Origin of the sequence: Clostridium sp. AF34-10BH (assembly GCF_003478095.1) — a bacterium.
GTDB lineage: Bacteria > Bacillota > Clostridia > Lachnospirales > Lachnospiraceae > Acetatifactor > Acetatifactor acetigignens.
In genome coordinates this window covers 57,672-115,342 of the sequence record NZ_QUEC01000006.1, presented here as the reverse complement: position 1 = coordinate 115,342, position 57,671 = coordinate 57,672, and the positions used below count along the sequence as shown (strand labels likewise).

At 47.5% G+C, this 57,671-nt stretch carries 56 protein-coding genes (2 of these 56 cut by a window edge); 3 read left to right on the top strand and 53 right to left on the bottom strand.

Annotation, left to right across the window (positions count from 1 at the left end; all coding sequences use genetic code 11):
* The 37 genes from DWZ61_RS06820 to DWZ61_RS06640 all read right to left on the bottom strand — a co-directional run.
* Nucleotides 1-345, bottom strand: partial view of a ribosomal-processing cysteine protease Prp gene (locus DWZ61_RS06820; RefSeq protein ID WP_118537857.1) — the 5' portion only. 3 nt of this gene lie to the left of the window's left edge; the window shows 345 of its 348 coding nt (coding positions 1-345); the start codon lies at nt 343-345; the stop codon falls past the left edge of the window.
* 5 nt (nt 346-350) lie between these two features.
* Nucleotides 351-656, bottom strand: coding sequence for a 50S ribosomal protein L21 (rplU, locus tag DWZ61_RS06815; protein WP_022153044.1), 306 nt, complete (start codon nt 654-656; stop codon nt 351-353).
* Between the two features lie 160 nt (nt 657-816).
* Complete coding sequence (locus tag DWZ61_RS06810; RefSeq protein WP_172594746.1) at nt 817-1,461, bottom strand: cytidylate kinase-like family protein; 645 nt, start codon at nt 1,459-1,461, stop codon at nt 817-819.
* A gap of 110 nt (nt 1,462-1,571) precedes the next feature.
* Nucleotides 1,572-2,459, bottom strand: coding sequence for an L-serine ammonia-lyase, iron-sulfur-dependent, subunit alpha (sdaAA, locus tag DWZ61_RS06805; RefSeq protein WP_117465659.1), 888 nt, complete (start codon nt 2,457-2,459; stop codon nt 1,572-1,574).
* Between the two features lie 2 nt (nt 2,460-2,461).
* Complete coding sequence (gene sdaAB / locus DWZ61_RS06800) at nt 2,462-3,124, bottom strand: L-serine ammonia-lyase, iron-sulfur-dependent subunit beta (RefSeq protein ID WP_117465658.1); 663 nt, start codon at nt 3,122-3,124, stop codon at nt 2,462-2,464.
* A gap of 38 nt (nt 3,125-3,162) precedes the next feature.
* Complete coding sequence (locus tag DWZ61_RS06795) at nt 3,163-4,077, bottom strand: RluA family pseudouridine synthase (protein WP_118537856.1); 915 nt, start codon at nt 4,075-4,077, stop codon at nt 3,163-3,165.
* On the bottom strand, nt 4,077-4,616 hold the full coding sequence (gene lspA, locus DWZ61_RS06790) for a signal peptidase II (protein WP_117465656.1): 540 nt from the start codon (nt 4,614-4,616) through the stop codon (nt 4,077-4,079). Before lspA ends, DWZ61_RS06795 begins: the two co-directional genes overlap by 1 nt.
* Complete coding sequence (aroB, locus tag DWZ61_RS06785) at nt 4,609-5,718, bottom strand: 3-dehydroquinate synthase (protein WP_118537855.1); 1,110 nt, start codon at nt 5,716-5,718, stop codon at nt 4,609-4,611. Before aroB ends, lspA begins: the two co-directional genes overlap by 8 nt.
* A gap of 126 nt (nt 5,719-5,844) precedes the next feature.
* A complete protein-coding gene (locus DWZ61_RS06780; protein WP_117465654.1) occupies nt 5,845-6,381 on the bottom strand; it encodes a cell division protein SepF in 537 nt (178 codons plus the stop codon).
* A 33-nt stretch (nt 6,382-6,414) separates the two neighbouring features.
* Entirely contained in the window at nt 6,415-7,137 is a 723-nt protein-coding gene (locus DWZ61_RS06775) for a YggS family pyridoxal phosphate-dependent enzyme (RefSeq protein ID WP_227063229.1), read from the bottom strand.
* A gap of 17 nt (nt 7,138-7,154) precedes the next feature.
* A complete protein-coding gene (locus DWZ61_RS06770) occupies nt 7,155-8,723 on the bottom strand; it encodes an HlyD family efflux transporter periplasmic adaptor subunit (protein WP_181968656.1) in 1,569 nt (522 codons plus the stop codon).
* A gap of 89 nt (nt 8,724-8,812) precedes the next feature.
* The gene (locus DWZ61_RS06765; RefSeq protein WP_022312505.1) at nt 8,813-9,232 is read right to left on the bottom strand and encodes a hypothetical protein; all 420 of its coding nucleotides are present in this window, start codon (nt 9,230-9,232) and stop codon (nt 8,813-8,815) included.
* A gap of 88 nt (nt 9,233-9,320) precedes the next feature.
* Entirely contained in the window at nt 9,321-10,310 is a 990-nt protein-coding gene (locus tag DWZ61_RS06760) for a D-alanyl-D-alanine carboxypeptidase family protein (protein ID WP_243026369.1), read from the bottom strand.
* Nucleotides 10,294-10,689, bottom strand: a complete 396-nt coding sequence (gene mgsA, locus DWZ61_RS06755; protein ID WP_022312503.1) for a methylglyoxal synthase — start codon at nt 10,687-10,689, stop codon at nt 10,294-10,296. Before mgsA ends, DWZ61_RS06760 begins: the two co-directional genes overlap by 17 nt.
* 43 nt (nt 10,690-10,732) lie before the next feature.
* Nucleotides 10,733-11,839, bottom strand: a complete 1,107-nt coding sequence (locus DWZ61_RS06750; protein ID WP_117465653.1) for an FtsW/RodA/SpoVE family cell cycle protein — start codon at nt 11,837-11,839, stop codon at nt 10,733-10,735.
* A gap of 29 nt (nt 11,840-11,868) precedes the next feature.
* Entirely contained in the window at nt 11,869-12,150 is a 282-nt protein-coding gene (gene minE / locus DWZ61_RS06745; protein WP_022312501.1) for a cell division topological specificity factor MinE, read from the bottom strand.
* 12 nt (nt 12,151-12,162) lie between these two features.
* On the bottom strand, nt 12,163-12,984 hold the full coding sequence (minD, locus tag DWZ61_RS06740; protein ID WP_022312500.1) for a septum site-determining protein MinD: 822 nt from the start codon (nt 12,982-12,984) through the stop codon (nt 12,163-12,165).
* Between the two features lie 42 nt (nt 12,985-13,026).
* On the bottom strand, nt 13,027-13,698 hold the full coding sequence (locus DWZ61_RS06735) for a septum site-determining protein MinC (protein ID WP_022312499.1): 672 nt from the start codon (nt 13,696-13,698) through the stop codon (nt 13,027-13,029).
* 85 nt (nt 13,699-13,783) lie between these two features.
* Nucleotides 13,784-16,669, bottom strand: coding sequence for a penicillin-binding transpeptidase domain-containing protein (locus DWZ61_RS06730; protein ID WP_118537854.1), 2,886 nt, complete (start codon nt 16,667-16,669; stop codon nt 13,784-13,786).
* Nucleotides 16,659-17,198: a rod shape-determining protein MreD gene (gene mreD, locus DWZ61_RS06725; RefSeq protein ID WP_022312497.1), complete on the bottom strand. Its 540-nt coding sequence runs from the start codon at nt 17,196-17,198 to the stop codon at nt 16,659-16,661. Before mreD ends, DWZ61_RS06730 begins: the two co-directional genes overlap by 11 nt.
* Nucleotides 17,188-18,075 carry a rod shape-determining protein MreC gene (gene mreC, locus DWZ61_RS06720; protein WP_117465650.1) on the bottom strand — a complete coding sequence of 296 codons (888 nt, stop codon included), beginning with the start codon at nt 18,073-18,075 and terminating at the stop codon, nt 17,188-17,190. Before mreC ends, mreD begins: the two co-directional genes overlap by 11 nt.
* Nucleotides 18,072-19,082 (bottom strand): rod shape-determining protein, encoded by a 1,011-nt coding sequence (locus DWZ61_RS06715; RefSeq protein WP_022312495.1) that lies wholly within the window; start codon nt 19,080-19,082, stop codon nt 18,072-18,074. Before DWZ61_RS06715 ends, mreC begins: the two co-directional genes overlap by 4 nt.
* Nucleotides 19,083-19,098: 16 nt before the next feature.
* A complete protein-coding gene (gene radC, locus DWZ61_RS06710; protein ID WP_022312494.1) occupies nt 19,099-19,797 on the bottom strand; it encodes a DNA repair protein RadC in 699 nt (232 codons plus the stop codon).
* 33 nt (nt 19,798-19,830) lie between these two features.
* Entirely contained in the window at nt 19,831-20,070 is a 240-nt protein-coding gene (locus DWZ61_RS06705) for a DUF4321 domain-containing protein (protein ID WP_022312493.1), read from the bottom strand.
* A 168-nt stretch (nt 20,071-20,238) separates the two neighbouring features.
* Entirely contained in the window at nt 20,239-21,546 is a 1,308-nt protein-coding gene (locus DWZ61_RS06700) for a methionine gamma-lyase family protein (protein ID WP_118537853.1), read from the bottom strand.
* Nucleotides 21,533-22,504, bottom strand: coding sequence for a tRNA (adenosine(37)-N6)-dimethylallyltransferase MiaA (gene miaA / locus DWZ61_RS06695; protein ID WP_022312491.1), 972 nt, complete (start codon nt 22,502-22,504; stop codon nt 21,533-21,535). Before miaA ends, DWZ61_RS06700 begins: the two co-directional genes overlap by 14 nt.
* Before the next feature lie 27 nt (nt 22,505-22,531).
* Entirely contained in the window at nt 22,532-23,008 is a 477-nt protein-coding gene (locus tag DWZ61_RS06690; RefSeq protein ID WP_022312490.1) for an LURP-one-related family protein, read from the bottom strand.
* Nucleotides 23,008-25,128: a DNA mismatch repair endonuclease MutL gene (gene mutL, locus DWZ61_RS06685; RefSeq protein WP_118537852.1), complete on the bottom strand. Its 2,121-nt coding sequence runs from the start codon at nt 25,126-25,128 to the stop codon at nt 23,008-23,010. The genes DWZ61_RS06690 and mutL overlap by 1 nt, the downstream gene beginning before the upstream one ends.
* 21 nt (nt 25,129-25,149) lie before the next feature.
* A complete protein-coding gene (gene mutS, locus DWZ61_RS06680; RefSeq protein ID WP_118537851.1) occupies nt 25,150-27,807 on the bottom strand; it encodes a DNA mismatch repair protein MutS in 2,658 nt (885 codons plus the stop codon).
* 133 nt (nt 27,808-27,940) lie between these two features.
* Nucleotides 27,941-29,590: a SulP family inorganic anion transporter gene (locus DWZ61_RS06675; RefSeq protein WP_118537850.1), complete on the bottom strand. Its 1,650-nt coding sequence runs from the start codon at nt 29,588-29,590 to the stop codon at nt 27,941-27,943.
* A 112-nt stretch (nt 29,591-29,702) separates the two neighbouring features.
* Complete coding sequence (locus DWZ61_RS06670; RefSeq protein ID WP_118537849.1) at nt 29,703-30,764, bottom strand: GGDEF domain-containing protein; 1,062 nt, start codon at nt 30,762-30,764, stop codon at nt 29,703-29,705.
* A gap of 12 nt (nt 30,765-30,776) precedes the next feature.
* The gene (gene miaB / locus DWZ61_RS06665; protein ID WP_243026368.1) at nt 30,777-32,168 is read right to left on the bottom strand and encodes a tRNA (N6-isopentenyl adenosine(37)-C2)-methylthiotransferase MiaB; all 1,392 of its coding nucleotides are present in this window, start codon (nt 32,166-32,168) and stop codon (nt 30,777-30,779) included.
* 60 nt (nt 32,169-32,228) lie between these two features.
* Entirely contained in the window at nt 32,229-33,461 is a 1,233-nt protein-coding gene (gene pepT / locus DWZ61_RS06660; RefSeq protein ID WP_118537848.1) for a peptidase T, read from the bottom strand.
* Nucleotides 33,462-33,672: 211 nt separating this feature from the next.
* The gene (locus DWZ61_RS06655) at nt 33,673-35,079 is read right to left on the bottom strand and encodes an amino acid carrier protein (RefSeq protein ID WP_118537847.1); all 1,407 of its coding nucleotides are present in this window, start codon (nt 35,077-35,079) and stop codon (nt 33,673-33,675) included.
* Nucleotides 35,080-35,195: 116 nt separating this feature from the next.
* Nucleotides 35,196-36,143, bottom strand: coding sequence for a hypothetical protein (locus tag DWZ61_RS06650; protein ID WP_147354691.1), 948 nt, complete (start codon nt 36,141-36,143; stop codon nt 35,196-35,198).
* Nucleotides 36,140-37,618: an ATP-binding protein gene (locus tag DWZ61_RS06645; RefSeq protein ID WP_118537845.1), complete on the bottom strand. Its 1,479-nt coding sequence runs from the start codon at nt 37,616-37,618 to the stop codon at nt 36,140-36,142. The genes DWZ61_RS06650 and DWZ61_RS06645 overlap by 4 nt, the downstream gene beginning before the upstream one ends.
* Nucleotides 37,602-38,264, bottom strand: a complete 663-nt coding sequence (locus tag DWZ61_RS06640) for a response regulator transcription factor (protein WP_118537844.1) — start codon at nt 38,262-38,264, stop codon at nt 37,602-37,604. The genes DWZ61_RS06645 and DWZ61_RS06640 overlap by 17 nt, the downstream gene beginning before the upstream one ends.
* Nucleotides 38,265-38,520: 256 nt before the next feature.
* Between DWZ61_RS06640 and DWZ61_RS06635 the strand changes: the two genes are divergently transcribed.
* Genes DWZ61_RS06635 through DWZ61_RS06625 form a run of 3 tightly spaced genes read left to right on the top strand, consistent with a single transcriptional unit; the run spans nt 38,521 to nt 39,556 of the window.
* Nucleotides 38,521-38,691, top strand: a complete 171-nt coding sequence (locus DWZ61_RS06635) for a spore coat associated protein CotJA (protein ID WP_022312479.1) — start codon at nt 38,521-38,523, stop codon at nt 38,689-38,691.
* The gene (locus DWZ61_RS06630) at nt 38,688-38,942 is read left to right on the top strand and encodes a spore coat protein CotJB (RefSeq protein ID WP_022312478.1); all 255 of its coding nucleotides are present in this window, start codon (nt 38,688-38,690) and stop codon (nt 38,940-38,942) included. Before DWZ61_RS06635 ends, DWZ61_RS06630 begins: the two co-directional genes overlap by 4 nt.
* A complete protein-coding gene (locus DWZ61_RS06625) occupies nt 38,942-39,556 on the top strand; it encodes a manganese catalase family protein (RefSeq protein WP_118503931.1) in 615 nt (204 codons plus the stop codon). The genes DWZ61_RS06630 and DWZ61_RS06625 overlap by 1 nt, the downstream gene beginning before the upstream one ends.
* A gap of 194 nt (nt 39,557-39,750) precedes the next feature.
* Here DWZ61_RS06625 and DWZ61_RS06620 read toward each other — a convergent pair whose 3' ends face one another.
* The 16 genes from DWZ61_RS06620 to DWZ61_RS06545 all read right to left on the bottom strand — a co-directional run.
* Entirely contained in the window at nt 39,751-40,614 is an 864-nt protein-coding gene (locus DWZ61_RS06620; protein ID WP_022312476.1) for a DegV family protein, read from the bottom strand.
* 90 nt (nt 40,615-40,704) lie between these two features.
* On the bottom strand, nt 40,705-42,144 hold the full coding sequence (locus tag DWZ61_RS06615; protein WP_118537843.1) for a spore germination protein: 1,440 nt from the start codon (nt 42,142-42,144) through the stop codon (nt 40,705-40,707).
* Between the two features lie 84 nt (nt 42,145-42,228).
* Nucleotides 42,229-42,741 carry a dUTP diphosphatase gene (locus tag DWZ61_RS06610; protein ID WP_118537842.1) on the bottom strand — a complete coding sequence of 171 codons (513 nt, stop codon included), beginning with the start codon at nt 42,739-42,741 and terminating at the stop codon, nt 42,229-42,231.
* Nucleotides 42,742-42,793: 52 nt separating this feature from the next.
* On the bottom strand, nt 42,794-43,303 hold the full coding sequence (gene nrdG, locus DWZ61_RS06605; RefSeq protein WP_118537841.1) for an anaerobic ribonucleoside-triphosphate reductase activating protein: 510 nt from the start codon (nt 43,301-43,303) through the stop codon (nt 42,794-42,796).
* 19 nt (nt 43,304-43,322) lie between these two features.
* Nucleotides 43,323-45,599 carry an anaerobic ribonucleoside-triphosphate reductase gene (gene nrdD, locus DWZ61_RS06600; protein ID WP_347475421.1) on the bottom strand — a complete coding sequence of 759 codons (2,277 nt, stop codon included), beginning with the start codon at nt 45,597-45,599 and terminating at the stop codon, nt 43,323-43,325.
* A 135-nt stretch (nt 45,600-45,734) separates the two neighbouring features.
* Entirely contained in the window at nt 45,735-46,733 is a 999-nt protein-coding gene (locus DWZ61_RS06595; RefSeq protein ID WP_118537840.1) for a WYL domain-containing protein, read from the bottom strand.
* Between the two features lie 3 nt (nt 46,734-46,736).
* Complete coding sequence (locus tag DWZ61_RS19690) at nt 46,737-46,883, bottom strand: hypothetical protein (protein ID WP_022312470.1); 147 nt, start codon at nt 46,881-46,883, stop codon at nt 46,737-46,739.
* 82 nt (nt 46,884-46,965) lie between these two features.
* Nucleotides 46,966-48,684 carry a hypothetical protein gene (locus tag DWZ61_RS06590; RefSeq protein ID WP_181969154.1) on the bottom strand — a complete coding sequence of 573 codons (1,719 nt, stop codon included), beginning with the start codon at nt 48,682-48,684 and terminating at the stop codon, nt 46,966-46,968.
* Nucleotides 48,685-48,787: 103 nt separating this feature from the next.
* Nucleotides 48,788-50,218, bottom strand: a complete 1,431-nt coding sequence (locus DWZ61_RS06585) for an NCS2 family permease (protein ID WP_118503923.1) — start codon at nt 50,216-50,218, stop codon at nt 48,788-48,790.
* Nucleotides 50,219-50,286: 68 nt separating this feature from the next.
* Complete coding sequence (locus DWZ61_RS06580; RefSeq protein WP_118503919.1) at nt 50,287-51,591, bottom strand: amidohydrolase; 1,305 nt, start codon at nt 51,589-51,591, stop codon at nt 50,287-50,289.
* The gene (cdd, locus tag DWZ61_RS06575) at nt 51,588-52,037 is read right to left on the bottom strand and encodes a cytidine deaminase (RefSeq protein WP_334303223.1); all 450 of its coding nucleotides are present in this window, start codon (nt 52,035-52,037) and stop codon (nt 51,588-51,590) included. Before cdd ends, DWZ61_RS06580 begins: the two co-directional genes overlap by 4 nt.
* Nucleotides 52,034-52,858 (bottom strand): purine-nucleoside phosphorylase, encoded by an 825-nt coding sequence (locus tag DWZ61_RS06570; RefSeq protein WP_022312465.1) that lies wholly within the window; start codon nt 52,856-52,858, stop codon nt 52,034-52,036. Before DWZ61_RS06570 ends, cdd begins: the two co-directional genes overlap by 4 nt.
* A gap of 288 nt (nt 52,859-53,146) precedes the next feature.
* Nucleotides 53,147-54,616, bottom strand: a complete 1,470-nt coding sequence (spoIVA, locus tag DWZ61_RS06560; protein ID WP_117465700.1) for a stage IV sporulation protein A — start codon at nt 54,614-54,616, stop codon at nt 53,147-53,149.
* Nucleotides 54,617-55,126: 510 nt separating this feature from the next.
* Nucleotides 55,127-55,930: an ABC transporter ATP-binding protein gene (locus DWZ61_RS06555; protein ID WP_022312967.1), complete on the bottom strand. Its 804-nt coding sequence runs from the start codon at nt 55,928-55,930 to the stop codon at nt 55,127-55,129.
* Nucleotides 55,930-56,874: an ABC transporter permease gene (locus DWZ61_RS06550; protein WP_118504713.1), complete on the bottom strand. Its 945-nt coding sequence runs from the start codon at nt 56,872-56,874 to the stop codon at nt 55,930-55,932. The genes DWZ61_RS06555 and DWZ61_RS06550 overlap by 1 nt, the downstream gene beginning before the upstream one ends.
* Before the next feature lie 101 nt (nt 56,875-56,975).
* A protein-coding gene (locus DWZ61_RS06545) for an ABC transporter substrate-binding protein (protein ID WP_022312969.1) crosses the window boundary here: on the bottom strand, nt 56,976-57,671 show its 3' portion. It continues 339 nt past the right edge of the window; only the last 696 of its 1,035 coding nucleotides appear in the window; its start codon lies beyond the right edge, outside the window; the stop codon is at nt 56,976-56,978.

The following is a 57,671-nucleotide window of genomic DNA, read 5'->3' as shown; positions in this document are numbered from 1 at the left end:
CACCTCCTCGATTTTTACTTGCAAATACTGTTCCCCGTACTGTCTGCTGAGCTTCTGCAGTGAAAACACCATAAAGTCCATCAGAAATACGGTCTTGTCCTGCGGAATGGAATTCTCGAAATCACATTTGATAAATCCCGTCTCCTCATTCTGCGTCAGCTGCATTTTTTCATCGACCATCTCGTCCAACGCCATGATCGTACTCTGTACGATCACGGAAATCGCTGCACAGAGGATATCCGGTTCCTTACCGAACAATCTCTTCTTCGCATATTCCGCATGCCCCATGCAGTAGAATCCACGATAGATTCCTTCATGGTTCTTACGAATGATAATAGTTGTCATAACGATTACGCGTTAATCTTTTCGATCTTAACCTGAGTGTATGCTTGTCTATGACCATTCTTCTTGTGGTAACCGGTTTTTCTCTTGTACTTGTATACAATAACCTTCTTACCTCTACCCTGCTCCATAACGGTTGCGGTAACAGTTGCGTTAGCAACGTCAGCACCAACCTTGAGGGTATTGTCACTTACTGCGATCACCTGGTCAAAAGTAACAGTGTTACCAGCTTCTGCATCGATCTTCTCAACTTTGATCACATCACCTTCAGAAACTTTGTACTGCTTTCCACCTGTTGCAATAATTGCGTACATAATAAGGCACCTCCTATTATTTACTCGCTAACTTTGGTGGTAAAGGATTCTAAAATCCGACACACTTATACCTAGTTATGCGGCATACCGTAGTATAATAACATGAGGCGCCCTAATCGTCAAGATATAATTTTATTTTTTTGAAAAATATTTCAGATATCTACTTTTCCAGAATATCTGCATTATTTTTCTTCTCGAAGTCTTCCACATACTGAATGATCAGCTTTACGGTTCCTTCGATGCCGAGGATGCTGCTGTTAATGCACAGATCGTAACTATCAGCTCTGCCCCACTTCTTGGAAGAATAATAGTTGTAGTAACTCTGACGCTGCTTATCCTTCTTCGTGATCATTTCCTTTGCCTTGGCTTCCGTCAGATCATATCTGGCCATGATACGTTTGGTCTTCACATCGTCATCGCCGAAGATGAACAGATTGATGCAGTTCTTGTAATCTGCCAGAGCATAATCTGCACAACGGCCTACAATAACGCAAGGGCCTTCATCGGCGATCTTCTTGATCGTATCGAACTGTGCAAGAAATACTTTGTGGCTGATAGGCATATCTACAAAAGAGGATGCATTGTAGCCGAAAGAATAAGTATCCATCACCAGATTATACAGGAAAGAATTGGTAGGTCTCTCATCATGGTTCTGGATCATTTCCTCACAGAAACCACTTTCCTGTGCCGCTCTGGTAAGAAGTTCCTTATCATAGCATTTGATTCCGAAATACTCTGCAACCTTTTCCCCGATTTCACGGCCTGCAGAACCAAACTGACGTCCAATGGTAATAATCGTATTCATACACACACCCACTTTCTGCTGTACTTGATAACTAGCATTTTTTGTATTTTTATTATACGTGATATTTAACAAAAAATCAACCAATTATCAGTCTTTTTAGCCGTTTATTACTAATTTTCATATGATGCATGCATTTTTTCTGCTATTTTCATGCCTTCTTCCGTCTGTGCCAGGCCTCCTAACGCCGTTTCCCTCAGGGAAGCATCCATTTTATCCCCGACTTCTTTCATGGCATCCATAACCTGATCCGGTGGAATCCGGCTTACGATCCCCGCCATTGCCATATCCGCACAGGCCATGGCATTCACAGTACCGATCACATTTCGTTTCACGCATGGAACCTCCACCAGTCCCGCTACCGGGTCGCATACCAGTCCCAGCAGATTCTTCATGGCCATGGCAGCCGCTGTAGCAATCTGTTCGCAGTTGCCTCCCTGCAGATATGTCAGAGCTCCGGCCGCCATGGAACTGGCGGATCCGATCTCCGCCTGGCATCCTCCCGCAGCACCGCTGATGGAAGAACGGGTGGCTATGATCTGTCCAATCCCCGCCGCTACATACATGGCTTTCAGAATTTTGTCGGTATCCCTGCACCGTTTTTGAAAATAGGGAACCAGCACCGCAGGCAATACCCCACAGGCTCCAGCAGTAGGTGCTGCCACGATCCGTTTCATACAGGCATTGGATTCTCCCATCTGTAACGCTCCTGCAATACATTCATCTACATATTCCCCGCATAGTGACTCCTTACCGGTATTGTGTGTGTATTCCTCCATCCGTTGGCCATCACCGCCGACAAGTCCGCTGGAGGACTTAATATCTCCTTCATAAGTAGCCGCTGCCAGCAGCATGGCATCCCAGGTAGTCCGCATATGCTCCATACTGTCCTGCTTTGACACATTCCGCTCCGCCATATCATCTTCCATAATCACCTGCCAGAATTCTTTTCCTTCCGTATGACATTTCTGTAATACCTGTTCAAATGACTGATAGGACATAGTTACTCCTCCACATTGATATAGGTCACCTTAATGATGCCGTCCAGCTGTTCCAGCCAGGCCACCGATTCCTCCGGCACTTCCTGATCTGTCTCTATGACCATAACGGCGTAGCCGCCCCGCTTGTCCCGGTAGAGTTGCAGAGTTGCAATATTCACCTGCTTTTCAGCCAGCATGGAGGTCACCTGTGCCACATGTCCCGGCTGATCCACATTGTGTACAATCAAAGTCGGCTTTTCCGCAGAGAAATTTACTTCGATTCCATCCAGTTTTGCGATCAGGATCCGGCCGCCGCCAATGGAAGCCGCCTGCACTTCTATTTTCCGCCCATGTTCTCCGGTCAGCCGCAGAACCGCCGTATTGGGATGGGCATCTTTCAGGGTAATGGTGGAAAAAGAGAATTCCATTCCGTCCTTTTTCGCCAGGAAAAAGCTGTCCGGAATCCGGATATCATCTGGCCGCATTCCCAAAAGGCCTGCGATCAGCGCCTTATCCGTGCCGTGTCCGATGCCCGTGGTAGCAAAGGAACCATGCAGAAGGATTTCCGCCTTCACCACATGGTCCTGAAGTAATTTTCCTGAAATATAACCGATCCGAACCGCTCCCGCAGTATGAGAACTGCTGGGGCCGACCATTACGGGTCCTAAAATATCAAACAGATTCATAGGCGCCTCATTTCTGTACGAAACATAAGCTATAAGTTTTATTTCTCCAACACTGTCAGAAGATGTTCAAAATATTCCGGCAGCGGAGCATCGATCTCCAGATATTCTCCGGTAGTGGGATGAATAAATCCCAGTGTCTTGGCATGAAGTGTCTGCCCCTGTAATTTGAAAGGACTTTTCCGGTTGGAGTAGACTTCATCCCCCAGAAGCGGATGCCCGATGCTTGCCATATGCACACGGATCTGGTGCGTCCTTCCGGTCTCCAACACACACTCTATATAAGTATATCCCTGAAATCTCTGTAATACCCGGTAATGGGTCACGGCACGTTTTCCGTTCTGGTGGTTCACCGCCATTTTTTTACGGTCATTCGGATGCCTGCCAATGGGCTGGTCGATGGTGCCTTCCTCCTGATTCAGCTCTCCGAAACAGATGGCACGGTATCTTCTGTTGATGGAATGTTCCTTCAACTGTTCTGCAATGCACCGGTGGGCTTTGTCATTTTTGCAGGCAATGACAGATCCAGTGGTATCCTTGTCGATACGATGTACAATACCGGGGCGCAGTACTCCGTTGATCCCGGACAAATCCCTGCCACAGTGATACATCAGTGCATTAACCAGAGTGCCGCTGTAATGTCCCGCCGCCGGATGCACCACCATCCCCTTCGGCTTGTTCACCACGATCAGATCCACATCCTCATACAGGATATCCAGAGGGATGTTCTCCGGTTCAATATCCGGTTCCACAGATTCCGGCACGGAGAAGACTACTTCATCATCACATTTGACACGATAACTTCCCTTTACCGGCTTACCGTTTACCAGCACATTTCCGTCTTTGATCAGCTTTTGGATAAAAGAACGGGACAGATTCTCCACAAGCAGACTCATACATTTGTCAATCCGTTCGTCTTCCATCTCATCTGCTATCTGAAATCGGAGTTCTTCCATTATTTCATCTCCCGATAACGATTCTGCTTAAAGTTGAGGAATTCCAGATCCTTTTCCTTGTATACGAACAAAAACAGAATAAACAGGCCAATGGTAGCCACTACCACATAAATATCCGCCACATTAAAGATCGGATAATTGATCAGTACGAAGGAGATAAAATCCACTACATAATCCAGTCGGAATCTGTCGATCATGTTGCCGATGCCTCCGGCAACGATCACTGCCAGCAATACATGCACGATTCGGAATTTCTTCTGTTCCGGAAGTTTGAAAAGGAAAAACAACAGCACCGCAAGAAATACGATTCCCACAAACAGAATAAATACCTTCTGGTTCTGCAGCATACCGAATGCTGATCCTCTGTTCTCCAGATATTGCAATTCCAGAACTCCGTCAATGATCACATAGGCCGGCTGGTTCTTCAGATGTACCACCGCCAGATGCTTGGTAAACTGATCCAGTACCAGAAGTACGGCTGCAATCAGGGCATCTATGATCAGCATAACAACTCGACTACTTTTCTTTTCCTTATTCATGAGCATCCTCTTCACTAAAATTGATTTCTTCGATGGCAGCCAGAATTTCCTCATCCGTAACGGTTCTGTCGATAACTGCCTTTCCGATCTTCTTTAACAGAATAAATTTGATCGTACCGGCTTCCATCTTCTTATCGGATTTTGTAAGTTTCAAGATCTCCTGCGGATCGATATTTTCCACGGAGATTGGCAGATAAAACGGTACAAACATATCACGGATCTCATAAAATTCTTCCATGCTCAGCATTTCTTTTTTCCAGGAAATATATGCTGCAGCTACCGTACCCAGTGCCACACACTCTCCATGATACAATTCAAAATTCTTGTATTTCTCGATAGCATGTCCGATCGTGTGTCCAAGATTTAAGAGAGCACGGTCTCCCTGCTCGGTAGGATCCTTTTCCACCACCATTTTCTTGATGGAGCAGGTACGGATCACCATTTCTTCCAGGGTATTCAGATCCCGCTCGCAGATCTCATACATGTTCTCGATCAGCCACTCATAGAAGGGCGCATCCTTGATCAGTGCGGATTTCATTACTTCCGCAAATCCGGAATAAAACTGTCTCTCTTCCAGCGTTTTTAATACGGACAGGTTCATATATACCAGTCTGGGCATCTTAAATGCGCCTACCATGTTCTTATAGCTGTCAAAATCCACACCTGTCTTACCGCCAATAGAGCTGTCTGCCTGTGCCAGCAATGTAGTTGGAATCTGTACAAAATCAATGCCTCTTAAATAAGTAGCCGACACAAATCCGGTCAGATCACCGCAGACGCCGCCGCCCAGTGCCAGCAGCATATCTTTTCTATCAAAACCCTCTTCAATCAGGAAACGGTACACGTCCCTCACGGTATCCAGATTCTTGTGTTCTTCTCCTGCAGGGAACACATATTTCACAGCCTTACGGCATTTTCCCTCAAGAAACTTAAGAATCTGTGCCGCATACAGTCCGTCTACGGTGGAATCCGTCACAATGCATAATCTCTTGTCTGCTGCGCCAAGCTCTGCCAGTTCTTCCCACAGGCCGTCAAAAGACTGCTGGAATACAATATCGTAGCAAGGCTTTTTGTTATAAAGCACCGGTAATCTCTGTGCCATGTTGTTCACCCTTCAGTTCCTTATAAACTGTTCTTTCTTGTATAATTTATATCTGTTTTTAAAAAACTTCCTGCAGTTGCCCACAGGAAGTTATCTTCATATGACATTTTAATGGCATTTGACATTTTATGACATTCCATTTTTGATCGGCATTTCAAAAGATCCGGCGCCGCCGAAAATATCCTGAAAATCACCGGAGATATCTACGCTGGCCGGCGTAATAATGAAAATATAATGGGATATTTTCTGTAAATTACCCGATATTGCGAAACAGGATCCGGAAGTAAAGTCAATGATACGCTGGGCGATATCCACGTCCAGGCCTTCCAGATTAAGTACCACTGTCCGGTTGGCCAGCAGTGTCTCTGTGATCTCTCTTGCATCCTCTACGGAAGTAGGCTTGATCACACAGACCTCCATGCCGGTTCCAGGCATTTTCTTGGTCACGGTGCGGTGGATCGGTGTTACCTTAGGCTGTGAGGAACGCTTACTCTTCTCTTCCGGTTCGTCATCCTCCTGTGCCTGCTGTCTGCTCTTGGCCGGGCTGAATTTCTTTACCGGTTCTACTTCTTCCTCATCATCCAGATAATCGTCATCATAGAAACCTTCATCCTCTTCATCGTTCAGTTTCATATAATTCAGGAACTTATCCATTACACCCATTGTTGTGTGTCTCCTTTATTATTCAATCTCTTTCTAGATCGTCTTACTATAATCTCTTTCTCCGAAAATACCGGTTCCGACTCTGACGATCGTGGCTCCTTCCTGCGTGGCCACCATATAATCGCCGGTCATTCCCATGGAAAGAATATTCATAGAAATATTATCAATGTTTTTATTTCCGATGTCAACAGCTAATTGCCGAAGTTTCTGAAAATAGCCCCTGTTTTCTTCCGGATCCTCCACAAAGGGGGCGATCGTCATCAATCCTCTGATATGTATTCCCGGAAGCGTTGCAATCTCACGGATCAGTGTTGCAGTTTCTTCTACCGTAGTTCCGAACTTGCTTTCCTCCTGTGCAACATTTACCTCGATCAGGATATTGACTTCCACCTGCTTCTTCACGGCTTCTCTGCTGATCTCTTCCGCCAGCCGGAGGCTGTCCACGCTGTGGATCAGGTAAACCTTATCTACAATATATTTTACCTTATTGCGCTGCAGATGGCCGATCATATGCCATCTGACATCCGAAGGCATCTGAGGGATCTTGTCCACCAGTTCCTGAACCTTGTTCTCCCCGAAATCTCTGGCTCCCGCACGGTAGACATCCATCAGCATATCCACCGGTTTGGTCTTGCTGACTGCAAGCAGCGTCACTTCCTGCTCCGATCTGCCCGCCTGCTCACAGGCTTTTGTGACGTTCTCTTTTACCGTTTTGTAATTTTGTGCCAGTTCCATGCTCTGTATGGTCTCTTCCATAGTATCCGCCATCCTTTCTAGCTTTCCGGTGTCTGACTTTCCTGTGTTGCTTCCTGTGTGGTCTCCTGCATCGGTTCCTCTCCGGTCTCCGCTGGAAGTGGCTCTGTGCTCTCCGGTATATTGTCGCTTACTCCCGGTTCTACACTGTCTGTAGGAATATCCGTCCTGCCGGTATCTGTTTTCTTGATATTGGTGATGATCTGATCATCCGATACCGAAGAACCGTCCAGTACAATATAGTCATATACATTCAGGCCATAGGTCGTATTGGCTTTTACGATGGAATACTCGTCATTCTGATACAGAATATTGATCTGCTTGAAGTCAGCATATCCCTTATTCACATTATACACACCGATCAGTGTTGCACGCTTGCTTACCGTATAGGTCTCCTGGCTGTCTGTCTTGTACAGGACATCTCCGGCCTTCAGCACCGAAGTATCCATGTAGTACACGCCTTCATTTTCATCGTAGCTGTACACACCGGTCTCCACAAATTCACTGGAAATGTCCCCGTTATCCCGGTAGCACTGTCTGATCACACCCTGGGTTCCCGTATTTTCATTGGTCGTGACAAAATCTTCATCGATCAGGAAAAATTCCTTCTCCACAATGGAAGAATTTGGAATCTTCAGTCCGGTCTCATCATTTAATATCAGCTCGATATCCAGAAATCTGTCGGATACAAACGTAACCATGGAATTTGTAAAGGTAAGTGACAGAAATGTATTGCCATCACTGCCGGTAAACAGCTTTGCCTGCCCCCAGGACTCATACTGATTCTTCAGAAAACGTACTTTGACATAATCCTCCTGTTGGATCTCTGCGCCTCGCTCTGCATCGATGGGAATGACCACCGACCAGTTTTCCTCCGTGGAAAGCTTGTACACCGGATCTCCCACAGCCATCAGTTCATTACCGAGCATCTGTTTCTTCTCGTAATTTTTGTTATCAAATACTTCCTGGGTAACACCTTCCACGGTCAGATTTTCATAACCGTCCGTCCAGTAAGCCACGATACCGGTGGTGGGCGCATAACAGAAATTTACAATATTTGCAGCCGAACCGTTATTTTCGTTTTCAATGCTTTGCAGCATATTTACATTGGCCAGTTTCAGCACCGTGTTCTTCAAAGAATATTTAAAATCATAGGTACTCTCGTAATTTTTGTCATCATACCCATGCATAAAATTCACGATTTCATTACGGAATTCCGAAAGTTCCTGGTCACTCAGGGTATTTTCTCCAAGGCTGGCATCCTCCAGTTCTTCCGTCAGCCGGCCCGTCTCGTCCACGATGTAAACAGTGTCTCCCTTGGCCACCCGTTCGCCTTCTCTTGCATAAAAATTCACATATCCGGCAGTATCCGTACTTACAACTTCCTCTGTGCGGATTGCCACTCCACGGTAAATATTATTGGTAGCCAGTGATCCTTCCGTTACTTCATAGCGCACGATGTGGTCTGTCTGAAAATACAGTATCACACAAATGATTACATAAATAAAAATAGCTCCGAAGATGAGCATACCGATATTGAGGTTCAAAGGTTTTCTGTATTTTTTTATTTTTCTCGGTTGTTCTGCCATTGGAAAACCTCCTTTCCTCTCCCTTACATTTGAGAAGCCCCGGTTGGCATCCGAGGCTTCTCATACGTGAAAATTATAATTCGTTCTTCTTACAAAGATACAATGATCTTATCCTTCACAGACTCCGGTAATTCGGATTCGTCCCTGGATACACTGAGGATAAAATCCACCTGGAAGAAATCACTCATTCTCTCCAGTTTTTCAACAACTGCGGAAATGTCTTTGTCTTCCAGTGCTGCGATTTTCAGAAAGCTGTCAAAATACATCTGCTCCAGATCATGATCCTGAGAAATGATACCGCATACGAATCCCAGAAATTCGCTTTCATTCTCGATCATATAACGGGAAACGTCGATCAGACGCACCTTGTTGTTCAGTTCATACATATGTTTCGTACTTTTGTCCAGATATACGATACTTCCCGCAATATCCTTTACCTCGCTGTTGACTTTGTCCAACAGCTGTTTTGTCTTGCCCTTGCCCTTTTTGCCTACAATCAACTGAACCATTGGTGTAACCCTCCTGTCGTAAAATTTATAGGAACTTCACGCAACCTATTTACTTTATTATAGTTTATAACCCCTCAAAAAACAACAGTTATTTATTGATTTGCTCCAGGAGTTGTACCATTTCCGGGTACAGCACATCACTGGCTGAGGAATTCAGGATTACCGATATATAAGGAGCTCCGCTTGTGTCTCTGGATAAAAGGATCAGACAATGTCCCGCCGCGTTGGTCGTACCTGTCTTGCCGCCGATGACTGTAATGTTCTCCGGTGCCTGAAAATCTCCCCGCAAAAAACGGTTTGTGCTGTTCACCGTAAGTTCCTTGGCTTTTCCGTCCTTGTCATAATATGCGGTTTGGTAGCTTGTCATGTGAATGATCTCATTAAAGGAATCATATTTGATTGCTTCATTAAAGATCAGATACAGGTCATAGGCTGAAGTATAATGATTGTCATCCGACAGACCATGAGGATTGGCAAAACTGGTATTTGTAGCCCCCAGTCTCTGTGCTTCCTCATTCATCATCTCCACAAAATGATCTACACTGCCGCCGATATTCTCCGCGATCAGCATTGCTGCGTCGTTGGCGGAATACATCAGCAGAATATGTAATGCCTGATCCAATGTCATGGTATCTCCGGCTTTTAATCCGCACAGCTGTGCACCGGATTCCGTGATCTTTACGCTATCCGTAGCTGTCAGCACAGTATCCGGTGATGCATTCTGTAATGCCACCAGTGCCGTCATTACCTTGGTCAGGCTGGCCGGATACAATCTTTCATGTGCATTTTTGGAATATAATACCTTTTTATTGTTTACGTCGAACAGTACAGCGGCCGAGGCCTGTGACATGTCTACGCTGCCATCCCCCGTCTGGTCCTCCGTCACCACACACAGATCCGCAGCAAAGGGCTCTGCCCTGCCCGCTCCGGTTCCTGCCAGCACATTGAAACTGCTGACACTGGAATTGACATCGTACGGAAATGTATACGCCACATTACCGCATCCGGTAAGCAGACTCATGCAGAGGATCAAGGACATGCAGAAGCAGATCCGACGAACTTTATTTGTACATTTCACGCCACTCTAAATCTCCTCTGTCTAAGGACTTGATCAACAGTTCCGCGCTGGCGAGATTCGTTGCCAACGGAATATTATGCATATCACACAAGCGCATTACATTGCTTACATCCGGCTCATGGGCCTTGGGTGCCAGTGGATCCCGCAAAAAGATCACCAGATCGATCTCGTTGTGTTCGATCTGTGCACCGATCTGCTGTTCTCCTCCCAGATGTCCAGCAAGATATTTGTGTATATTCAGGTTGGTGACCTCTTCGATCAGCCTGCCGGTAGTTCCTGTGGCATATAATTCATTTTTACTTAAAATTCCGCGATATGCAATGCAGAAATTCTGCATCAGTTTCTTTTTGGCATCATGTGCGATCAGTGCAATGTTCATATAGTCCATACCCCTTCTCTGTGTAATGTATGATTTCTTTTGTCTAGCTTCTCTTCGCCTGTAATCGTACGTTCAGTACAACACCCATTCCAATATACAGACTCATCAGCGAGGTCAGGCCATAGCTTACAAAAGGCAGCGGAAGTCCTGTATTCGGTAAAATAAACGTAGCCACTCCGATGTTCACAAAGCTCTGGAAAGCGATCAGTCCCCCCATTGACGCCGCTATGATCGTCCCCGCGGTATCTTTCGCCTTTCCCGCGATAGAAACGCACTCCATTGCCATCAGCATCAGCAGTATGATCACTACGATACTTCCCTTAAAGCCAAACTCTTCACCGATAACAGCGAATATGAAATCGGTTTCCGCTTCAGACAGGAAATTGCCATTCTTTACCGATGTGATCTCATTGTTTTTATAGCCCTTGCCGTCCAGTTCTCCAGAGCCTATGGCCATTACAGAGTTCAACTGCTGGTAAGCCAGATCCGTGGAATATTCCTCCGGATTGACGAAGGCAAGGATACGATTTTTCTGGTAAGTCTCCAATATGGTACTGTCCGGCTGCATTGCCAGAGATACCAGTATGATCACTGCAGGAATTGCCACCGCCAATGCTCCGAAGATCAGCTTATAACTGATGCCTCCGGCATACAGGATCACGCAGAAAATAAAGATCAGCACAAGGCTGGTAGACAGCGCCGGCTGTTCCTTTACCATGATCCAGGGAACACCCATAAGTACCGCAATCGATGCGATCACAGGGAAAGTATTCAGCTTCTCCTTATATTTCATAATAAACTGTGCAAAGAATAAAATCAATAAAATTTTTGCAAGTTCTGAAGGTTGAAATTGCAGTCCACCGATCTTAAGCCACCTCTGGGCTCCGTTGCCTTCTTCACCCATCAGGATTACCAGTCCGAGCAGTACCAGATTGCCTATGTACATCAGCCAGTAAAGCTTCAGGATCACGGAATAATTAAAAAAAGAAAGGGCGATCATGATAACAAGCCCCGCAACTACACCCGCCATCTGTTTGGTCTGCTGGGCAGGTTCCGCACTGCCGATGGTTATGATGCCGATGATGGACAGTGCAAGTATCAGTATGATCAGTTTAAAGTCATAATCCCGTAATCTATAATTCTTAAACATCCGTTTGACCTTTCTGTTTTTTATGCTCCTTATGGCATTTTCGCAGTCTTCTGTAAATCAATAATGGGAATATTGGCAATCAGGCTGGGGCTCTTATTCCGTCCACCCTTACTGCCCTTTGCCTGTATCTCGATTTCCATATGATCAGTATCGATCCGCATATATTTCGAAATCACTTTTGTAATATCCGCCTTGATCAGTTCCATCATCTCCGGAGAACAGTTCACCCGGTCCGATATCAGCAGGATTTTCAGACGGTCCTTTGCCACCTGGCAGGAGCTTTTCCTGCGAAAAAAATGTTTCATATTCATCCCGTCCCCTTCCTATGCTTTCCGAAAAATACCAGTTACTTTTGTCCAAAAAGATACTCCTTTTTCGAAATCCAGGAACGGAATTTCTTTTCCCAGCACACGATCCACCACATTGCGGTAAGCCTTACCCGCCGGTGTATCGCTTCCGACTAATGGTTCTCCCTGATTGGTGGCGATGACTACATTCTCATCATCCGGAACGATTCCGATGAGCGGTACCGCCAGAATATCCACCACATCATCCGCAGACATCATATCTCCGCGCTTTACCATATCCATGCGCAGTCTGTTGATGATCAGATCCATCTGTTTGAAGCCGTTGGCCTCCAGCAGTCCGATAATACGATCTGCATCTCTGATGGCCGAGACCTCCGGTGTTGTTACCACCAGTGCCCTGTCGGCCCCGGCAATAGCATTCTGGAAGCCCTGTTCAATTCCCGCCGGGCAGTCCAGAATGATGTAATCAAATTGTTCTCTCAAGTGGTCGATCACCTTCACCATCTGTCCCGGGGTGACTGCCGATTTATCTCTGGTCTGTGCCGACGGCATCAGATACAGTCCCGGATGTCTCTTGTCCCGGATCAGTGCCTGTTTGATTCTGCAGTTCCCTTCGACCACATCTACCAGATTGTAAACGATACGGTTCTCCAGTCCCATGACCACGTCAAGGTTACGCAGACCGATATCCGTATCGATCAGGCAGACTTTGCTGCCCGCTTTTGCAAGACCTGTTCCAACGTTTGCGGATGTAGTGGTCTTACCTACACCGCCTTTTCCTGAAGTGACGACAATGACTTCGGAGCTTTTCTTCTCCGTGGAAACGTTTTGTTCCATTTTGGATTCCTCCTGTTTGATTTTGTCGTCCCCTGGATTCTTTTAAAAAGTACCCAGTAATTCTTTTGTAAGGGGATCAAATACGATCTTCCCGTTCTTCAGGTGTGCAATTTTCGGTTGTACTTTGGGACGAATGCCCCATTTCGACTGTTTCGCATTGGTTTTATATTTGAAATCGCCGATTTTTAATCTTTCCGGCTCCATTTCAAGCGCTACAATATAACAATCTTCTCTGCCAGATCCGCCCGCATAAGCTTCCCCGTACAGTCCTCCCAGAATGATGATGTTGCCTGCGGAGATCACCGCACTGCCCGGGTAGACATCCCCCAGGACCACGATGCTGTTCTCGGTTTCTATGACTTCCCGGTTTTTGAGGGTTCCCTTGTAGAACTGCCCCTCGTCCCCGGTGGAAAGCTTTTTCTCCATATGCTGCAGAGCTTTGATAAAGTTCTTGTTTGTGGTCTCATCATGGCCCACGATACAGGCGATCCTCACATTGCTGTTCTTCCGGATGGTATCCAGGATGCGGATTTCTTCCACTTCGGTCACCTCCCGTCCCTCCATGGATAATGCCATGGTGGACGTACCGAAGAAGTTTTTCGCCTCTGTGAATTTCACCGCCAGTTCCTGCAGGATTTCTTCCAGGGAAGCATCCTCTCTCATCAGAAGAGTGATCCCGCTCTGATAGCTTTTGATCAATACTGCATCTTTCATTTTCTTATACCTGTCTTTTTATTTTCTTAATATCCGAAGTCCCACATTTGGCATTCATCTGTCTGTGTTATCTGACTCCGGATAGTTACATCTCATTGGATACTGCATTGTCGAGAGTATCCGCAGTACCTGTGATCAGATCATCCTCTTCCGCCAGTCCGTAATAATACTTGATAATATCTCTGGTGAACTGGGCTGCATAGTCTGAAGAATATCCGAAGGGTATTCTTGTGGCAATGGCGATCTCCGGATTCTCATACGGCGCATAGCAGATAAAAAGCGCATGGTTTGGTCGGGAAGCTGTCTGCTCTGCCGTACCGGTCTTACCTGCGGCATTTACCGCCAGATCATTAAAGTACTTTTTATTTTCCACCACCTGACGCATTCCCAGATGGAACGCATCCCAGTATTCCTGCGGCAGGTCAATCTGATTTCTCACTTCTGCATGGTACTCTTTCAACAGATTGCCCTGGGAATCTGTTGTCTTATCCAACAGTGTCAGATTATAGCAGGTCCCACTGTTGGCAATGGTAGTGACATATCTGGCCAGTCCAACGGTAGTGTAGCTGTTGCTGCCCTGTCCGATGGCAGAACGTACCGGATCCTTGGTGGATATATCCGGTGCATATTCTCCGATCTCCACTCCCGATTTATCTGTCAGTCCATACAGATCCGCATATTTGCTCAGGGTATCCAGACCCGCTTCCTCATTATAGCTTCCGGTTCTGGTAGCCAGCTGGTAGCCCACATTGTAGAAGAAGTAGTTACAGGAATCCTTGATGGCAGATGTCACATTTTCATAGCCATGTCCGGAAATTTTCCAGCATCTGGGGGATGGTGTGATCTCGGTAAAAGTACCGACACAGTTCACACGGCTCTGAAGATTAATCACATTCTCCAGAAGTCCCGCTGTAGCGGATACAATCTTGAACGTGGAACCGGGTGCTGCCTTATACTGGGTGGCAAAATTCAGCTGTGGGCTGGACTTGTCCGCATTCAGCTGCGCATAATATTCCGCATCCACGGTATTCGCCATTTTGTTATTGTCATATCCCGGATAAGACACCATAGCCAGCACATCTCCCGTATTGACATCCGTAATGACTACAGAGGCATTGCAGGGATCCAGTGCCAGTTGGGCCGGTGTGATCTCCAGATTATTGATCCGGTTCATCATAAACTGATATGCCGACAATTTACCGGAATACAGTGCTTCTTCATCCTCAGCCGGGATGTCCACCACCTGCTGTTCACACAGGAGCATACAGATCTGTTTCCCGGTGATCTTGTCATTTAAAAGCATATACTTGTAGAAACGTTTCTGGAACTCCGTGGTATGGTCGATGGCATTAATGGTGTAATCCAACAGTTTGTCATAAACTTCTGTAGAATCCGAATATTTGTCATTCAGATCCAGCTTGCTGACATCGATCCAGTTCATGGCGATGCAATACTGCAGATACTCCTTTAAGGAGATCACTTCCTCCTTCGCCCAGGCCGTCTGCGTAGCATCGTTATCATCCACCAGTTCCTTCATGATCACGCCTTCCTCCCGAAGGAGGCTTACGATATTACTCTGGTAAACCTGATATTCCTTGGAAAGCTTGCTATAGGGAGTTGCCCCTTCTGTAAGTTCGTAAGTCAGTCTGTCGTAAACACCCTGCTTATACTCCAGATAAGCGGCATAGACTGCCTTTTCCGTCTCTCCGGCATCTTCTGCCTCGAAATGTTTTCTGTCCAGGATATTGTTGTTGATCATGGCAAAATACACGTCATAGATCGGGATCTTAATGGACGAGCTCTTGGCATTCTCCGGCAGATTGAATTCTTTGGCGTTGATGATCTTGCTTGCCACCAGACCGGCCAGCTTCTGTTCGATGATATTATATACTGCCTCCGTAAGATCCTTATCGATGGTCAGGTAGACATCCGCTCCCGGCTGTGCCTCTTTCCGCTCTAAAATAGTGATCACCTTACCGGTATTGTTCACCACCACTTTTTCACTGCCCTTGGTACCCTGCAGAGTAGTCTCCATATATGCCTCAATACCACTCTTACCTACCACATCATTGATGGTATAGGTATCCTCCAGGCCGCCTTCCGTCACCACCTGGTCATTTAACTCTGCCAGTTCATCGGAAGAGATTTTTCCGGTATATCCCAGCACATGGGCGAAATATTTGCTGTCTATGTAGTGGCGCACCGTATCCTCTACGATGGACACACCGTCCAGCTGGTCGGAATTCTCCATGATCACCGCCACTGTCTCCGCACTGACATTGGTAGCCACAGTGGTTCCCACATATTTCCGGAAGGAGGTCAGATTCATGGCATACCGGATGGTTACCATCTGCAGCCACTCCTCTTTGGTATAACCTTTTCCCGGCACGAAGGGGGTCTTGGTGTTCTCGGGATCTTCGTACTGACCGATAGCAAAGCCCTTGGCACGGCTTAAGTACTCTATCAGTTCCTGGGCTGTCATGGCTTTTTCTTCTTCACTAAGCTCGTCTATGGTTCTGTATCCAAGCACATCCGCCTGAAAACGAAGCAGCGCCGTGCCATCCACGGAATAGGCATAATCGCCGTCTTCATCAATAATGATCTTAAAATCCGTGATCACACTGTCACCGTTTTTCTCGATCAGCTTTATCAGCCGATAGACAACGTCATTAACCTTTGCGTTCTTATTCCGGCTGGACTCAAACACATCCTCGATCTTCACAGAATAAGCCAGTTCATTTTCCGCCAGTACATTGCCGTTCCTGTCCAGGATCCGTCCTCTGGTACTGGATATATCCCTGGTCTTCTCGATCTGAAGGATAAAGTCGTTCAGATACTCTTCTCCGTTTACGATCTGCAGGTTGAAACAGCGGTAAAGCAGAACACCGGCAAAAAAAGCAAACAGTATCATAAGTACTGTCAGTCTGCTGGTCACAATATTAATAATGTGATCTCTAATTTCACGAAACAAATTTCTGTGCGCTCCTTTTTTCCTTCTCCTCCAGTTTCTGATTAATCTTCAGGATCAGAGGATACAAAATAATCGTAACAACGATGGTGTAAAGTGCCTCCGGCAGGATCACACTTGTAAAATAATACGGGAAATGAAAACGCCCTCTCAAAAGAAACATCAGAATGTAACAAATCAATCCATAAGAAATGTCGCTGACAATAATAAGCGCCAACGGCAGCTTGATATCCTCCGGATAAAAGATCCGGCTGAATTTCCCGTTAACAAAGCCTATGTACATCATGACCATGGCATAAAATCCCAGGAAACTTCCGAAAAAAATATCACATAAAAGCCCGCAGGAAAATCCGATCAGCAGTCCCTCCTTCTCCCCTCTCATAAATCCGAAGGAAGAAGTCAGAATGATCATCAGATTGGGAATGATTCCGCCCATTGCCAGGCTGTTAAATACACTGCACTGCAAGACAAAAAATAAAAGGATCAGAAGAACCACTACAATCTTGCGCAGGAAGCTGCTGTTATTCTCCATCTGCGCCTCCTCCCGGAACCTGCTGTTTCTTGTCCGTGATCACCAGCACCTCACTCAGATGCTCGAAATCCACCACCGGAGTCAGGTATCCGGATTTCGTCAGATTGTTGGTATCTTTATTGATGGTACTGATATAGCCGATCAGGATATTGGGAAGATATTTATCACTGATATCGGAAGTAACTACCTTATCTCCCTCTGCCACTGCATCCTGGCTGTCCACCAGCTTGCTGAAAAGAATCACTCCCTGAGCCATCATCTGCAGATCTCCGGATACGATCAGATTGTCACCCGTGGCAAGTGTCATACCGCTGACATTGGAATTGTCGGAAATAATGGAAGTCACCCGGGACCAGTTCGGTCCTACGGACGTAATACGTCCCACCAGACCGCCTCCGGCGATCACATTCATATCATCCGCCAGCCCATCATTAGAGCCTTTGTCAATGACAAAAGAAGAATACCAGTTGCCGGAATCTCTGCTGATGATCCGGGCACCGATCTTATTGTAGTCCCCGTATTCTTCATCCAGCTCCAACAACCCTCTCAGTTCATTCAGTTCATATTTGTCCTGCTGCAGCAGAGTGTTCTCTTCCGTCAGGGAAGCCACCTGCTCCTTCAGGGCACTGTTCTCCGCTAAAAGTGTCCGGATCTGCACCAGTTCATCGGAACGATTTGCCAGCCATTCTCCGGCCTTGGCGATCCCCTGTTCAAAGGGTACGATCACATATCCCACCACTCTGTTGAACGGTCGGTTAAATACATTGGTTCCAAAGGTCACCAGCATCATGATGGTGCAGAGGATAGTTAAAATAAAAAGGAGATATTTACTCGGTAAAGTAAACCTCTCCCCTTTTCTTTTTACGACTGGGCTCATTTACTCATCCCTTCAATTGCATAAGCTACCGTTTTATAGTTATCATCCTTGATGATCTTGGCAAGTCCTGTTGCCACGCTGGTCAGCGGATTCTCAGCCACATTCACATGCAGTCCGGTACCGGTTGCCAGTCTCTCTGCCAGATGACTTACCTGGGATGCTCCTCCGGTCAGATAAATACCGTGACGGTAAATATCCGCTGCCAGTTCAGGGGGTGTTCTCTCCAGTATCACCTTTACATTATCAATAATGGTATTAAAGTGCTCCTCCAGAGACTCATCCACCATTCTTGTGGGAATCTCACGTTCCACCGGCAGACCGGTGACAATGTCTCTGCCGTATACTACAGCACCCTTTCCTTCTTCTTCCAGTTCCTTCAGGGCAATCTTCACATTCTCAGCCGTCTTGCCACCGATGATCAGAGAGAATTCTCTTCTGACTGCCGCACGGATGGCATCATCAAATTTCATGCCGCCCACCTTGATCAGACGGCTCAGTACGATACCGCCCAGTGACAGGATGGAGATTTCCGTGGTCTCGTAGCCGACATTCACCACCAGGACGCCCTGGGAATTTTTTACATCGATATCCAGACCCAGACCGTCTGCCACGGCCTTCTCCACTACCATGATCTTCTTGGCCTTTACGTTAGCTCCTTTGATCAGATCATAGAATGCTCTTTTTTCCACCTCGGTAACATCCGTAGGCACTGCAATGAAGAAATCAGAAGGCTTGGTATTGCCCTTCTGCAGATCACCGATAAAATACTTTACCAGCGTCTCCATATTTTTGATATCCGCGATCACACCATTGGAAAGCGGATAAGAAATATGAATATTGCTGGGAGCTTTCTCATACATTTCAAATGCAGAGTTACCATAAGCAAATAAAGTATTCTTATTCTCGATGGCAATCATATTTTTTTCGATCATGATATTGTCATCATTGCGGTTATAGATCTTTATATTGTTGGTACCAAGGTCGATACCAAATGCATTGTTTGCCACTGTCGTTATCCCTTTCTTATATCAAAAATTTTTGCTCTCTGAAGCTAGTATACCTGTTATCCCCAATAATAATGTGGTCTAACAGCGGAATGTCCATCTGGTTTCCCACCTTTGCCACATTTTCCGTCAGCTCCCTGTCGGATCTGCTGGGAGTGGGATCTCCGCTGGGATGATTGTGCACGAGGATAAGACTGACTGCCTTGTCCTTTAACGCCTCCAAAAATATCTCTCTGGGAGAGATCAGTGCCATATTGACGCTGCCGTCCGACAATTTCTTCTCACGGATCAGCTGTCCTTTGGCATCCAGACAGAGCAGATACACACATTCGGTATCCCTGTGTCTGAGCTTTTCCATAAAATATTCCGCCACATGATCCGCTCTGGTGAAGCAGATACCCTCTCTGGCTTTGGCCCGGCTCATCCTGTTGGACAGTTCGGCGATGCATTTTAGTTTCACCGCTTTCACCATGCCGATGCCCCGGATCTCCATCAGTTCTTCCACACTCACATCATGCAGACCCAGCAGTCCTTCTCTCGGATAGGTGGCCAGTGCCAGTACCTTCTCAGCCAGCGCCACCGCGGAATCCTCCTTCGTCCCGGTTCGCAGAATCACCGCAAGCAATTCCGCCTCCGTAAGATTCTCCGGTCCGAACTGCAGAAATCTCTCATAGGGAAGTCCCCGGTCTGTATTTACCTGTACATTCTTCTCGGGCATAAGTCTCCTTCTGCCTGCTCCGACGTATGCTGCCTAACGGATAAAACGGTATACCACGAACGCTATGATCACACCGATCACACTGGCGATCGTGATGTTAAACTCCAGCCCGAAAGTCAGAATAATGAAACCGAGATTCAGTTCCACTGGACTGCTGAGGCCGAAATTCTGTCCGTAATTCAGAAAAGTACCGTCGAAATAAGTCCCTATAAATCTGCCGATCACAAATCCGATCAGTACCAGGACGATCAAAACCCAATTAATTCTCTTCAAGGTAGTTCCTCTTCTTTCTTCTGTGTACTCTCCATGGCTGAACAGTCTCCCCGTGAGCCTGTCTTCCATACGTCTTTTTATACTATCACAAAAAGCTTCTTCTGTACACAAATTTAGTAGATTTTATTTTGCGCTTTTTCTACAGGATTCGTATTTTTCAATGTAGTTCTACATTGCTTTCCGGATCTGTTCTTCCGTCACAATACCTTTTTGTACCAGTACCTGCAGGGATTTCAGAATACCGAATTTGGCATGCTGCCAGGTCAGTCCGCCCTGGAAATACACTGCATACGGAGGCTTGATGGGGCCGTCCGCAGACAGCTCAATGGAGGAACCGGAAACAAATGCTCCCGCTGCCATAATGACCTGTGCATCATATCCCGGCATATCCCAGGGTTCCGGTGTCACATGACTGTCTACCGGTGCCGCCGCCTGAATTCCCTGGCAGAAGCCGATAACCCCCTCAGGCTGACCGAAGGTCACTGCCTGAATGATATCGTGTCGGCTCTCACTGCCGTTCGGTACTACCGCAAAACCTATTTTTTCATAGACATTGGCTGCAAAGATCGCACCCTTCAGTGCTCCCGCCGTCACCGTGGGAGCCAGGAAAAATCCCTGATAAAAATCTTTCAAAATGCCAAGGGAAGCGCCGACTTCCTTGCCCAGCCCCGGAGAGGTCAGACGGTATGCCGCATTTTCCACACATTCTTTCTTTCCAGCAATATATCCGCCGATAGGAGCCAGTCCGCCTCCGGGGTTCTTGATGAGAGATCCTACGATCATATCCGCACCCACGTCGGAAGGTTCTATAGTCTCCACGAATTCTCCGTAGCAGTTATCCACCATGCAGATCACGTCCGGCTTAATACCTTTAATGAAGGCGATCAGTTCGCCGATCCGCTGTACGGACAGGGTGGGTCTGGTCTGGTAGCCCTTGGATCGCTGAATCGTTACCAGATGAGTTTTCTCATTGATATTCTCACGGATTTTATCGTAATCAAAGCTTCCGTCCGGCAGCAGATCCACCTGGCGATAAGTCACACCGTATTCTGCCAGCGATCCCTTCGACGGGCGGATACCGATGACTTCTTCCAGCGTATCATAGGGTTTGCCTACCGGGGACAACAGTTCGTCTCCAGGTCTTAAATTGCTCATCAGAGCCAATGCCAGTGCATGCGTGCCGCAGGTGATCTGAGGGCGCACCAGTGCATCCTCCGTATGGAAAGTCGCTGCATAGACAGCCTCCAGGGTATCTCTTCCAAGATCGTTGTATCCGTAACCGGTAGTGCCCAACAGGCAGGCCTCACTGACCTGATGCTGCTGCATGGCATTTACCACCTTTAACTGATTGTATTCCGCGTTACTATCCACTTCATCAAAGCGGTCTCTTAAACTTTTCTCAATGGTGCAGCCGTAATCATATACGGTCTTGCTGATTCCCATAGACAGGTAGATCTCTTCATTACTGCTTCTCATAAATCTCTTTTTCTCCTAATTCTCTGATCATGTATTCCAATATTTTCTCTTCGTTATAATCAAACCGGCCCTTGTCGATCCAGGTGACTTCACTCTCTCTGCGAAACCATGTCAGCTGTCTCTTGGCAAAATGCCTGGTATCCCGTTTCAAGGTATAGACCGCATCTTCCAGGCTGCATTCTCCATCCAGATATTCCAGAATCTCCTTGTAGCCCAGTCCCTGCATGGACGTCATGCCCTTACGGCATCCCATATCCTTCAGTTGTCTTACCTCATCCACCAGACCCTGTGACATCATTTCATCGATTCTGTCCTCGATCCGTGCATACAGCTTTTCCCGGTCGTCCGTCAGCACAAAATAGCTGAAATTATAGGGACTTGTCCGTTCTTTTTCCCTCTCGTTGTGTACAGAGATCGGTTCTCCTGTCAGTTCATAATATTCTAAAGCACGGATGGTTCTCTTGATATTATTGGCATGAATATTCTCCGCCGATACGGGATCGACCTTCTTCAGCATCTCATGCAGACTCTCCGGTCCCTGTTCTTCTGCCAGAAGTTCCAGTTTTTTTCGATATTCGGTGTTCTCTTCGTTTTCCGTAAAATCAATGCCCCGAAGCACCGCCTGAATGTAAAATCCGGTGCCTCCCACCAGAATAGGGATATGGCTCCTGTCATATATCTGCTCCATACATTCCAGACAATGTTTCTGGAACACTACTACATTGAATTCTTCCCAGGGCTCCAGAATATCGATCAGATGATGGGGCACCCCCTCCATCTCCTCCGGACGGATCTTGGCAGAACCGATATCCATATGTTTATATACCTGCATGGAATCTGCCGACAGGATTTCTCCGTTTATGGCTTTTGCCAGCGCGATGGACAGTTTTGTCTTTCCCACAGCTGTCGGCCCGGTCAGGACCACCAGTGGTTTCTTTTTATTCTGTATTACCGACATTATTTTTTCCTTACTCTTTTTATCCTGCTATCCGTTGTTCTGGGTACAGTTTGCTGCATCGATGGCGATGACCAGCATCAGACCCTCCAGTTCATCCTGTGGATCGGAGAAATTAATAGTATACGTATCTCCCCAGTGAAACAGTTCTTTAGAGATATGGATGATACTGCTGCATCCATTGTATACATCATAATCCCATCCCAGAAAATCTCCCTCCACGCGCCAGCCGTTATAGTCGATCTCATATCTGGGCTTGAAAAAAGAAAACTGTTTGCGGATTTCACCACGGACCCGGCCACCGATCTCGATTTCAAAGGCCGGAAGAAAGGTAAGCAGCCGCTGTCTGATCACTCCCAGTTCATGGTTATTTCTGTCGTATACATGCAGCTGGTGTCCCAGGGAGAAAAACTCCGCTTTTACAAAATATTTTGGATTTTCATTTTCATCATAGACATCATAGGAATCTGTCCAGGAAAACACTCTCTGTTTGATCAGTAAACGCATTATACTATCCTCTTAAATTTCTTCTCCAGATCTGTCTCCGTCATGGTAATAATAGTGGGTCTGCCGTGGGGACAGTTGTAGGGATTATCCAGGGTCAGAAGTTCGTCGATCAATTTCTCCGCCTCCTGAAAGCTCAGACGGTTATTGCCTTTGACCGCCGCCTTGCAGGACATGGATGCAATCTTTTCCTCAATGACCTGAAAACTTCCGCGATTGCCGGTCTCCTGGGACAGTTCATCCAGCACTGCCAGGAACAGTTCCCTCTCACTGCATCCGTAGAGATCCACTGGTACACTACGGAGGGCATATTCGTTGCCTCCGAAAGCATCAATCTCAAATCCCAGCTGTGCAAAAGCATCCTCATAGGTGTGCAGAATGCTTTCCTCCTGCCCTGTCAGGCTGACAATAATCGCCGGCATCAGACGTTGGGACACCACACTCTTTTCATAAAACTGTTTCATCAGGCGTTCATATTTTACCTTTTCATGAGCCGCATGCTGGTCAATGATGAACAATTTGTCTTCAAACTGGATCAGCCAGTAGGTATCAAAGACCTGACCGATAATCCGGTAACGGCTGCGATTCTGCATGGACAACAGTTTTTCCTCGAACAGATTCAACTGCTGGGTATTTTTGATCTCCGGTTCCGGGGCGGCAGCTGCATCCTGCGACGATGCCGTGGGCTGTCCGGAAGCAGTTGTTGTGGCCACCTGTTCCTGTACCGGGTTCTTCCTGTCTTCCGGCGGCACTGCCTCCACGAAGAAATCATCTTCCTGCGGTACGGCTGTGGTGCTGACTGCTTTGGAAACTTCTGGTGTATTACCGTACAGGACGGCCTGCGTTTTTTTCACCGTCACAGTTCCTGCAACACCCACTGTGGAGTTCTCTATTAGCTCCGGCTTGCGGATACTGGTCTGTACCCCGGCATGATTTTCCTGCCAGACAGGTTTCTGTATAAATTCTCTCCGGTCCCTGGAAGCCGCTTCATATTTTGCTGCCTCCATGACACGATAGCTTTCTTCTCTCTTTTTTTCAAATACTTCCGGTGTGTGTTCTTTCCAGGAAGCTCTTCTCTCTTCCTGTTCTTTCTTCTGGATTGCCTTTTCATCCTCCAGAGAAGCATCCGGGATCATCTCCCGGTTCCGCAAAGTGATGGCGATCTTCTCACTGAGCATTCTGGCAAATGCCATGCCGTCAGAGAACCGCACATCCATTTTGGAAGGATGTACGTTCACATCCACCGTCTCCGTATCCATGGTGATATGCAGTACGCACAGTGGAAACTTATGCTGCATCAGATACTGCTTGTAGCCTTCCTCGATAGCCTTGGCGATCACACCGCTGCGGATAAAACGACCGTTGATAAAATAGATCTCGAAGTTACGGTTGGAACGCACCAGTACCGGTTTGCCCAGATATCCTTCGACTTTGATGCCGTTCTCTTCGATCTGGACAGGCACCAGCTCTGCGGCAATCTCCCTGCCGTAGATCCGGTAAATTACCTCCCGCAGGTCACCGTTTCCGGAGGTATGGAATCTGGTCTGGTTTCCCAGTACGAATTTAAACGAAATATCCGGTCTCGACAATGCCAGATGTTCCATCAGATCCGTGATATAACTGCCCTCTGTGGCAGGCTGTTTTAAGAACTTCCGGCGTACCGGCGTATTAAAAAACAGGTTCCGCATGAGGAACGTTGTGCCGTCCGGTGCACCGATTTCATCAATGGATTGCTCCCGCGCCCCTTCCAGTACCATGCGGGTACCCGTGAGATTTTCCTTTCGCTTGGTAATGATCTCCACCCGGGAAACTGCCGCGATACTGGATAAAGCCTCACCACGGAATCCCAGACTCGCAATATGGTTCAGATCATCCGCATCCTCTATTTTACTGGTGGCATGGCGCAGGAACGCGGTAGGAAGCTGATCTCTCTCGATACCGCAGCCGTTATCCGTCACGCGGATGAATTCAATGCCGCCTTCCTTTGCCTCCACCGTGATTGCTGTAGATCCGGCATCAATGGCATTCTCCACCAGTTCCTTTACCACACTGGCTGGTCTCTCCACCACCTCACCGGCAGCGATCCTGTCGATCGTCCGGGAGTCCAGTACATGTATTCCCATAAATCTCCTCCCTTATGCTTTCTAGCCGTTCCAGCGGTTCTTTAACTTATTCTGCAGGCGGTACAAAGTATTCAGTGCATCCAGCGGTGTCAGAGTCGTTACTTCGATCTCCATCAGTTCCTTCAGCACATCCTCGTCCGTCACCGTATCAAACAGAGACATCTGCGCCAGATCCACTTCATCGTATTTTGGCTGTTTTTTTGCTTTCCCATCGCCCTTATTATCAATGGCGATACTCTGCACCTTTTCGGTGATATCATTGTCGGACAGCTGTTCCACGATCTCTTTTGCACGGTCAATGACCATATCCGGCACACCGGCCAGTTTGGCCACCTGGATACCGTAGCTCTTGTCTGCACCGCCCTTTACGATCTTACGCAGGAATACAATATCGTCTCCGCATTCCTTGACTGCGATGCAGTAGTTGTTGACATTGTTCATTTTGCCTTCCAGCTCGGTCAGCTCATGATAATGGGTGGCAAACAGTGTCTTCGCTCCCAAAAGCTTTCGATTACTGATATGTTCGATCACTGCCCAGGCAATGCTCAGGCCATCAAAGGTGGACGTGCCTCTTCCGATCTCATCCAGGATCAGGAGACTTTTGGATGTGGCATTCCGTAAAATATTCGCCACCTCATTCATCTCCACCATGAACGTGGACTGCCCGCTGGCCAGGTCATCCGATGCACCCACACGGGTAAAGATTCTGTCTACAATGCCGATGTTGGCACTTCTGGCAGGCACGAAACAACCGATCTGTGCCATCAGCACGATCAGTGCCGTCTGACGCATATATGTGGATTTTCCCGCCATATTCGGACCGGTAATGATGCTGATACAATGACTTCCATTATCCAGATAGGTGTCGTTGGCAATAAACATGTCATTAGTGATCATCTGTTCCACCACAGGATGTCTGCCATCCTTGATATCAATGACACCTTTTTCATTTAACTTCGGGCGTACATAGTGATTGCGCTCAGACACCAGGGACAGGGATGCATAAACATCCAGCTTTGCAAGCGCCTTGGCAGTATTCTGGATACGTACCAGTTCCTGTGCGATGGTATCCCGGATTCTGCAGAAAATATCATACTCCAGTGTCTGAAGCTTGTCCTCCGCATTTAAGATCGTATCTTCCAGTTCTTTTAATCTCGGTGTGGTATACCGCTCCGCATTGGCAAGGGTCTGCTTGCGGATATAATCCTCCGGCACCAGATCCTTGTAGGAATTGGTCACCTCAAAGAAGTAGCCGAACACATTATTTTTTTTGATTTTGAGATTCTTGATTCCGGTACGTTCTCTGTCTTCTTCCTCCAGCTGGACCAGCCATTGTTTGCCGTCATGTTTGGCGGCACGCAGATGATCTATAGTCTCATCGAACTGATCCTTGATCATTCCGCCTTCACGAATAGATATGGGCGGTTCCTCAACGATCGCCTCGTCAATCAGCTGATAAATGTCCTCCAGTCCATCGATTTCTTCCCGGATGGCTGCCAGCTCCTCTTTCTGGAAGCCCGACAACACCGTCTTGATAGGCGGCAGCATCTGCAGAGAGTTACGAAAAGCGATCAGATCTCTGGGGTTTGCCGTCTTATAAGTTACTTTGCTGAGCAGTCGTTCCAGATCGTAAACCGGATTCAGGTACTCTCTGATCTCGTCCCGGGAGATGGAATCCTGATTCAGTTCCTGGATTGCATCCAGACGTTTCTCCATTTCTTCCTTATCAATCAGAGGCTGCTCAATATAGTTTCGCAGCAATCTGCCGCCCATGGCCGTCTTCGTCTTGTCCAGTACCCACAACAGAGACCCTCTCTTCTGCTTTTCCCGCAGTGTCTCTGTCAGTTCCAGATTTCTTCTGGTGGAACTGTCCAACAGCATGTATTTGCTGGTAAGATAGGGAGAAATATGAGTAAAATGTTCCAGATCCGTCTTCTGGGTATCATATAAATATTGCAGTAATGCTCCTGCTGCCAGAATTCCTGTAGGAAATTCCTCAACACCGAGGCCGATCAGAGTATTCACCTTAAAATGTCTCATAAGGATCCGCCGGCAGCCGTCATCATCGAACATGTGAGACTCCAGTGAGCTGACCGACATATGTAACCGGGACTTCAAGTCCTCCACATCATATCCGCTGACCAGAAAGGCCTCATTGCAGATGATCTCCGAGGGCTCATATTTCATCAGTTCGTCCTTCAGTTTCCGCAGGTCTTCTACCTCTGTCACATAATAATCTCCAGTAGTGACATCCGCTGCGGAAATGCCGATTCCATCCGAGGTATAGGCAATGCACATCAGGTAATTGTTCTTGCTGGCTTCCAACGACTGGACATCCAGGTTGGTCCCCGGGGTCACCACACGGATAACCTCTCTCTTCACCAGTCCCTTTGCCAGCTTTGGGTCCTCCACCTGTTCGCAGATGGCTACTTTATAGCCCCTGCTGACCAGTCTGGCCAGATATGTCTCCACCGCATGATAGGGAATACCACACATAGGAGCACGTTCCTCCAGTCCACAACTTTTTCCGGTCAGTGCAATTTCCAGCTCTTTGGATGCTACTATAGCATCGTCAAAGAACATTTCATAAAAGTCTCCCAGGCGATAAAAAAGGATGCAGTCCTTATACTGCTCCTTGGTCTCCATATATTTTTGCATCATTGGTGTCAATTCAGCCATGATTTTCTCCTGTTCTGTAAAAGAATACACGACAAAGCGGACACGCAAAAGCTTGCGTATCCGCATCTATCTTAGCACAAAATATTGAGGTTGTAAATTAAAGAACCCGTCCACAAATGATAGTTTTTGCCCCTTATCCCAACCGTGCGGCGCGCTCCAGTGCATCATCAATATGCGCACACACATTCTCTCTGCCGACCTTGTCCAGGAAACCGCTCTTCTCCATGACGTGCATGGGCTGTTCCCCTACATGGGACAGAATGATCTGGATATTTTTCTTCTTGCAGTCTATATATAGCTGTTCCAGATTATGCATAGCTGTGGCATCGATAGCGCTCACGCTGCGCATACGCAGTACCAGACAATTCATCTTCTCATCCAGTGTGATCTTCAGGATCTTGTCCGCTGCGCCAAAGAACAGAGGGCCGCTGACCTCATAAACCATAGTGTTGTGCGGTACGACTCTTAAGGACAGGCTGTCCGCATCATCCTCATCGTCCACATATTTCCAGCCTTCCACTTCCGTCACATCGCTCATACGTTTCATGAACAGAATGGCTGCCAGCAGGATACCTACCTCAATGGCTACCACCAGATCAAACACAACGGTCAGTACAAACGTGGTCACCAGAACGATGATATCGCTCTTGGGTGCAGTCTTGCAGAGTCCTACGAACTTCCGCCAGTCACACATATTGTATGCCACCATGAACAGGATCGCTGCGATGGTAGGCATGGGGATCAGTGCCGCATACGGCATCAGCACCACCAGTATTAACAGCAGTGTCACAGAATGTACCATACCTGCAATAGGGGTACGTCCGCCGTTTTTCACGTTGGCTGCGGTTCTGGCAATGGCTCCGGTAGCCGGAATTCCTCCGAACAATGCGGAAGTAATGTTGCCGGCACCCTGGGCGATCAATTCCATGTTGGAGCGGTGTCTACTATTCACCATGCTGTCTGCCACCACACAGGAAAGCAGAGACTCGATAGCCGCCAGAATAGCGATGGTGAAAGCATCCGGCAGGACATTCTGTACGGTCTTCAGGCTGAAGGACGGCAGAGAAATTGTCGGGAGCTTATTGGAGATCTCATACAGATCTCCGATGGTGTTTACATTCATATTAAGCAGTGCTACCATGGCACTTCCCACCAGTACTGCAATCAGTGAAGGGGGAATCTTCTTGCAGAAGCCCGGCAGATACTGCCATACGATCAGGATCAGCAGACTGATCACACCCACCAGAAGGGCCTGCAGATTGGTGGTGGATATAAACTGAAATACCGCTTTTAATTTGTCCATGGTCTCGATCAGCGGCTCTTCACTGACAATGGTCAGTCCCATGAAGTCCTTGATCTGTCCGATCAGAATTGTCACGGCAATACCTGAGGTAAAGCCCGTGGTAATGGTATAAGGGATGAACTTGATCAGATTACCCAATCGGAATAATCCCATCAGAATCAGGATCACACCGGCTAACAGTGTCGCAATGATCAGTCCGTCCATACCGTTCTTCGCCACAATACCGGCTACGATAGTGGCAAATGCCGCTGTAGGCCCGGCAATCTGCACACGGCTGCCGCCTAAGAATGAGATTACAAACCCTGCCGTAATAGCAGTATAAATACCCTTCTCCGGAGTCACACCGGACGCCAGTGCCAGTGCAATGGATAAGGGCAGTGCAATGATAGCCACGATGATACCCGCGATCACATCTTTCACAAACTGTTCTTTCGTGTAGCTTTTCATCACGGAGAAAAGCTTGGGTTTTAGTTTTTCCATAACAATCTCCTTAATAATACAAAACTCGTGTGAAATTATAAAATTTTTATAAAGTCACACGAGCCTTATCATATCTCTATTTCGTTTTCTTGGCAAGATTTTTTTGGCCAAATTATTCTACAATACGATTTTTTCCATTATTTTTTGCGGTGTATAGCTTACGATCTGCAGAAGTAAACAACAGATCCATCTGTTTATCTGCCTCATAACGTTCCATTCCACCGCTGATCGTAATATCCGTTTGTTTGGTTGCCTGAGAGTATTTCCTTAACCCCTCCTGAATATTCTGAAACGCCTGCAGCACCTGCTCACGGTTGTCTTCTTCGAATACCAGCATAAATTCCTCGCCGCCGAATCGGGAGGCAATTCCCTTTCCCAGCATTTCCTCCAGCATCAGTCTGCCGGCTTCCCTTAGCACATCATCACCATATCCATGTCCATAGGTATCATTTACTACTTTAAAATCGTCCACATCCATCAGTATGATCCAAAAATTCTTGCCTGGTATCCGCATCCATTCATCCACCTGTTTTACCAGATAGCGTCGATTATACAGTCTGGTCAGTGGATCATGATTTGCTGCAAATTCCAGATTTTCACTGAGTGTCAGCAATTGTTTCCGTTGTTCTTCATACCTTTTGAGCAGTACAAATATCATGGTAAATACGGAAAATGCTACGATGATAAAAGATCCCAGCGTTGTTCCTATTATACCGATTTCATCCATATTGCTCCATCTGGAAGGACGTTCAAAACTGATCATCATGATTACAAGATATTCCAGCAGGGTGAACGCATAAGAAGCAATCACCATGCTTCTGGGGAAAAATACTGCCAGTCCCACAATTCCAAGAATCAGATATACAATGGCTGTGTTCCCATAACAATAATACAGATAAGGGAACTCAAACCAGGAAAGTATTAAAATGATCACAACCGCAGGTAATTGCACCTTTTGGGTAATCCATCCGGCACATCCGATGATCAGGATCATCAACAGGCATACTCCACAGAGTATGGTGGGTAGTTCCGTCCCATGAATACAGAAATTGCAAATCGTCCCAATCAGGTTTGCGCTTACGGCCGTGATCACAAGAATCTGATACATATTCCAGGACATATCCTTCTCTATATCACAATTTCCCCAAAGTTCTTTTTCCTTCTCTTGTTTCATTTTATTTTCCTTTTACACCTGATGACCTGTGTAATAAAATCCATGGCATTCATCCAGCGATACATTCACTATCTTCCCCACAAGTGATGCATCCCCCTGAAAATGTACCAATGTATTGTTGGACATTCTTCCGGTGACCATGGAGCGGTCGTTTTCGTTGATCTCTTCCACCAGCACATCTGCAATCTGTCCCTGATATCTGCTAACCTGTTCTCTGGCAGTCTCCTGCACGGTCTTAAGTACCCGGTCAAACTGTTCCTTCACCTGCTCCTCTGGCACCTGTTCCATGGCTGCCGCCGGAGTACCGGTACGTTTGGAATAAATAAAGGTAAACGCATTGTCATATTTCACACGGCGGATCACATCAATGGTCTCATCCACGTCTTCTTTCGTCTCTCCCGGAAAGCCTACGATAATATCCGTGGTAATAGCCATATCCGGGATCTCCCTGCGGATCTTCTCCGCCAACTCCAGATACTGTTCCTTGGTATAACGACGGTTCATGGCTTTTAAAATCTTCGTGGAACCGGACTGTAAGGGCAGATGCAGATGTCTGCAGATCTTTTTCGAATGCTTCATCACCTCAATGAGTTCCTCCGACAGATCCTTGGGATGGGAAGTCATGAATCGGATCCGCTCCAGGCCTTCGATCTTCTCCACTTCCTGCAGAAGCTGCGCAAAGGTAATGGGGTCCTCCAGATTCTTGCCGTAGGAATTCACATTCTGTCCGAGCAGCATGATCTCCACCACACCGTCCGCCACCAGGCCTTCAATCTCCCGAATGATATCCTTCGGATTACGGCTGCGTTCCCTGCCGCGGACATAGGGGACAATACAATAGCTGCAGAAATTATTGCAGCCGAACATAATATTGATACCGGATTTGAAAGAATATTTTCTCTCTACCGGCAGATCTTCCACGATCTTGTCCGTATCCTTCCAGATATCAATGACCATTCCCTCATTTTCAAACAGGGAGCATAATAGCTCTGCAAATTTGAAAATATTATGCGTTCCGAAGATCAAATCAACAAAACGATAACTGGTCTTGATCTTTTCGATCACGGAAGGTTCCTGCATCATGCAGCCGCACAGGGCGATCTTCATATGGGGATTTTTCTTCTTGTAACCGTTCAGTACCCCCAGTCTTCCGTAAACGCGCTGATTTGCATTGTCTCTGACCGTACAGGTATTGTAGATCACGAAATCCGCATTTTCGTCCTCAATGATCTCATAGCCCACTTTCTCCAGAATTCCCACCAGTTTCTCGGAATCCCTGGCGTTCATCTGACACCCGAAAGTCGTCACGCAGCAGGTCGGCTTTCTGCCCAGCTTTTCTCCAAGCTTTGCCACATGACCGGAGGCTTTCTCCATAAAATAATACTGTCTCTCCGTTTCGTTCATTTGTGTTACATTCGTCATATAAAAAAATGTTGCCTTTCCAAATCAGTTTTTGTTCTCATCTTATCGATTCGCATATTTTGCTGCAATGGCGATCAGCAGTTCCGTAGTCTTCTCCATGGACTGTACGCAGGCGTACTCGTATCTGCCGTGGTAATTCTCTCCACCTGTGCACAGGTTCGGACAGGGCAGCCCCATAAAGGACAGTCTGGCTCCATCTGTACCGCCGCGGATCGGAGATACTTTGGGCTCGATCCCCAGTTCTTCCATGGCAGCTTTCGCGTTGTCGATCAGATGCATGTGCTGCTCCATGATCTCCCGCATGTTATAATAAGAATCTTTCACATCTACCACAACAGTGCCTTCCCCATACTTCCGGTTCAGGAAATCCGCACAGGACATAAACAGCTCTTTTTTCTGTTCAAACAGCTGTCTGTTATGATCACGGATAATATAGTCCGCAGTAGTTTCCTCCACATTGCCGCTTAGGGCATCCAGATGGAAAAATCCCTCATAGCCTTCGGTATACATTGGATTCTGCTCCACCGGCAACAGCTTCTGGAACTCCTGCGCGATCAGAATGGCATTTTTCATTTTACCCTTGGCGGAACCCGGATGCACACTCCTGCCATAGACATGGAGTTTTGCTCCGGCTGCATTAAAGTTTTCATATTCCAATTCCCCCAGCGCTCCGCCGTCCACGGTGTAGGCATAATCCGCACCGAACAGCTTCACATCAAAATGATCGGCTCCAGCACCCACTTCCTCATCCGGGGTAAAGCCGATCCGGATCTTACCATGCTTTTTCTCCGGATGCATTAATAAAGTCTCCGCCATGGTCATGATCTCAGCCACACCGGCCTTGTCGTCCGCGCCAAGCAAAGTCGTTCCGTCCGTCACGATCAGATCTTGTCCCATATAATGTAACAGTTCCGGAAAATCCTCCACCTTCATGACAATATTCTCTGCTGCATTCAACACAATATCTTTTCCATCGTAATTCTCTACGATCCGGGGATTTACGTTGGTATCCGTCACCGCCGGAGAGGTATCCATATGGGAAATGAAGCCAAGTACCGGAGCTTTCTCGCAGCCTGCGGATGCCGGAATTGTGGCATAGACATAACAGTGCTCCTTGTCATAAGTGATCTCTGCGGCCCCCATGGCCTCCAGTTCGCTCACCAGCTGTCTGGCCAGATCATGTTGTTTCATGGTACTGGGGATGGTGGTGCTTTCTTCACTGGACTGGGTATCGATCTTTACATATCGTAAAAAATTTTCAATGGTCTTGTCCATAATCTCACTCCTTAACTTATACACCATCTCGCTTAAAAGCTCGATGATGTACATTCGCCAAATACAGATCCTTGTGCAAGCACGAACCTGTACCTGGCTCATCGTATACACAAATACAACTGTCCTCTCTTACGCTCTTATAAACGCGGACAGCTGTATCTTATTTATCATATCATGGTGTCGGCAACCCTTCAATCATTAATTTCAAATTTTATATTTCTTGGAAATTATATTTCCGTATTTCCCGACAGATTCCTCTTGACAGCGTCAGTACCGCCAGCAGATTCGGTACTGCCATCAGTCCGTTACAGATATCCGAAAAATCCCACACTGCTTCCAGCGAGCAGACCGCTCCCAAAAAAGTGACCAGTCCATAGCCCAGGCGATACCACTGGGTTCGGTCACAGCCGCCCGTCAGATACTCAAAAGCTTTCTCCCCCTGATATTCCCAGGCGATAATCGTGGCAAATGCAAACAGTACAATGGAGATTGTGAGCATCCATTCCCCTGTTCTGCCGAAAGTATCTGAAAAAACAGCGATCATGAGGGCTGTACCGTTCAGGACTTCTCCCCGGGGGTCCCTCTGCCCCAGCATTCCACTGGCCGCAATGGCAAGCCCCGTCAGAGAGCAGATCACAATGGTATCAATAAAGACACCCGTCATGCTGATATATCCCTGATGCACCGCATCTGACGTATCTGCGGCAGCAGCACTGATTCCCGCCGCCCCCAGTCCCGCTTCATTTGAGAAAACACCTCTGGAGACCCCATAGCGCATCGCCATTCTTCCGGAATTGGCGATTCCGTTTTCCACTGCAAGCATCATCCCTGCCGCCCCTCCTGTCATAGCCTCCGGGCAGAAAGCTCCCCACAGGATCTGCACCACACCGGCGGGAAGATTCTTAAAATGGGTAAAGATCACCATTCCCGTTCCAAACAGATAAAACACTGCCATACAGGGCACCAGATATTCCGTCACCTTCGCAATGGTTCCTATCCCTCCCAGAATCACCAGAATCGTAAGCAGACTTAACACAATTCCCGTGACTGTCTGTTTTACCTGAAACGTCACCGAAAGTGCCTCCGCAATAGAATTTCCCTGTGTCATATTTCCCATGCCGAAGGAAGCCAGCACTGCAAATGCTGCAAACAGCATGGCGAGGATCCTGCCTGCCGTTTTCTGTGGGAATGCATTTTGCAGTACATACATCGGACCGCCTGCCGGTTCCCCCTTTTGGTTTTTGACACGATACCTGACACACAGTGTGCTTTCTACCAGTTTGGTCGACAGCCCGATGATCCCGGACAGTAACATCCAGAACAGAGCGCCCGGCCCTCCCAGTACCATGGCAGTGGCTACCCCTACAATATTTCCCGTTCCAATGGTGGCCGCCAGTTCCGTGGTCAGGGAAGAAAACGAAGATACTCCCCTGCCCTCTGTTCCCTTCCGGCTTTCTGGCAAAAACACACGCCTGAGTGCAGCAGGCAGATTCTTCAAGGGAAGAAATCGTAAGCTAAGCATCAGATAACAGCCGGTTCCCAGCAACAAAAAAATAAGCCAGGGTCCCCATATGATCCGGTCTGCCTGCTGTAAAAGTTTTTTTATTCCTGTGATCATAAACAGTCGTATCTCCCCGACTTATTTTCTAAAATATATTCTTTATTTTTCTATTTTATACCGTTGCTATCACTGTCCGGCTGCTTTTCCGGATTCCTGTATTTTCCGGAATGTATTTACTGGATATCCGGCAGAAAACCCGGTATCTTTTCTGCGATCTCACGGATCCCGAACAGATATCCGATGCCTTTCTCCAGTTGTCCTTCGGAAGCATTGAGCAGTGTTGCGGTCAGATGCAGCTTATGCTCTCCATATGCAAGATCACACGAATACTCACCGTTGTCGTTTTCCATGGTCATCCGGTCCTCCGCTTCTATTTCAGCTTCTTTATCCCACATGATCTGTGCATTGGTATCATAAGGTGCCTCTCCTTCGATTTCAATATAGGTCCCGGAATCATAATCATGCAGATAAGACTGCATATAATCGGTGATAAAATAATAAGGGGCATCCGCACCAATATCATCCCAGGTGACAGGTTCTGTCTCATCTTCCAATACAACCTTCATGGCATAGAGTGTTCCGGTCTCGGAATCCACGACACACTCTATACTGACTCCCGTAACCTCCTCTTCCTTCATGCGCATACAGATGTCATAGGCCATGATCGCGACTCCATCCGACAGCTTTTCATCATACAAAATATATCGTTTGATGGAAATATGATCTGTATCCATATTTTTGAAAAAATAATCCTCCGGGATCACACCCATATCCTGAAAAGTGTAATTCCATTCCGTATTTAAAATATATTCATCGATCAGACTATATATTTCACCATCCGTTGCAGCTTCATAATCCTGTTCAGAGATATAGTACTGTTTTCCCAAAGCGATACCGTCTGCCAGATTTTGAAGTCTGCGCACGGTGTCTGTCTCATACTCTTCCTTCCAGACGGTATAATCCGTTCCTGTATTCGATATACTGACTGACCCAGTCAGCCTGCTTTTATCCTGCAATCGTAACAGCCCTTCCGGTCCTGCGAATGCAAATACGATCAGCACGAGCAGTCCGCCCATACATAGTAGGAAATTGCGCCGGTTCTTATTCTCCTGTTTTTTCATATTCCGCCTTTTGCTCCCCTGTTGCTTTTATTTTTTACAGCATGTTTTTCCCCGGGAAAATATAACCGCATTACCGTGCCTTCTCCAAGCTTGCTGTCAATCTTCAGTTCCCCCTGATGCAGGGTAATGATCTTCTGACAGAGAGCCATTCCGATACCGGCTCCGCCCTCCTTGCGGGATCTGGACTTATCCACCATATAAAAAGCCTCCGTGATCCTCGCGATCTCTTCCTGAGGGATCCCCCTGCCGTTGTCTACCACCTTGATCTCATATCCCTGTGTGCGCTTACTTCCCTTCATCAGAATAAATCCGCCTTCTTCCACAGCCTTTACGGCATTATCCAGCAGATTATATAACAGTGACAGAAGCAGATCCCTGTCCCCCCAGATCACTCCTCTTTCCAGATCGATCTTCCCCCGGATCCTTTTACGTCCAAAGGGGATCCGCATCGTATCCCGAATATTTTCCTCCAGTTCTTTCGTCTGAAGCTTCTTGAATTCTAATTCCTGTCTATCCATTCCCACCAGCTCCAGCAATTTGTGAGAGAGGCTTTCCAGACGTTTTCCCTGACTGAAAATATAATAAGTGGCTTCGCCCCGCTCCTGTTCTGTCAGTTCATAGGAGTTCAGCATATCCGCATATCCGATGATAGAAGTCAGCGGTGTTTTGAGTTCATGGGCAAATGCCGCCGTAAAATCTTCCTTCTGTTTTGCTTCCAGCTCTTTTTCCTCCATCTGACGTACCAGTCTGTCCGTCATCCGGTTAAAGCTTCTGGACAGTTCTCCGATCTCATCTGTGCCCTGATAGACAGCTCTCTTCTCAAAATCCCCTCCTGCAATCCTTCCCGCAGTGCGGTTTAACTGCTCTATGGGGCGGGTCAGATATCTGGACAGCAAAAAAGCTGCCAGACCACCGATCACCAACAGACCTGCCAGCGCAATACCATATTGCCGCATCATACTACTCCGTTCTTCATAAATGCCGCTCAGATCCTTCAGGATCCCTAGATATACCGTATCTGCCGAATCCGTCGCCTGATCTGTGATGATGCTGAGCAGATAATAACACGTTCCTACCTTGCGGACTCCGTAGACCTGATCTGCACCGGGATCCATAGTCCGGAGCATTTCCTCCGCAAGCCTCCTGATCTCATCCTGTGGCAGTTTCAGGCTGCCTGCCAGAGTGATCGTGCCATCTGTTTCAAGGATCATACATTCCGTACCGTTCTGATCCGTCATCCGTTCTGTTGCGGAATTTCCTGCCTGTATCCCAGCAAATTCCGCTCCGTATTTTTCCATGTTCTGATACACCATATCATATATGGTCTGAAACAAAAGATTTTCCCGTTTTCCCTGTTCTGTCTCCCGTTCCAGCATCCGGTCAAAATAGGAAGACAGCATGAAAGTTCCAAAGAGCAGAAAAATCACTGTAAGAAGCGCAATCACTGAAAAAAACAATTTATGAGCGAACTTCATTCAACCGATACCCCACTTTATATACTGCCACGACCATCTCTTCCCAGTGCAGTTTTTTCTTCAGCCGCTGTACATGCAGGTCCACCGTGCGGCTCTGTCCCATATATTCACCGCCCCATACGGTCTCGTATATAGTCTCCCGGTACAAAGCCCTGTTTTTATTTCTTGCAAACAATAACAGAAGATCAAATTCCTTCGGTGTCAGATAGATTTCTTCTCCATCCAGTGTCACTCTGTGGGATGCCGTATCTATAGTTACATTGTTGACCTGTATCATCGTCTCCGTCTTATGATATCTGCGCAGCACTGCCTCTACTCTGGCCAGAAGCTCCACGATCTCGAAAGGCTTCGGCAGATAATCATCTGCGCCCATGCGAAGCCCTTTTACTTTATGTTCCGTAGAACCCAAGGCTGTCAGAAAGATCACCGGAAGCTCACAGGCTTTCGCATAATCCATCAGTTCATAACCATTGATTCCCGGCAGCATGATATCCAAAAGTGCCAGATCGAATTTCTCCCGCTCCATAAGATCCGCTGCGGTCTGCCCGTCCGGTGCCCAGGTGCACTGGTACCCGGCTCTCGTCAGATTGATCCGGATCAGATTGGCAATGGGCTCCTCATCTTCTGCAATTAATATTCTAAGCATTTCCCTGTCCCTCGACCACATTTCATAAGCTCACGAATTCGTGCTATCGCACTCTGCATCCTGCTTCGCAGGATATTCGTTCGCTAATAGTGCAAGAAAAACAAATGTCTGCTTCGCAGCCGCTTGTTTTTCTTTTGCACATATTTATATTATAGCATATCTCATCTTTGTATCCAATTTGTATCATCTATTTATTCGGCACTATTTTTTCGTCCGATCATACCATATATTAAATGAATTATTGGAAAGGATTGCTATGAAAGACTATTCTTTTGAAGAACATTTTGAAAAATATCCACTGGCCATGGCCTATGTTCCCTGGCAGCATTTCACCAAAATGTATGAGAATCTGGAAAAAGGCTACCAGGCGGGTACCATTTTTCCGGAGCTTGACAAACCTTTTACCGGAAGGAGATGCGTAAAATGAACAGTGAAGAAAGAATGCTGCACGACATCGGCATTGCCGACTTCGTTCTGACGGATCTGATGCTGTATCTGGACACTCACCCCACAGACCGGAATGCCATGGAGTATTTCAACCATTATACCAGGATCAAGACACAGATGGAGCGGGAATTCTCCAGAGAATATTACCCCCTGCGGAAAGATCTGGCAGAAAGTAACAAGGAGTGGCGTTGGGGCAACGCTCCCTTACCCTGGGAAGGAGGATGTAACTGATGTGGAGTTATGAGAAAAGATTACAGTTCCCTGTAAATATCAAGGAACCCAATGCCAAACTGGCCCAGGTCATCATCTCCCAGTACGGTGGCCCCGACGGGGAAATGGGTGCCAGCATGCGTTATCTGTCCCAGCGTTATTCCATGCCCTTTAAGGAAGTGGCAGGACTGTTGACGGATATCGGAACTGAAGAGCTTGGACATTTGGAAATGGTTGCCACCATCGTTCACCAGCTGACCCGTGACCTCTCCATGGAAGAGATCGAGAAAAGCGGATTTGCCAATTATTATGTGGATCACACCATTGGTGTCTGGCCTCAGGCAGCAGGCGGTGTGCCCTTCAATGCCTGTGAATTTCAGGTAAAAGGAGACATCATCACAGATCTGCACGAAAGTATGGCTGCGGAACAGAAAGCCCGCTCCACCTACGACAACATTCTGCGCCTGATCAAGGATCCGGATGTCTGTGAACCCATCAAGTTCCTCAGAGCCCGGGAGATCGTCCACTACCAGCGCTTCGGTGAAGCCTTGCGCATTGCCCAGGATCACCTGAACTCCAGGAACTTCTATGCGTTTAACCCCGGTTTTGACCGCTGCGATTCCTGCGAGACCTGATGATTCCAAAACCGTTTTTTCGCAAATAACACAAAAAACACAAATTCCGTACAAAAAATCCTGATTTAGGAGTATTTTTGTACGGAATTTCTTAAAATATCTCTTCCAGCGAAAATCATTCACTGTTTTCTATTTGAAACCACTGTTTTTGTATTTATTTCGCTGTTTTTTGTAGTTTATGTACAATCATCTGTCTATCTCTCTTCACCCATGAAGAACAATGCCAGTGTTCCGGGGCCGGAATGAGAACCAATGGTGGGGCCCACATAGTTGATGAGGAAGCTGTCCATGCCAAAGCGCGCCTTTACCAAGTCTCTCACCAGTTCCGCCGCAGGCAGATCATCACCGTGGCTGATGAAAACAATATCGTTCTGGTCACGGTAGGATCCCATCTTCTCCTCCATGTAATCCACCAGTGCATGCAGAGATTTCTTACGTCCTCTTACCTTACCGATGACAATCAGATGTCCATCGTTATCTACATGAAGCTTGGGTTTGATACCGGCCAGTGTTCCTACAAATGCCGTAGCCTTGCTGACACGTCCGCCGCGGTAGAGGTGATACAGATCATCCACGGTAAATACATGTACCAGATGCAGACGATTATTCTTCACCCACTCTGCCACTTCTTCCATGGATTTGCCCTGATCTCTCAAAGTCACTGCCTTGTGGACCAGCAGTCCCTCTCCCAGAGAAGCGCACAGACTGTCGATCACGATGATCTTGCAATCGGGCTGTTCCTCCATGATCTCATCCGCCGCGATCCGCATGCTGTTGTAAGTACCGCTCAGTCCGGAGGAGAAAGCGATACAGAGGATCTCTTTATTTTCTTTCAGATATTCCGTAAAATGAGCCTTTGCCTCCTCAGGGTTGACCTGGGATGTAGTCGGCATCTTGCCCTGTCTCATCAATGCATAGAATTCTTTTTCGGGAAGTTCCTGTCCTTGTCCATAAGTCACACCATCCATGATATAGCTAAGGTTCATGCATCCAAGATCATGTTCCTTCAGATACTCTACCGGCAGATCAGCAGTACTGTCTGTAACGATTTTAAACATTGGTTACCCTCCTGATGCTATCAATTTTTCCTAAGCATACATCAAAAGGGCACCCATTTCAATTTTCGCTGACAAAAGTGATACATTTTGTCACATTTTTCTAGTTCCTGGCATTCTTCCACGGAAGAAACGATTTCTCATTTTTGCTCTGTCAAAAGGAATCAGCGGATACAGATAGCTTTGTCCGGAGATTGTCTTATTCGTAAGGAGCGCCAGCGCAAATATAATCAGTCCGGCAATATAACCCCATATTCCGAAAAGCTGTGTCAAAATCAGATTGAGGATCCGCATAAATTTCAAGGCATAACCCAATTCATAATTAGCCTGCGTGTAATTAGCAATGGCCACAAATGCCATGGCAAGCATAACCTCACTGGAGAACCACCCACTCTCCACCGAAAATTCTCCCAGCACCAGCGCCGCCATGACACTCAAGGGAGTACTCAACATATTCGGTGTGTTGACCGCCGCCAGCCGCAGTCCGTCAATGGCCAGCTCCAACAGTAAAAACTGCAGGATCAGAGGCACATTGGGATCCTCTTTCAGAATAATAAATTCCAGATTCTCTGGGATCCACATCCGATGATTCATAAGGAGCAGATATGTGGGTGTCACGAAATACGTGAGCAGTGCGATCAGGAAACGGGTCAGACGCAGATACGTTCCGGTGACCGGCGGAAAGTAATAATCATCCGCCTCTTCCACCACATCAAAGATCGTGGTGGGCAGGATCATGGCAGAAGGGGAATTGTCCACCAGGATCACCAGATTGCCTTCCAGCACCTGGGCCGCCGCCGTATCCGGCCGCTCCGTGTATTTGAACTTCGGAAACGGATTGTACCACTTCCGCTGGTACAGACATTCCGCCAGGCTTTCCTGATTCATGGCCAGAGCATCCACCTGAATGGAACGGATCCGTTCCCGGATCTGCGTAAGAAGTTTCGGATCCACACGGCTCTCCATATAACACAGTACGATATCTGTTCTGGAATTCTCCCCGGCATTAAGCATTTCCATATGAAGATCCGTACTACGGATCCTGCGGCGGATCAATGCTGTATTGAATACCACTGTCTCCACGAAGCCGTCCTTGGACCCCCGGAGTACCTTGTCCTTGTCCGGCTCCTCCACCCCTCTGGTGGGATAGGTTCTGGCATCGATCAACACCGCCTTTTCATAACCGTCCAATAACAGGACAAAGACGCCGGACAGCAAAGCTCCCAGTATTTTCTCCCAGGTATCGTCCAGATCCACCTCCACGTAGGGAATCGCGATTTTGGACATCTCATGGGCATCCTTTGGGAAGTCCTCCGCCTTCAGCTCCATCAGATACTGTAATATTTTCTGCATCAGTTCATCCTTGCAGAAACCATCGATCAGATACATGCAGGCATCGGTGTCACCGAGACGGATCACCCGGTGAATAATATCGAAATTGGTTTCCAGTCCCATCAGTTCATCCACATACTGCATATTCTGCTGAAGCTTTTCCGATATTCTGACGAGCTTTGGTTGTTTGTTCTGTGGCATAAAAAATCCCCCTTGGGTCTATGATCTAAATTTCATCATGTCCCATTCGGGGGATTTTATTCTGCTATTTTGTTGTTTTACCTGTTACTTCGTGGTGCTTCCGAAGCCGCCGTTACGGATTCCTTCCGCATCATCATCTTCCGTGATGCCATACTGCATAAAGATTCCCTGTGCAAATCCGGTTCCCGCAGGAATCTCCACGGTCTTGTCTTCATTGGAATCATTGGTGATCTTCATGAAGATATGTCCTTCATTATCTGAAAAGAAATAGTCACTGTCAATGATGCCCACGGTATTGTTCATCTGCAAACGGTATTTAAAGCCCAGTCCGCTTCTCGGATAAATCTGTAATACCCAGTCCTCCTGCATTTCAGCACGAATGCCGGTAGGAATCTTGATGGTCTCTCCCGGGGCCAGGGTAAAGGCAAACGGTGCGAAGAAATCATAGCCTGCGCTTCCTTTCGTGGCTCTCCTGGGAAGTTTTAAATTTTCATACATTTCCTTGATCTGTGCTTCCGTATACTGAGGATATCCCTCCTGCATGGCAGTCAAAAACTGCCCCGGACTTACAAAATGAAATTTTGCTATTCTGTGCATTGTCTGTTCTTTCCTTTTTCTTCTTACATTACCGGCTGAAACCAGCCACTTCCTATGCGTAATCCCCGCAGTGCAATACCGGCACCCGTCTATGGTCACTGGCCAGGGTTTTCTTCACATCGATCACCCGCTGGTTCTTACTGCCCTTCCACAGGAGCTTTACATCTTTTTCCTCCACATGGAATTCACCGTCTACTACCACATCCACATACTGCATCACCGGCAGATCACAGATGTCTTCCCAGCTGTCCCCGGTGTACATCCAGATCGTTTTCGTGGGATATTTTTCCCGGATTTCACTCATGAGTTCTCTGACATCCGCCCGGTTCATGGGATGCATCGGGTCTCCGCCGGAAAAGGTAATACCCGAAATGTACGGCTTTTCCAACTGTTCGAAGATCTCCTGTTTTGCGCTTTCGTCAAATAAGAGTCCTCCGTCAGGATCCCAGGTAATAGGATTCTGGCATTCCTTGCAGCAATGGTTGCAGCCTGCCACCCACAGTACGACCCGCAGACCATCGCCGTTCAGCATATCGTCCTTGGTTATATTATGATATCTCATTTATCTGTCCATCCTGTCTCTACATACTTTTCCGCTCTGCGATCTCCGCCATCTTTGCATCGTTCAGTCTTGTATCTCCATGTACTCTGGAGTAAGACAGATAGCCGTTCATACGGTCGATCTTGGTCAGATTCCGGCTGCCACAGACAGGGCATACATCCATTTCAAGTTCCTGATGGCCACAGTCATCGCAGTAAGCCAGAGACAGATTGACACCCTCGTAGAAGCCCATATCCATGGCTCTGTGGATCAGTGTCTTGATGGCTTCGGTATTGTAATCAATGGGATATTTTACATACTGGATCTTACCGCCGTTGCTCAGATCCCAGAAACGGTTCTCCAGATCCTGTTTCTGGATCGGCGTAATATCCTCTGTCACATGGCAATGGAAGCTGTTGCTGACATATTCTCGGTCGGATACACCCTCGATAATACCGTATTTTTCACGGAACTGCTTGACCTGAAGACCGCACAGATTCTCCGCTGGGGTTCCGTAGATGGCATACAGATTGCCGTCCTCTTCCTTGTACTCGGAGATCTTCTGGTTGATATGCTCCAGAACTTCTACCGCAAATGCACCGTCTTCCACCAGTGATTTGCCGTTGTACAGTTCCTGCAGTTCATTTAATGCCGTAATGCCGAAGCTGGCCGTAGCGGATTTCAGTAACGGTTTGATCTTGTCTGTCAGCTTCAGATGTCCACCCAGGAAACCGCCCTCGCAATATGCCAGAGGATTCGTGGACGCACGCATTTCTCCCAGATAAGCATAGGTCCGGATATGCAGCTGACGGATCAGTTCCAGATAATAATCCAACACTTCATAAAAGTCTTTGCTTTCTTTTCTTGCCTTGGCCAGAATCATAGGCAGATGCAGGGATACCGCACCGATATTAAAACGTCCCACAAATACCGGCTGATCCTTGTCATCTGCAGGATGCATGCCGCCTCTCTCATACCATGGAGACAGAAATGCTCTGCATCCCATGGGAGATACGATCTTGCCATACTGCTTGTACATGCTTGCCACATAGCCCTTGCCGGTAAGACTCAGCCAGTCGGGATACATGGTCTTGGCAGAGCATTCCACACCTGCCTCGAAAACATCCTCCAGCGGCTTTCCGGGGCCGTGCAGATTCTCATCATATAAGAATACGATCTTAGGGAACAATACAGGCTTCTTGTGGTCCTTTTTGCCCTGTCCCTTTCTGCGGACATCCAGCATGGTAATAGTCGCCATCTTTGCAAATTTACCGGTGCCGGTTCCTGCGGTCACGGTAATAAACGGATAATCACCACGGCTGCTGGCCACAGTATTGAACTTGTACTCCCACCCCTGGAAGCCCTGTTCAAATTCTTTCTGGACATCTGCCAGTGCCTCTGCTTCCGCCACATCTGCGGCAATACCCAGACGCTCATATTTTGCCAGCGCTCTGTTATAAGACTTCTCAGCATACGGTTCCAGGATCAGATCCACGCTGGGTACGGTGAATCCGCCGTACTGCTGGCTGGCTGCACTTAAAACGATATCGCCGATAACATCAAACGCCACATCCAGTGTCTTCGGCTCATTGTACCAGATATTGCCCATCTCAAATCCGCCGGTCAGTACACTCTGCACGTCGAACAGACAACAATTCATGGTATCTCTTCTGGCGGACATGTCATGGACATAAATATAACCGTCCCGGCAGGCCTGGATCTCTTCCGTGGTCAGGAAGAACTTCTGGTACAATTCCTTGTTCAGCTGATTAAAGATCAGGCTGCGCTTGGTGGATACCAGTGCGGAATCCGTGTTGGCATTTTCCTTGTCTCCGATGTACATGATGGACTGGCTCTTTTTGTAGACATCATCCAGCATCCGTACAAAATCCTGCTTATAGTTGCGATAATCGCGGTAGCTTTTTGCAACGACCGGTTTTACCTGCTCTAAGGCACTTTCCACAATATTGTGCATAATGGGAATGGGTACTTCATCCACTTCCAGTTCATTTACTTTTTCTACCACATAGCGGCAGATCTGCTCTTTTTCTTCTCTGGTGAATTTTGTCAGGGCACGGTACGCACTCTTGCCTACAGCGCTGATCACCTTCTGTACATTAAAAAGCTCTTTGCTCCCGTCCTTTTTAACGACGTAGATCTCTCTGTCCGGTCTGAACTTTTTGCCATAATCTTCATTTTCTTCATGGGCATGTTCAAAATTACTGCTCATCTTTCTCTTCCCTTCATCCGATAATCCCCGGCTGTTGCCCGGATTTACTGTATTCCCCTCACTTACGATAACGTTTGTAGATACCATATATGGTATCTGTAGTCATCAAAAAGCAATATATTGTGGGTGTTATGTATCAGTATAAAAAAGAATCCCTGGCTTGTCAACGAGGGATCCCTTAGAAAACTATACAAAAAAAATTTTCAAATTTTGGGTAACTTTTTATTCCGCCTCCTGTGACTGTTCCCGTAAAATATCTGAAAGCCACTGTACATAGCGCTTTTGTACCGCTTCCGGCGCTACGATACGGGCCCCCTGTCCGATACCGGCCAGCCATCCGAAGAACTGTCCGCTGACCGCCACCTTTGCCCGGATCCGGAACACTTCCTCCGACATGGGACGGATATCCGTCTCCCTTCCGAAGCGGTCCAGTACCACGCCGGTCAGGCGCACCGGAAACTCCATGGTCACCACGCTCTCCTCTCCGGCAAACATGCCGAAGGTCTGGTTCGTATAGGAGGTCACATCGATCTGTGAAAACTGTTCCACTCCTTCTCTGGGCAGATCCGTCACTTCCGCCTGTCCCATCTTGTCCACACGGTAATGCTTGATCACTCTGTCTTCACTGTCGTAGGCGGCCAGATAATAATTTTCCTCCCGCCAGATCAGGGCCCAGGGACTGACGCATTTGTTGCCGTTTGGTCTGGGCACCAGCTGCTTTTTAAGATTCCAGTCCAGGTAGACGAAAGAGATCTGCTTATTTTCCTGAATAGCCCGGTGGATCGCATCAATGCTGTAATAAATGCTCTCATTCTCCGTCTTGACTCTTCCGGCCACATAGACCTGTCGCTGCAGTTTACCGGCATCGTTTTTCCCGGCGATCTGCTCCAGCTTCCGGATCAGTTCTCTGGATTTTTTCGTGGTGATAAACCGGGAAGACTGTACCGCGTCCACCAGCAGCTTTAATTCCGGAAGTTCAAACTCCCGGCTGCCCAGATAATATCCGCCTCCCAGTCTGCTCTGCACCTGCACCACATCATAGCCGAAATCCGCAAGACATTCCATATCGTTGTAGATACTCTTGCGCTCTGCATGGATTCCCTGATTTTCCAGATATTTGATGATATCCGGTGTGCTCATTGGATGGTTTTCATCCGTGTTCTCCCGCAGCATCTTGCTCAGATATAAAAGTTTTAATTTCTGTCCCGAAGATTTTGCCATGGATTATTCTTCTGTCTGTTTCTTTTCCTCTGCTGCATTCTTTTTCTTGCGCAGAGTGATTCCCAACGTAATGGCCACTGCACCTACAACCGCAATGACTACCAGTACTACCAGATAAGATAAAAATGAATTCAAAAAGCTTACTGCCATAATGTCTTCTCCTTTTCCCGATATCTTTGTATCCCGAAACTATTGCATGTATTAGAAGTATACCAACGAAATCCCCGTATCGTCAAGTGGTCCCTTCGGATATGGCCGCCGGTGTATTTATCCATTTTCCTGTCTTAAGAAAATTTTCCGCCTGTCCGGAAGCCTTCTTTATGATCTGTTCCTCATACCCCATCATCTGAAGCAGACGGATCGCATTTCTGGTGGATGCTTTTCCCGGCAGCAGCTGATAGGGGAACAGGATATCACCGTCCCGGATCACTTCCTCAAAATGATAGTTGTCATAGTATTCCTTCAAAAGCTCCGTCATTTCAATATCATGGGTAGCGGCAAAACCAAGCGTTCCGCTCTCCGCCAGACGGATCAGGATCTGCGTTGCCGCAGCGATCCGCTCCACCGTATTGGTTCCCCGAAGCACCTCATCCACAAAACAAAGCACTGGAGTTCTCCGTTCCCCGGCCGCATCCAGGATTCGTTTCAATGACCGGATCTCCACAATATAATAGCTCTCCCCGTTTTCCATGCTGTCCCGCAGGGCCATGGAGGAAAAGATCTGAAATATCGGTGCATGATAACTTTCCGCCGCGCAGGTATGGATCGTCTGTGCCAGAACGGCATTCACCGCCACCATTTTTAAGAACGTGGATTTACCGGAGGCATTGGACCCCGTAAGCAGAATTCCTCTGTCCGCCCGGATACTGTTTTTCACCGGCTGTGACAACAGCGGATGCCAGCCCTTCTTCATATGCAGAAAAGCTTTCTCCGTATCTTCTTCCAGTTTCGGAATACAGTACCCTTCCAGAGATTTCCGAAATCCGCCTACGGATATGGCCATATCCAGGTACCCGGTGATTGCAAGCATGGTTTCCACTTGTCCGGTCTTTTTCCGCAGCTTTTCCAGCATCCGGTTAAACTGAAAGATATCCAGATGCAATATCATCCGCAGATAATCCGCAAGGATATCCAGAGGATTTCCACCAATCTTTCCCTGATTTCCGGCCATGACCCAATAGGCTCCCCGCCTCAACTCCCGCAGGCTCTTCAGTGCCTCCCGAAGTTCATCCAGTTCTCTCCTGTATACCGGTATTTTCTGCTTCTCCAGTTCTTCACATACATCGATCAGCCGTAATACATAAGCGAAGCTGATAATATACGGTTCGATCACTTTTTTCTCCCGAAAATATGTCATGATATGCCAGAGCATACACAAGACGATTCCTATGGTACCCATCGCAGGCTGTACGAACAATAACAGGAGAAATGGAAGGTACAGCAGATTTCCCAGCACAATCTTACGGTTGGAACGCTCCCCCAGATAATCCAGGTTATCCAGATAATCGTAGAGAGAATATTTTCCCAGATGTCCCAGCCGTTTCATCAACAGCTGGATCCTTACTTTTATATTCTCCTGCTCCTGCAGCCAGTTAACCACTTCTTCCAGATGTTCCAGTGCCTCTCTCCCGCAGGAAATATTCCGGAGCGTATAGTACAGATATTCCTCTCCCGCCGCAGAATAGGTCCGGTCGATCCGGCGAAAGACCTCGTCCATTCCCAGATCGTTCCATGTGATATCATCCAGCTGCTTCTCTTCCTTATGCCGTTCCAGATAGCTGCCCAGTCTTGCAAACCGCTCCAGTGAATATTCCTTCGGTGGTTCTTTTCCGTAATTTTCACGAAGATACTTCTTGAAAAGTTTTTCCTGATTTTTCGTCTGTATCAGCTCCTGCACTATCATAAATATAAAAAGCAAAAGCAATACGCCCGCAAATACAACAAATTCCATATTTTTTCTCTCTTTTCCGGATATAAGAAGGCAGGCACCGCCCTGTGCAGTGCCCGCCCCCATATTCTGACCTGTTTTTTATATTTCTTATTTGTAAAACTCTTTATGCGACAATAAAGAACTTTAACAGGAAGATCAAGGATAATACATAGGTAAGTACGGATACGTCCTTAGCTTTACCGGTAAATACCTTGATAACGGTATAGGTGATCAGACCGATACCGATGGCATGTCCGATAGATCCGGAGATCGGCATGGCGATCATCATCAGAGCCACGGGAAGCGCCTGGCAGATGTCATCAAAATCTACATTCTTAAGACCTGCTACCATAAGGACACCCACATAGATCAATGCGGAAGAAGTAGCTGCCGCAGGAATGATACCGGCGATGGGTGCGATGAAGATACATGCAAGGAACATAATACCGGTGGTCAGTGCGGTCAGACCGGTGCGTCCGCCTGCTTCCACACCGGAGGCAGACTCTACGAAGGTGGTAACGGTGGAAGTACCGGTTACGGAACCTGCCAGAGTTCCTACTGCATCAGACAAAAGTGCCTGCTTCATGTTAGGCATTTTTCCATCCTTATCCAGCATTCCCGCACGGCTTGCGGTTCCTACCAGAGTACCGATAGTATCAAACATATCAATGATACAGAAGGTAACGATCAGAGTAATTGCAGTAAACCAGCCAATCTGTGCAAAGCCCTGGAAGTTAAACTTAAACAGTGTAGTGGACGCCATATCTCCGAAGGCCGGTACGAAGGATGCAGTTGCCAGAGAAGCAAAGGGATTGGTTCCTAAAAAGATAGCTTCTCCTGCCCAGTAGATGATGCTGGCGATCAGCATCCCCAGTAAAACAGCACCCTTGACACCTCTCTGTGCCAGAACAACAATGGCAAACAGACCTACGAACATGGTAACAACCGACAGCACCATTGCGGAATAACCGGAACCCATATTGGTCTTAGCCAGTGAAGGAGTCAGTGCACCGAAGAAGTCTCTCATAGCATAGAAAGGTCCCCCGTTCTCGGAATAGATTCCTGCATTGGAACCGACGCCGATGTTTAACAGCATCAGACCGATGGCCGGTGCGATACCGAGACGTACGCCCAAAGGAATGGCATCCACGATCTTCTCACGGATATTCAGCACGGAGAGGATCAGGAATACAATACCTTCCACCAGAACAATACACAGGGCAGCCTGGAAGGATGCCACATAGGTCATGCCGGTCAGGGCTACGATATTGGTTACTACGACTGCAAAAAAGCTGTTCAGTCCCATGCCGGGTGCCATGGCAAAAGGCTTGTTTGCCAGAAATGCCATTACGATGGTACCGATGGCGGATGCAATGCAGGTTGCCAGGAAAACACCGTTCCACAGCTCCGGCATGGTATCCTTGCCAAAACCGGTCAGCAGGTTCGGATTCAGGGCTATGATATAAGCCATGGTCATGAACGTGGTCAGTCCGGCAATGATCTCTGTCCTTGCGGTGGTGTTGTTTTCCTTCAGTTTGAAGATTTTTTCTAACATCTTTTCCCTCCTAAGTATTCTGGGAGCCATGCGGGGAGCTCCGTTCTATGTCTTCTGAGTTATTTTTCTTACTCAGTCAACAGTCTCTTTACGATCTTCTCGCATTTTGTGTAAATACGTTCCGGATTCTCTCCCACATTAAATTCTCCGTTACGATACAAAATCTTGCCGCCGATCATGGTCATGCAGACATTGGACTTGCTGCCGCTGTAAACCAGATTCTTGGGGATGTTGTGAATGGGCTGCATATTGGGCTGGTGCAGATCGATCATAATAAGATCTGCATATTTTCCCTTTGCAAGAACATCTGCGCGGTTCAGGCGCATTGCCTTGGCACCGTTCACCGTTGCCATCTTCAGTACCTCCACGGCATCCATGCTGGACGCATCCTTCTCTAACAGTTTGCTTAAGCCGGTGACTAAGAACATCTCCCGGAACATGTCCAGACAGTTATTGCTGGCCGGTCCATCGGTTCCAATGGCTACCGGGATCTTGTGCCGCACATAGTCGGCAATGGGTGCAATGCCGCTGGCCAGTTTCGTGTTGGAGCCGGGATTCGTGATCACATACATCCGATGTCTGCGGAAGACATCCATATCCTGTTCCGTCACATGAACGCAGTGGAAACCTCCTCCGCCAAAATCAAACATTCCCAGAGAGTCTAAGAACATGGGCGGTGTCATTCCGTAGCGAGCCTTACACTCTTCCACTTCCTTCTCCGTCTCGGAGATATGGGCATATACCGGTGTCCGGTAATGATGTGCCATTTCCGACACTTTCCAGAGCAGTTCCTTGGAACAGGTATATTCCGCATGAAATCCCAGCTGGTAACTGATCAGAGAATTCTTCTTATTCCATTTTAAAAACTCCTCTTCTACCTGTTTTGGAGAAGAACTGAAATTATTCAGTCCGGATACCAGTACACAACGCATTCCGGTGTCCAGACAGGCCTCAGCAATAGTATCCGGTGTCAGGTACATATCGAAAATGGAAGTCACTCCTGAGGTCAAGTATTCCAGCACTGCCAGTCTGGTCAGTTCATAGATGTCCTCACCGGTCAGTTTTGCTTCCAGAGGAAATACCTGCTTGTTCAGCCACTGATCCAGAGGCAGGTCATCTGCCATGGAGCGCAGGAAAGTCATACCGGAATGGGTATGTGCATTTTTAAATCCGGGCATCAGAAGGTTTCCCTTGCAATCCAGTTCGATATCCCACGCAATTCTGGGGAACTGGGATTTGTCCCATTCCTCCGCAAGTTCTTTCTGTTCCGCCACATAGGCGATCTTGTCGTTTTTTACCCATACTTCACCATAGAAGACTTCTCTGCCGGGTTCCATGGTGAGAATTCGTGCATTATATAATCTGATATTCATCTGATTGCATCTCCTCCAAATCCAAAGGGAAGTAATTCTTTTAAGGTATAGCGTTGATAATCCTGTTCACTATTTACCACGTAGATCACAAAATCATCCCTGCAAAATTCCTGCATCACCTGTCTGCAGATACCGCATGGATACGCATATTCCACCGGTGCCTCTCCGGATATTCCTCCGGCAATGGCAATGGCTGTAAATTCCCGTTCTCCCTCGCTGACCGCCTTGAAAAAGGCGGTACGCTCCGCACAGTTCGTAGCTCCGTAAGAAGCGTTTTCAATATTACCGCCAAGGTATCTGTGTCCATCCGCAGTCAGTAGTGCCGCTCCCACCGTATAACCGGAATAAGGAGCATATGCCAGTTTTCTGGCTTCCAATGCCTGGCTGACCAATGCCTTTTCTTCTGTCTCCTGGATCATCCGCATCTCCTTTTTCTCTGTGTCTATACAAATTTCTTCACAGATTCCGTTACCAGCTTCTTGAATCTGGGAGCTGCCATATCCGCAGCTTCCTGTACTTCCTCATGATTCAGAGGCTGATCTGTCATTCCCGCCGCCAGATTACTGATACAGGAGATGCCACAGATCCGCATTCCCATGTGGTTGGCAGCAATTGCTTCCACCACTGTGCTCATGCCTACCGCGTCACAGCCAAGTGTCCGGAGCATACGGATCTCTGCCGGAGATTCGAAGGACGGGCCGGTCAGCTGGGTATAAATACCCTCCTGTAAATAGATACCGTTCTCCTTCGCGGTCTCACGGATGATCTGCTGTAAGTCCTTGTCATACACATGGCTCATATCCGGGAAACGCAGTCCCAGTTCATCCATGTTGGCACCGATCAGAGGATTGGGGGCAAACACGGAAATATGATCTCTGATCAGCATCAGGTCACCGGCATGGAAAGAAGTATTCACACCGCCTGCCGCATTGGTCAGAAACAGAATCTCAGCGCCTAACAGTTTCATCAGTCTGGTGGGCAGTACCACATCCGTCACATCATAACCTTCGTAGTAATGTACTCTTCCCTTCATACACACCACAGGAATCTCATCGAGATAACCGAAGATAAATTTACCGGCATGCCCCGGTACGGTGGAAACAGGAAATCCCTCGATCTCCGCATAAGGGATCTCTGTCACCACACGGATCTGTTCCGCATAATCGCCCAGGCCCGATCCCAAAACGATCGCCACCTTAGGTACAAAATCCGTCTTTTTTCTCACACACTCATAACAGTTCTGTAATTTTGCATATACCTGATTCATCTATATCCTCCGTTTAGCCGTATTTTCATGCAATTTAGCAAATATTCTTCCTGTTTTTCAGAAAAATAAAGCAAAGTCAACAAAGGTATTATACAAAATGCACGGGAAAAAAGCAATGGAAAGCTAACATCCCATACAATTTCTCCGTGCTTCGCACTCTCGAAATTGTAACCCACATTCGCATTTCGGACTATCGTCCTCCCCTGCTCATGTGTGTTTACTCCCCTCATAGAAAGTCTGTTTTGCCTGCAGGCAGTCTTGCAGACTTTCCATGGGTGGATTATGGAATCATATAATAATACAAACCATGCCACCGTTGCTGTCGTTGACGATCTTCTGCATGGTATCCTGGAGTTTCAGCTGGCTCTCTTCTCCGATGGAAGCAACTTTCGTGGTGATGCCGTCATCCACCAGCTGTTCCACAGTCTTGCCGAAGATATTAGTCTCCCAGATACCGTGCTCCGCCTCCGCCTGATCGATAAAATGGATCAGATCCTGAGCCTGCTGTTCTGTGCCCACGATGGGAGCGATCTCTGTCTCGATATTTGCGCGGATCATATGTATGGAGGGGCTGCTGGCCTTGATTTTGACACCAAACTTGTTGCCATGGCGGATCAATTCCGGTTTCTCCAGTGCAATGTCTTCTCTGTCCGGAGTCACAACGCCGTAGCCTTTGATCTTCACCATGGACAATGCATCCTGCACCTTCGTATATTCCTTTTTCATTTCTGCCAACTCTTTTAGTTTATTCAACAGTTGGTATTCATCCTCTACGTTCTCTCCTAACATTCCGGAAAGCATTTCGTAATAATACCTGTCGTCGATTCCTACCTGTACCGGAACAATACCGTTCCACAACTGCACCGGCTCCATCTTGCAGCTTTGAATATAATCTCCCTGCAATTCCACAGGGTGTCCCGCCACATCCCGAATCCGGTCATAGCTGTTCATCAATTCCCGGATCTGTCTTAACAGGTCCTGTTTTACCGCATGATCCACCGGAAGCATATCCATCCATTTCGGGAAATAAAATTCCACTGCTGTCAGAGGAAATTCATACAGGATTTTTTCCAGAAGGCGATTAATATCTTCCTTTTTCAGTTGCTCGCAGTTCACCGGCATCACGGCCACATCGTATTTCTTCCCGATTTCCTCCGCTACCTGTCTGGTCTCCTCGGAATAAGGTTTCTGGCTGTTCACCAGCACAAGGAAGGGTTTTCCGGACTTTTTCAGCGCCAGGATTGTCTTCTCTTCCGCTCCCAGATAATTGCTTCTGGGAAGTTCCCCGATACTGCCGTCCGTAGTGATCACAAGACCGATGGTGGAATGATCCCGCATGACTTTATCCGTGCCGATCTCTGCCGCCTGGGTAAACGGAATCTCTTCCTCCGACCAGGGAGTCTTCACCATGCGCTCCGCATCTTCTTCCATGTGTCCCGCCGCACCGTCGATCATATATCCCACACAGTCGATCAGCCGTACCGATACTTCAATATCATCATTCAGTCGCACCTTTGCCGCTTCGTTGGGAATAAACTTTGGCTCCGTAGTGGTAATGGTCTTACCTCCCGCGCTCTGAGGCAGTTCATCCTGCGCCCGCATTCTGGCATGTTCATCCTCCATATAGGGCAGCACCATTTCATCCATAAAGCGCTTGATAAATGTAGACTTTCCGGTCCTCACCGGTCCCAGTACCCCTATGTAGATTTCCCCTCCCGTCCTTTGTTGTATATCCCGATACAGATCGTATGTATTCACTGCATAGTCCATAAAAATACCTCCTGCCATTGGTGTTATATGTATATGCAGAATGCAAGCAATTATGAATTAACTAGAGAGTTAGTTAAATACATTGGCAAAATCCACGAACTCCCGGAGCATGCGATACACATGTCTCGATGTAAGGTCTCCGGATGTGAATTTTCTACGAAAAGTGATGAGTAGTTCTCGTCATGACGGGGCCGCCTACAGTCGACATCCATGTCGACAATCGGCTGACGCGGACATCGTGTCCGCTTTCCCCCTGCCTTTCAGCACTTTTCTAGAAAATATCAACATCCTCCGACAAACATCTTCGACATGGCACCGCATACGCCGGGAGTTCTGCGTTTTGGAAAGCTTTCAAAAAACCAGTAGCCCCGGCTGGGTATAAGAATAAGCAGTGCCGCGTTTCTTATACCCTGCCAAGGGCTACGGGATTATTTCACTAACTTTCCATTTAACGCAAAAACACGCTGCCTAAATCGGCAGCGTGTCCCGTTCTTATTTTTACGCCAACATCATGCGGTCATTGGCGAATTCTCCGCCGCTGACTTCCTCGAACTTTGCCAGCAGATCCTTCACCTGAAGATTCTTCTTCTCTTCCCCAGCCACATCGTAAATCACTTTGCCTTCGTGCATCATGATCAGGCGATTGCCGTGAACGATGGCATCCTTCATGTTGTGAGTTACCATCATGGCGGTCAGCTGATTCTCTGCGATGATCTTGTCGCTGATCTCCAGTACCTTGGCTGCGGTCTTGGGATCCAGTGCTGCGGTATGTTCATCCAGCAGAAGGAGCTTGGGCTGCTTCAATGCTGCCATAAGCAGTGTGATGGCCTGACGCTGACCACCGGATAACAGCCCAACCTTGCTGGTCATACGGTCTTCCAGTCCCAATCCAAGAGTCTGCAGCTTCTCGCGGAATAACTCTCTGTCCTCTCTGGAAACACCCCAGCGAAGGGTTCTCTTCTCACCGCGACGTAACGCAATCGCCATGTTCTCTTCGATATCCATGGTAGCTGCGGTTCCTGTCATGGGATCCTGGAATACTCTTCCCAGATATTTTGCTCTCTTGTGTTCTGGCAGGTTCGTAATATCCGTACCATCAATGATGATCTTGCCGGAATCGATGGGCCATACGCCGGCGATAGCATTCAGCGTGGTGGACTTACCCGCGCCGTTACCACCAATGATCGTCACGAAATCCCCGGGATTCAGATTTAAGTTTACTCCATTCAAGGCCACCTTCTCGTTGATGGTGCCTCTGTTAAATACTTTATGTACGTCCTGTATCTCCAATGCGTAAGCCATTACTTTGACGCTCCTTTCCGAAGTGTTCTCTTCTCCTTCAAGTAAGGAATTGCCAGGAAAATGGCAACTACGATAGCGGAGAACAATTTCATATCCTCTGAAGGCATCTTCAGCCACAGTACGAACTGATATACCATATAGTAGATCACAGCGCCCAGAATAACCGATGCCAGGGTAAATGCGAACGCAAGCTTTCTCTTGCTGGCAAACTTACCGAAGAGAACCTCACCGATGATAACAGCTGCCAGACCGATAACGATAGCACCGCGTCCCATATTGACATCCGATGCCCCCTGGAACTGGCCGTACAGTGCACCACACAGTCCTACCAGACCGTTGGAGATCATCAGTGCCAGCACTTTGATGAAGTTGGTATTGATGCCCTGTGCTCTTGCCATATTACCGTTACAGCCCGTAGCACGGATAGCATGACCCTGTTCTGTTCCAAAATACCAGTACATCACAGCGATCAGTGCCAGTAAAAATACGATCATTCCCAGGAAAAACAGAAGTCTGCTCACCGAACCGTCCGTCACATAACGCAGAGATACCACTAGCGGATAATTATCTACGCTGACCGGCTGGTTTGCTTTGCCCATGATATTCAAATTAATGGAATACAGGGAGATCTGCGTCAGAATACTTGCCAGAATTCCGGGGATTCCCAGTGCGGTGTTCAACAGTCCCGTTACCATGCCTGCCAATGCTCCGGCCAGGAAAGCAATGGGCAGCGTAGCTATAGGAGAAACTCCCGCACGAATCAGCATAACGGATACCGCAGCACCGGTTGCAATGGAACCATCCACGGTCAGATCAGCGAAATCCAGCAGGCGGAACGTAATATACACTCCCAGTGCCATGACTCCCCAGATCATTCCCTGTGCTATCGATCCCGGCATTGCCCTGAACAGGGAAAGGGGATTCAGTGACATAAAGTAAGACATTTCTTTTTCCTCCTAAAACTCCAGATAGGGATATCGCTGTTACGCGCTATCCCTATCGAAGTATATTTTGTTAGAACCGTACTTAAATACCTGTATAACTCTTACTGAATTGCTACGTAATCATCGGGAACGGTGATACCCAGCTCCTCACAGATCTTGGCATTGTACTTCTTGGTAACATTGGGAGCATAACGTACATCCATAGTAGTGATGTCTGCGCCCTCAGCCAGGATCTCGTAAGCCATCTCACCGGTAGCATATCCCAGATCGTAATAGCTGATGGATAAGGTTGCTACGCCACAGCCGTTGCAGATACCCTCTTCACCTGCAATAACAGGGATCTTAGCGGGAGCTACGACATTATATACAGTCTCGGTTACGGATGCCAGTGTGTTGTCGGTAGGGATGTACAGAACATCGCACTCGCCTGCGGCAGCCGTGGTAACGGACTGTACTTCGTTGGTATCGGCGATAGCATACTCTTTATATGCAATACCATCTTTGTCCAGAGCAGCCTCAAACAGCTGGATCTGATACAGAGAGTTAGCTTCTGCGGAGCAATATAACAGACCAACCTGCTTTACATCCGGGAACAGTTCCTTTAACATAGCTTCCTGCTCTTCAATAGGAGCCAGATCAGAAGTACCGGAAATATTTCTGCCGGTAGCACCGGACCAGTCGGAGATCTCCAGTGCGGTAGCATAATCCGTTACGGAAGTACCTAAGATGGGGATCGTGGTGGTAGCTGCTGCTGCACTCTGTAAAGGAGAGGTTGCATTGGCAAGGATCAGATCCAC

Bases quoted from the DNA above. Each gene is read 5' to 3' on its own strand.
- rplU (WP_022153044.1), bottom strand. From the start codon at position 656: ATGTACGCAATTATTGCAACAGGTGGAAAGCAGTACAAAGTTTCTGAA.
- DWZ61_RS06810 (WP_172594746.1), bottom strand. From the start codon at position 1,461: ATGAATACGATTATTACCATTGGACGTCAGTTTGGTTCTGCAGGCCGT.
- sdaAA (WP_117465659.1), bottom strand. From the start codon at position 2,459: ATGTCCTATCAGTCATTTGAACAGGTATTACAGAAATGTCATACGGAA.
- sdaAB (WP_117465658.1), bottom strand. From the start codon at position 3,124: ATGAATCTGTTTGATATTTTAGGACCCGTAATGGTCGGCCCCAGCAGT.
- DWZ61_RS06795 (WP_118537856.1), bottom strand. From the start codon at position 4,077: ATGGAAGAACTCCGATTTCAGATAGCAGATGAGATGGAAGACGAACGG.
- lspA (WP_117465656.1), bottom strand. From the start codon at position 4,616: ATGAATAAGGAAAAGAAAAGTAGTCGAGTTGTTATGCTGATCATAGAT.
- aroB (WP_118537855.1), bottom strand. From the start codon at position 5,718: ATGGCACAGAGATTACCGGTGCTTTATAACAAAAAGCCTTGCTACGAT.
- DWZ61_RS06780 (WP_117465654.1), bottom strand. From the start codon at position 6,381: ATGGGTGTAATGGATAAGTTCCTGAATTATATGAAACTGAACGATGAA.
- DWZ61_RS06775 (WP_227063229.1), bottom strand. From the start codon at position 7,137: ATGGAAGAGACCATACAGAGCATGGAACTGGCACAAAATTACAAAACG.
- DWZ61_RS06770 (WP_181968656.1), bottom strand. From the start codon at position 8,723: ATGGCAGAACAACCGAGAAAAATAAAAAAATACAGAAAACCTTTGAAC.
- DWZ61_RS06765 (WP_022312505.1), bottom strand. From the start codon at position 9,232: ATGGTTCAGTTGATTGTAGGCAAAAAGGGCAAGGGCAAGACAAAACAG.
- mgsA (WP_022312503.1), bottom strand. From the start codon at position 10,689: ATGAACATTGCACTGATCGCACATGATGCCAAAAAGAAACTGATGCAG.
- DWZ61_RS06750 (WP_117465653.1), bottom strand. From the start codon at position 11,839: ATGTTTAAGAATTATAGATTACGGGATTATGACTTTAAACTGATCATA.
- minE (WP_022312501.1), bottom strand. From the start codon at position 12,150: ATGAATATGAAACATTTTTTTCGCAGGAAAAGCTCCTGCCAGGTGGCA.
- minD (WP_022312500.1), bottom strand. From the start codon at position 12,984: ATGGAACAAAACGTTTCCACGGAGAAGAAAAGCTCCGAAGTCATTGTC.
- DWZ61_RS06735 (WP_022312499.1), bottom strand. From the start codon at position 13,698: ATGAAAGATGCAGTATTGATCAAAAGCTATCAGAGCGGGATCACTCTT.
- mreD (WP_022312497.1), bottom strand. From the start codon at position 17,198: ATGGAGAATAACAGCAGCTTCCTGCGCAAGATTGTAGTGGTTCTTCTG.
- mreC (WP_117465650.1), bottom strand. From the start codon at position 18,075: ATGAGCCCAGTCGTAAAAAGAAAAGGGGAGAGGTTTACTTTACCGAGT.
- radC (WP_022312494.1), bottom strand. From the start codon at position 19,797: ATGCCCGAGAAGAATGTACAGGTAAATACAGACCGGGGACTTCCCTAT.
- DWZ61_RS06700 (WP_118537853.1), bottom strand. From the start codon at position 21,546: ATGAGAAGCAGTAATGAAGAGATCTACCTGTCTATGGGAATCAGCAAG.
- miaA (WP_022312491.1), bottom strand. From the start codon at position 22,504: ATGTCGGTAATACAGAATAAAAAGAAACCACTGGTGGTCCTGACCGGG.
- DWZ61_RS06690 (WP_022312490.1), bottom strand. From the start codon at position 23,008: ATGCGTTTACTGATCAAACAGAGAGTGTTTTCCTGGACAGATTCCTAT.
- mutL (WP_118537852.1), bottom strand. From the start codon at position 25,128: ATGGGAATACATGTACTGGACTCCCGGACGATCGACAGGATCGCTGCC.
- mutS (WP_118537851.1), bottom strand. From the start codon at position 27,807: ATGGCTGAATTGACACCAATGATGCAAAAATATATGGAGACCAAGGAG.
- DWZ61_RS06675 (WP_118537850.1), bottom strand. From the start codon at position 29,590: ATGGAAAAACTAAAACCCAAGCTTTTCTCCGTGATGAAAAGCTACACG.
- DWZ61_RS06670 (WP_118537849.1), bottom strand. From the start codon at position 30,764: ATGAAACAAGAGAAGGAAAAAGAACTTTGGGGAAATTGTGATATAGAG.
- miaB (WP_243026368.1), bottom strand. From the start codon at position 32,168: ATGAACGAAACGGAGAGACAGTATTATTTTATGGAGAAAGCCTCCGGT.
- pepT (WP_118537848.1), bottom strand. From the start codon at position 33,461: ATGGACAAGACCATTGAAAATTTTTTACGATATGTAAAGATCGATACC.
- DWZ61_RS06655 (WP_118537847.1), bottom strand. From the start codon at position 35,079: ATGATCACAGGAATAAAAAAACTTTTACAGCAGGCAGACCGGATCATA.
- DWZ61_RS06650 (WP_147354691.1), bottom strand. From the start codon at position 36,143: ATGAAAAAACAGGAGAATAAGAACCGGCGCAATTTCCTACTATGTATG.
- DWZ61_RS06645 (WP_118537845.1), bottom strand. From the start codon at position 37,618: ATGAAGTTCGCTCATAAATTGTTTTTTTCAGTGATTGCGCTTCTTACA.
- DWZ61_RS06640 (WP_118537844.1), bottom strand. From the start codon at position 38,264: ATGCTTAGAATATTAATTGCAGAAGATGAGGAGCCCATTGCCAATCTG.
- DWZ61_RS06635 (WP_022312479.1), top strand. From the start codon at position 38,521: ATGAAAGACTATTCTTTTGAAGAACATTTTGAAAAATATCCACTGGCC.
- DWZ61_RS06630 (WP_022312478.1), top strand. From the start codon at position 38,688: ATGAACAGTGAAGAAAGAATGCTGCACGACATCGGCATTGCCGACTTC.
- DWZ61_RS06625 (WP_118503931.1), top strand. From the start codon at position 38,942: ATGTGGAGTTATGAGAAAAGATTACAGTTCCCTGTAAATATCAAGGAA.
- DWZ61_RS06620 (WP_022312476.1), bottom strand. From the start codon at position 40,614: ATGTTTAAAATCGTTACAGACAGTACTGCTGATCTGCCGGTAGAGTAT.
- DWZ61_RS06615 (WP_118537843.1), bottom strand. From the start codon at position 42,144: ATGCCACAGAACAAACAACCAAAGCTCGTCAGAATATCGGAAAAGCTT.
- DWZ61_RS06610 (WP_118537842.1), bottom strand. From the start codon at position 42,741: ATGCACAGAATAGCAAAATTTCATTTTGTAAGTCCGGGGCAGTTTTTG.
- nrdG (WP_118537841.1), bottom strand. From the start codon at position 43,303: ATGAGATATCATAATATAACCAAGGACGATATGCTGAACGGCGATGGT.
- nrdD (WP_347475421.1), bottom strand. From the start codon at position 45,599: ATGGTATCTACAAACGTTATCGTAAGTGAGGGGAATACAGTAAATCCG.
- DWZ61_RS06595 (WP_118537840.1), bottom strand. From the start codon at position 46,733: ATGGCAAAATCTTCGGGACAGAAATTAAAACTTTTATATCTGAGCAAG.
- DWZ61_RS19690 (WP_022312470.1), bottom strand. From the start codon at position 46,883: ATGGCAGTAAGCTTTTTGAATTCATTTTTATCTTATCTGGTAGTACTG.
- DWZ61_RS06590 (WP_181969154.1), bottom strand. From the start codon at position 48,684: ATGGAATTTGTTGTATTTGCGGGCGTATTGCTTTTGCTTTTTATATTT.
- DWZ61_RS06585 (WP_118503923.1), bottom strand. From the start codon at position 50,218: ATGTTAGAAAAAATCTTCAAACTGAAGGAAAACAACACCACCGCAAGG.
- DWZ61_RS06580 (WP_118503919.1), bottom strand. From the start codon at position 51,591: ATGAATATCAGATTATATAATGCACGAATTCTCACCATGGAACCCGGC.
- DWZ61_RS06570 (WP_022312465.1), bottom strand. From the start codon at position 52,858: ATGAATCAGGTATATGCAAAATTACAGAACTGTTATGAGTGTGTGAGA.
- DWZ61_RS06555 (WP_022312967.1), bottom strand. From the start codon at position 55,930: ATGGCTTACGCATTGGAGATACAGGACGTACATAAAGTATTTAACAGA.
- DWZ61_RS06550 (WP_118504713.1), bottom strand. From the start codon at position 56,874: ATGTCTTACTTTATGTCACTGAATCCCCTTTCCCTGTTCAGGGCAATG.